This is a genomic window from Rubrobacter aplysinae, from assembly GCF_001029505.1.
In the GTDB taxonomy this organism is placed as follows: Bacteria; Actinomycetota; Rubrobacteria; order Rubrobacterales; family Rubrobacteraceae; genus Rubrobacter_A; species Rubrobacter_A aplysinae.
On the sequence record NZ_LEKH01000021.1, the window covers coordinates 1 to 48,061 of the forward strand.

The 48,061-nt window shown below is 66.5% G+C and carries 45 protein-coding genes, 1 pseudogene and 1 riboswitch; of the genes and pseudogenes, 13 read left to right on the forward strand and 33 right to left on the reverse strand.

Features of this window, described 5'->3' with window-relative positions:
• Window positions 1–82: 82 nt before the first annotated feature.
• The 3 genes from hisD to ABD53_RS14285 are packed head-to-tail and all read right to left on the reverse strand — an operon-like array spanning window position 83 to window position 3,391.
• Complete coding sequence (hisD, locus tag ABD53_RS14275; RefSeq protein ID WP_053058120.1) at window positions 83–1,393, reverse strand: histidinol dehydrogenase; 1,311 nt, start codon at window positions 1,391–1,393, stop codon at window positions 83–85.
• Window positions 1,386–2,054, reverse strand: a complete 669-nt coding sequence (gene hisG, locus ABD53_RS14280) for an ATP phosphoribosyltransferase (protein ID WP_047866503.1) — start codon at window positions 2,052–2,054, stop codon at window positions 1,386–1,388. The genes hisD and hisG overlap by 8 nt, the downstream gene beginning before the upstream one ends.
• The gene (locus ABD53_RS14285; RefSeq protein WP_047866504.1) at window positions 2,051–3,391 is read right to left on the reverse strand and encodes an ATP phosphoribosyltransferase regulatory subunit; all 1,341 of its coding nucleotides are present in this window, start codon (window positions 3,389–3,391) and stop codon (window positions 2,051–2,053) included. The genes hisG and ABD53_RS14285 overlap by 4 nt, the downstream gene beginning before the upstream one ends.
• Window positions 3,392–3,662: 271 nt before the next feature.
• Between ABD53_RS14285 and ABD53_RS14290 the strand changes: the two genes are divergently transcribed.
• Complete coding sequence (locus tag ABD53_RS14290) at window positions 3,663–4,175, forward strand: hypothetical protein (protein WP_047866505.1); 513 nt, start codon at window positions 3,663–3,665, stop codon at window positions 4,173–4,175.
• Window positions 4,176–4,193: 18 nt separating this feature from the next.
• Here ABD53_RS14290 and purU read toward each other — a convergent pair whose 3' ends face one another.
• On the reverse strand, window positions 4,194–5,105 hold the full coding sequence (gene purU / locus ABD53_RS14295; RefSeq protein WP_047866506.1) for a formyltetrahydrofolate deformylase: 912 nt from the start codon (window positions 5,103–5,105) through the stop codon (window positions 4,194–4,196).
• On the reverse strand, window positions 5,102–6,508 hold the full coding sequence (locus ABD53_RS14300; RefSeq protein WP_047866507.1) for an NAD(P)/FAD-dependent oxidoreductase: 1,407 nt from the start codon (window positions 6,506–6,508) through the stop codon (window positions 5,102–5,104). The genes purU and ABD53_RS14300 overlap by 4 nt, the downstream gene beginning before the upstream one ends.
• 197 nt (window positions 6,509–6,705) lie before the next feature.
• Between ABD53_RS14300 and ABD53_RS14305 the strand changes: the two genes are divergently transcribed.
• A complete protein-coding gene (locus ABD53_RS14305) occupies window positions 6,706–8,286 on the forward strand; it encodes a carboxypeptidase M32 (protein ID WP_235401666.1) in 1,581 nt (526 codons plus the stop codon).
• Between the two features lie 223 nt (window positions 8,287–8,509).
• Here ABD53_RS14305 and msrB read toward each other — a convergent pair whose 3' ends face one another.
• From msrB to ABD53_RS14340, 7 genes are all read right to left on the reverse strand, one after another.
• Window positions 8,510–8,947, reverse strand: coding sequence for a peptide-methionine (R)-S-oxide reductase MsrB (gene msrB, locus ABD53_RS14310; protein ID WP_047866509.1), 438 nt, complete (start codon window positions 8,945–8,947; stop codon window positions 8,510–8,512).
• A 69-nt stretch (window positions 8,948–9,016) separates the two neighbouring features.
• Window positions 9,017–9,658, reverse strand: a complete 642-nt coding sequence (locus ABD53_RS14315; protein ID WP_047866510.1) for a hypothetical protein — start codon at window positions 9,656–9,658, stop codon at window positions 9,017–9,019.
• Between the two features lie 216 nt (window positions 9,659–9,874).
• A complete protein-coding gene (locus ABD53_RS14320; protein ID WP_152670794.1) occupies window positions 9,875–10,606 on the reverse strand; it encodes a class I SAM-dependent methyltransferase in 732 nt (243 codons plus the stop codon).
• A gap of 145 nt (window positions 10,607–10,751) precedes the next feature.
• Window positions 10,752–11,387 carry a DUF7002 family protein gene (locus ABD53_RS14325; protein WP_053058121.1) on the reverse strand — a complete coding sequence of 212 codons (636 nt, stop codon included), beginning with the start codon at window positions 11,385–11,387 and terminating at the stop codon, window positions 10,752–10,754.
• Between the two features lie 22 nt (window positions 11,388–11,409).
• Window positions 11,410–12,033, reverse strand: a complete 624-nt coding sequence (locus tag ABD53_RS14330; protein WP_047866512.1) for an SAM-dependent methyltransferase — start codon at window positions 12,031–12,033, stop codon at window positions 11,410–11,412.
• A gap of 7 nt (window positions 12,034–12,040) precedes the next feature.
• Window positions 12,041–15,610: a DNA polymerase III subunit alpha gene (locus ABD53_RS14335; RefSeq protein WP_152670795.1), complete on the reverse strand. Its 3,570-nt coding sequence runs from the start codon at window positions 15,608–15,610 to the stop codon at window positions 12,041–12,043.
• A 270-nt stretch (window positions 15,611–15,880) separates the two neighbouring features.
• A complete protein-coding gene (locus ABD53_RS14340; protein WP_047866513.1) occupies window positions 15,881–16,273 on the reverse strand; it encodes an FmdB family zinc ribbon protein in 393 nt (130 codons plus the stop codon).
• A 189-nt stretch (window positions 16,274–16,462) separates the two neighbouring features.
• On the opposite strand from ABD53_RS14340, the gene ABD53_RS14345 reads away from it, so the two are divergent.
• Window positions 16,463–16,714 carry a DUF2630 family protein gene (locus ABD53_RS14345; RefSeq protein WP_152670796.1) on the forward strand — a complete coding sequence of 84 codons (252 nt, stop codon included), beginning with the start codon at window positions 16,463–16,465 and terminating at the stop codon, window positions 16,712–16,714.
• Between the two features lie 37 nt (window positions 16,715–16,751).
• Here the strand turns inward: ABD53_RS14345 and ABD53_RS14350 are convergent, their stop codons facing one another.
• The 7 genes from ABD53_RS14350 to metX form a co-directional block, all read right to left on the reverse strand.
• Entirely contained in the window at window positions 16,752–17,024 is a 273-nt protein-coding gene (locus ABD53_RS14350; RefSeq protein WP_047866515.1) for a hypothetical protein, read from the reverse strand.
• A 91-nt stretch (window positions 17,025–17,115) separates the two neighbouring features.
• Entirely contained in the window at window positions 17,116–17,562 is a 447-nt protein-coding gene (locus ABD53_RS14355) for a GNAT family N-acetyltransferase (RefSeq protein ID WP_235401668.1), read from the reverse strand.
• Between the two features lie 53 nt (window positions 17,563–17,615).
• A complete protein-coding gene (locus tag ABD53_RS14360) occupies window positions 17,616–18,590 on the reverse strand; it encodes an aspartate-semialdehyde dehydrogenase (protein WP_047866517.1) in 975 nt (324 codons plus the stop codon).
• A 6-nt stretch (window positions 18,591–18,596) separates the two neighbouring features.
• Window positions 18,597–19,697 (reverse strand): hypothetical protein, encoded by a 1,101-nt coding sequence (locus ABD53_RS14365; RefSeq protein WP_047866518.1) that lies wholly within the window; start codon window positions 19,695–19,697, stop codon window positions 18,597–18,599.
• Window positions 19,694–21,055 (reverse strand): aspartate kinase, encoded by a 1,362-nt coding sequence (locus ABD53_RS14370; protein WP_053058123.1) that lies wholly within the window; start codon window positions 21,053–21,055, stop codon window positions 19,694–19,696. The genes ABD53_RS14365 and ABD53_RS14370 overlap by 4 nt, the downstream gene beginning before the upstream one ends.
• A 7-nt stretch (window positions 21,056–21,062) precedes the next feature.
• On the reverse strand, window positions 21,063–22,367 hold the full coding sequence (locus ABD53_RS14375) for an O-acetylhomoserine aminocarboxypropyltransferase/cysteine synthase family protein (protein ID WP_047866519.1): 1,305 nt from the start codon (window positions 22,365–22,367) through the stop codon (window positions 21,063–21,065).
• 10 nt (window positions 22,368–22,377) lie between these two features.
• Window positions 22,378–23,550 carry a homoserine O-acetyltransferase MetX gene (gene metX / locus ABD53_RS14380; RefSeq protein ID WP_053058124.1) on the reverse strand — a complete coding sequence of 391 codons (1,173 nt, stop codon included), beginning with the start codon at window positions 23,548–23,550 and terminating at the stop codon, window positions 22,378–22,380.
• A gap of 132 nt (window positions 23,551–23,682) precedes the next feature.
• Window positions 23,683–23,799, reverse strand: a riboswitch (SAM riboswitch).
• Between the two features lie 166 nt (window positions 23,800–23,965).
• On the opposite strand from metX, the gene ABD53_RS14385 reads away from it, so the two are divergent.
• Both ABD53_RS14385 and ABD53_RS14390 read left to right on the forward strand, forming a co-directional pair.
• Window positions 23,966–25,738 (forward strand): proline--tRNA ligase, encoded by a 1,773-nt coding sequence (locus ABD53_RS14385; RefSeq protein ID WP_047866545.1) that lies wholly within the window; start codon window positions 23,966–23,968, stop codon window positions 25,736–25,738.
• A gap of 341 nt (window positions 25,739–26,079) precedes the next feature.
• Window positions 26,080–27,816, forward strand: a complete 1,737-nt coding sequence (locus tag ABD53_RS14390; protein WP_047866520.1) for a hypothetical protein — start codon at window positions 26,080–26,082, stop codon at window positions 27,814–27,816.
• A gap of 27 nt (window positions 27,817–27,843) precedes the next feature.
• Here ABD53_RS14390 and ABD53_RS14395 read toward each other — a convergent pair whose 3' ends face one another.
• The 6 genes from ABD53_RS14395 to ABD53_RS14420 all read right to left on the reverse strand — a co-directional run bounded on the left by ABD53_RS14395 (window position 27,844) and on the right by ABD53_RS14420 (window position 33,597).
• Complete coding sequence (locus tag ABD53_RS14395; RefSeq protein ID WP_047866521.1) at window positions 27,844–28,809, reverse strand: bile acid:sodium symporter family protein; 966 nt, start codon at window positions 28,807–28,809, stop codon at window positions 27,844–27,846.
• A gap of 87 nt (window positions 28,810–28,896) precedes the next feature.
• Window positions 28,897–30,129, reverse strand: coding sequence for a threonine ammonia-lyase (ilvA, locus tag ABD53_RS14400; protein ID WP_047866522.1), 1,233 nt, complete (start codon window positions 30,127–30,129; stop codon window positions 28,897–28,899).
• A 2-nt stretch (window positions 30,130–30,131) separates the two neighbouring features.
• Window positions 30,132–31,406, reverse strand: a complete 1,275-nt coding sequence (serS, locus tag ABD53_RS14405) for a serine--tRNA ligase (protein WP_047866523.1) — start codon at window positions 31,404–31,406, stop codon at window positions 30,132–30,134.
• 115 nt (window positions 31,407–31,521) lie between these two features.
• Complete coding sequence (locus ABD53_RS14410; protein ID WP_047866524.1) at window positions 31,522–32,043, reverse strand: isoprenylcysteine carboxyl methyltransferase family protein; 522 nt, start codon at window positions 32,041–32,043, stop codon at window positions 31,522–31,524.
• Window positions 32,044–32,049: 6 nt separating this feature from the next.
• Window positions 32,050–33,135 carry a type III polyketide synthase gene (locus ABD53_RS14415; RefSeq protein ID WP_047866525.1) on the reverse strand — a complete coding sequence of 362 codons (1,086 nt, stop codon included), beginning with the start codon at window positions 33,133–33,135 and terminating at the stop codon, window positions 32,050–32,052.
• Between the two features lie 174 nt (window positions 33,136–33,309).
• Window positions 33,310–33,597 (reverse strand): hypothetical protein, encoded by a 288-nt coding sequence (locus ABD53_RS14420; protein WP_047866526.1) that lies wholly within the window; start codon window positions 33,595–33,597, stop codon window positions 33,310–33,312.
• Between the two features lie 300 nt (window positions 33,598–33,897).
• Here ABD53_RS14420 and ABD53_RS14425 point away from each other — a divergent pair, with 300 nt between their 5' ends.
• The 5 genes from ABD53_RS14425 (at window position 33,898) to typA (ending at window position 39,257) form a co-directional block, all read left to right on the forward strand.
• On the forward strand, window positions 33,898–35,133 hold the full coding sequence (locus ABD53_RS14425) for a beta-ketoacyl-[acyl-carrier-protein] synthase family protein (RefSeq protein WP_047866527.1): 1,236 nt from the start codon (window positions 33,898–33,900) through the stop codon (window positions 35,131–35,133).
• 5 nt (window positions 35,134–35,138) lie between these two features.
• Window positions 35,139–35,711 (forward strand): peroxiredoxin, encoded by a 573-nt coding sequence (locus ABD53_RS14430; RefSeq protein ID WP_047866528.1) that lies wholly within the window; start codon window positions 35,139–35,141, stop codon window positions 35,709–35,711.
• A 28-nt stretch (window positions 35,712–35,739) separates the two neighbouring features.
• Window positions 35,740–36,618 (forward strand): ATP-dependent sacrificial sulfur transferase LarE, encoded by an 879-nt coding sequence (gene larE, locus ABD53_RS14435; RefSeq protein WP_047866529.1) that lies wholly within the window; start codon window positions 35,740–35,742, stop codon window positions 36,616–36,618.
• A 2-nt stretch (window positions 36,619–36,620) separates the two neighbouring features.
• On the forward strand, window positions 36,621–37,220 hold the full coding sequence (locus tag ABD53_RS14440) for a DUF456 domain-containing protein (protein WP_084709726.1): 600 nt from the start codon (window positions 36,621–36,623) through the stop codon (window positions 37,218–37,220).
• Between the two features lie 240 nt (window positions 37,221–37,460).
• Window positions 37,461–39,257 carry a translational GTPase TypA gene (gene typA / locus ABD53_RS14445; protein WP_047866531.1) on the forward strand — a complete coding sequence of 599 codons (1,797 nt, stop codon included), beginning with the start codon at window positions 37,461–37,463 and terminating at the stop codon, window positions 39,255–39,257.
• Window positions 39,258–39,298: 41 nt separating this feature from the next.
• On the opposite strand, the gene ABD53_RS14450 is transcribed toward typA, so the two are convergent.
• From ABD53_RS14450 to aat, 4 genes are all read right to left on the reverse strand, one after another.
• Complete coding sequence (locus ABD53_RS14450; protein ID WP_047866532.1) at window positions 39,299–40,321, reverse strand: formamidase; 1,023 nt, start codon at window positions 40,319–40,321, stop codon at window positions 39,299–39,301.
• Window positions 40,322–40,402: 81 nt separating this feature from the next.
• Complete coding sequence (locus ABD53_RS14455) at window positions 40,403–40,882, reverse strand: nucleoside deaminase (RefSeq protein WP_047866533.1); 480 nt, start codon at window positions 40,880–40,882, stop codon at window positions 40,403–40,405.
• Window positions 40,883–40,933: 51 nt separating this feature from the next.
• A complete protein-coding gene (locus ABD53_RS14460; protein WP_047866534.1) occupies window positions 40,934–41,842 on the reverse strand; it encodes a PAC2 family protein in 909 nt (302 codons plus the stop codon).
• Window positions 41,843–42,045: 203 nt separating this feature from the next.
• The gene (aat, locus tag ABD53_RS14465) at window positions 42,046–42,642 is read right to left on the reverse strand and encodes a leucyl/phenylalanyl-tRNA--protein transferase (RefSeq protein ID WP_047866535.1); all 597 of its coding nucleotides are present in this window, start codon (window positions 42,640–42,642) and stop codon (window positions 42,046–42,048) included.
• Between the two features lie 53 nt (window positions 42,643–42,695).
• Between aat and ABD53_RS14470 the strand changes: the two genes are divergently transcribed.
• The 3 genes from ABD53_RS14470 to ABD53_RS17350 all read left to right on the forward strand — a co-directional run bounded on the left by ABD53_RS14470 (window position 42,696) and on the right by ABD53_RS17350 (window position 44,900).
• Entirely contained in the window at window positions 42,696–43,031 is a 336-nt protein-coding gene (locus ABD53_RS14470) for a DUF1499 domain-containing protein (protein WP_053058126.1), read from the forward strand.
• Window positions 43,032–43,185: 154 nt separating this feature from the next.
• Complete coding sequence (locus ABD53_RS14475) at window positions 43,186–44,544, forward strand: DUF2252 domain-containing protein (RefSeq protein ID WP_047866536.1); 1,359 nt, start codon at window positions 43,186–43,188, stop codon at window positions 44,542–44,544.
• A 215-nt stretch (window positions 44,545–44,759) separates the two neighbouring features.
• Window positions 44,760–44,900: a hypothetical protein gene (locus ABD53_RS17350; RefSeq protein ID WP_160309709.1), complete on the forward strand. Its 141-nt coding sequence runs from the start codon at window positions 44,760–44,762 to the stop codon at window positions 44,898–44,900.
• Between the two features lie 27 nt (window positions 44,901–44,927).
• Here ABD53_RS17350 and ABD53_RS14485 read toward each other — a convergent pair whose 3' ends face one another.
• The 4 genes and pseudogenes from ABD53_RS14485 to ABD53_RS14500 all read right to left on the reverse strand — a co-directional run.
• The gene (locus ABD53_RS14485; RefSeq protein ID WP_053058127.1) at window positions 44,928–45,917 is read right to left on the reverse strand and encodes an asparaginase; all 990 of its coding nucleotides are present in this window, start codon (window positions 45,915–45,917) and stop codon (window positions 44,928–44,930) included.
• Complete coding sequence (locus ABD53_RS14490; protein WP_047866538.1) at window positions 45,892–46,257, reverse strand: hypothetical protein; 366 nt, start codon at window positions 46,255–46,257, stop codon at window positions 45,892–45,894. The genes ABD53_RS14485 and ABD53_RS14490 overlap by 26 nt, the downstream gene beginning before the upstream one ends.
• Complete coding sequence (locus tag ABD53_RS14495) at window positions 46,254–47,069, reverse strand: amidohydrolase family protein (protein WP_047866539.1); 816 nt, start codon at window positions 47,067–47,069, stop codon at window positions 46,254–46,256. Before ABD53_RS14495 ends, ABD53_RS14490 begins: the two co-directional genes overlap by 4 nt.
• A 162-nt stretch (window positions 47,070–47,231) precedes the next feature.
• Window positions 47,232–48,002: pseudogene (locus ABD53_RS14500) on the reverse strand (MFS transporter); the annotation flags it as partial.
• Between the last annotated feature and the right edge of the window lie 59 nt (window positions 48,003–48,061).

Below are 48,061 nucleotides of genomic sequence, written 5' to 3' on the forward strand. Positions count from 1 at the left end.
CGCGACCTCCGCCCGGCCCCCGCCGTCGAGGTCCACCCGCGCCCTCACGAAGGTCTCGCCGGTTCTGCGCTCCGCCGCGCCGCTACGTGTCATCTGCCTCCTCTTCTCGTGTCTCTGACTCCCGCACGCGCACCGCGACGCTCTCGGCGTGGTTGGTGAACCCTTCGAGCCGGGCCAGACGCTCCACGTGCGGGCCGAGCCGGGAGACGGAGCCCCTGTCATGGCGGATGTAGTTGGTGCGCACGAGGAACTCGTGGGTCGAGATGGCCGAGGAGTAAGCGGCGGCCCCACCGGTCGGTAGCGCGTGCGAAGGTCCGGCGGCGTAGTCGCCGAGCGCGACCGGGCTCCACCGGCCAACCGCCACCATCCCGGCCTTCGTGATCCTCCCGGCTACTCCGTCCGCGTCGGCGGTCAAGACGTGGGCGTGCTCGGGGGCGTAGAGGTCCGTGAGCCCGACGGCGGCATCCAGGTCCGCTACCAGCACGAGCGTGATCCAGTCTGAGGGCTCACCGGATAGCCTGGGCTCCACGGCGTCTATAAGCTCCGCGCTCGGCGTCACGAGCACGGTAGAGGCCCCAGAGAGATGCTCCGCCTGGGCCATGAGGTCGAGCGACGTCTCTTCGGGATCGGCGTTCTCGTCAGCGATTACGACGAGCTCGCTCGGCCCCTTGGGCGCGTCCACGCCACACACGCCGAAGACCTCTAGCTTGGCCGCGATCACGTAATCGTTGCCGGGGCCCACGATCTTGTCAACGGCCGGCACCGTATCGGTGCCGTAAGCCATCGCGCCAACAGCCTGGGCTCCACCGACCGCGTACACCTCCCCGATACCCAGCATGTCGGCGACCGCCAGCACGGTGTCGTCTACCTTGCCGTCCGGCCCCGGCGGGACGCAGACCGAGATCTCCCCCACCCCGGCGACCCGGGCCGGTACGGCGGACATGACGAGCGTGCTCGGGTAGGAGCCGTGGCCGCCGGGGACGTAGATCCCAGCCCGCCCGACAGGCCGCACCTTCTGCCCGACGACGGCGCCATCCAGGCTCATCGCCCAGCCGCTCGTCGAGAGCTCCCGCTCGTGAAAGGCCCGGACGTTTTCTATGGCCACCCGCAGGCTCTCCTCAAGCTCCCCGGGCAGCTCTTTCCGGGCGCGGGCGATCTCCTCGTCCGGTACCCGGATCGGGTCCGGCCGTACGCCGTCGAAACGCTCCGTGTACTCCTGTAGCGCCGCGTCGCCCCTGTCTCTTACATCTGCGACTATGCTACGCGACGCCTCGCGGACCTTGTCCGAGAGGTATCCGTCCGGGCGGCGGAGGCTACGGAGCGCCTCCCTGGGTGGGATGCCGCGGGCGTCGAGACGCCTGGGACCTCCAGAGACTTCGGGGGCTTTAGACAACGTCGCTCCCGGAGGTTTTCGTGGCCTGCATGGCCTCGACGATTGCGGCGACCTCCTGGTTTCGCAGGCGGTAGGAGCCCCGGTTTGCTATGACGCGGGCGGTGGAGTATGAGATGTGGTCCATTATCTGGAGGTCGTTCTCCTTTAGGGTGGTGCCGGTCGCGGTGAGGTCCACTATGCACTCCGAGAGCCCGACGAGCGGGGCGAGCTCGATGGAGCCGTGGAGCTCTATCACCTCGGCCTGGCGTCCCAGGCCCTCGAAGTAGCGGCGGGCGGTGTTGGGGAACTTGGTCCCGACGCGCACGACCTCGGCGTGGTCTATGGAGTCCCGGACGGCGGCGGCGCTGCCGGAGGGGGCGGCAAGTATCATGCGGCACGCCCCGGTTCCGAGATCCTTGAGCTCCATGACGTTCGGCGACTGCTCCTCGAGCACGTCCTTGCCGACTATCCCGAGGTCCGCGGCGCCGTACTCAACGAAGACCGGCACGTCGGACGGGCGGCTCACTATGAACTCGGTGGAACCGGAACGGTAGATCAGACGCCGCCCGCCGTCGCGCAGCACCTCGACCGGCAGCCCGGCGGCGCCGAGCGCCCCGAGCGCGTCCTCGAAGATGGCGCCCTTCGGCACCGCCACCCGGAGCCTGCCGCCCTGGCGGCTCAACCCGGCACCTTTCCGGGTAACACCATCTCCGGCACCTCTTCGACGCCGACGAGCTCGGACCCCGGCTCGCCGGTGCGGGAGATCCTGACGCCGCCGGCCTCCGGGTGGCAGATCCAACCGGCCTCCTTGCTCCGGGCGTACCGGGCGACCGCGTCGGGCTCCCCGCCCTCCGCGAGGTGCAGCACCGGCACGCCGAGCCCTCGCAGCTTCGCCGCGCTCCGGGTACCGTCGGGCCCGCCCCCGACCAGCAACACCAGAGGCGGAGGCTCCTCGTCGGGCACCACGGAGAGCAGCCGCTCCAGGGAGATCGCAAACCCCGTGGCGGGCAAGGACTCTCCGAAACGCTTGAGCAGGTTATCGTAGCGGCCGCCGTTTGCGATGGTGAAGGCCATCCCCCCCGCGTACACCTCGAAGACGGCTCCGGTGTAGTAGTCGCGCCGCCCGACGAGGCCGAGATCCAGCGTCACGGCCTCCAGACAGCCGTGGGCTTCGAGGTGAGAGAGTATGCTGCGCAGGTTCTCCAGGGCCTCACGGGCCCCGGGGGCGTCCGCCGCGTAGCTTTCCGCGGCGGCCAGTATCCCGCCGTCCGAAGCGGGTCCTACCAGACGCGGGATCTCCCGCACCGCCCGGCCAACCTCGCCGGGCAGTTCGCCGGAGAGCTCATCTACCCGGACGAGGTCCTTCGCCGACAGGGCCTCCAGGATGTCCGCCGCGCGATCCGGCGCGGCGCGGTGCAGATACCCCTCGAAGAAGGCGCTCTGGCCGAGCGCGACGCCGAAGTCCGGCATCGAGACCATCGAGCCCGGCGACTCCGGCGACTCCCGGTATGCCCGGTATTCCAGCCCGGCCTTCTCCAGCACGTCCACCAGCAGCGCGATCACGCCCGCGTCCTCTGCGGCCTCGGCGGAGCCCACGACCTCCACCCCGGCCTGGTAAACCTCGGCGCTCTGGCCCCGGCCCACGCTCGCCCGCCGGAATGCCGGAAGCATGTACGAGAGCTTGTGGGGCGTGGGGCTGTTGGAGAGCCGCTGTGCCACGAGCCGGGCTATGGGCGTGGTCGCCTCCGGGCGCAGGATGAGCATCTGATTGTCGGGGTCGAAAAGCTTGAACGAGGCGTCCCGCAGGCCCGGCTCCTCTATGACCTCCGAGTACTCCAGCGCCGGCGTCAGGACCTCCTGGAAACCAAACCTCCCGAACCGCTCCCGGATGCCCGCCTGCAACGACCGCAGCCTCCGGGACTCCGGCGGCAGGATGTCCCGCGTGCCCGGCGTGGTCGAGAACTTGCGCGTGGCGCGTTCTCTGGAGTCGGCGGAGTTTTGGGAGACGGCGTAGTTCATACGAACCGCTATCTTAACTTATATACCGGCCCCCGAGTGGACCCTCCGGAGGCTGCTAGCCTGCCCGGAAATCAGGAGCCAGAGCCGGCTAGCCCCGACCCGTGCAACAGCCCGTAACAATAGCTAGTAACAACAGATCGTAACGGTGAGCAACGGCAGCGGATAATTCCAGAGGCGGGACCTGAAATTTAGCAGACGATGATCCGTATAAGATCCGTTTCCGTATACGCGATTACAGAACGTGGCAAAGCACCCGAAGCAGGAGGAGTCTATGAGCTCGACGAGTTCGGCATCCGGCCAGGGCGTGGGCAGGTGGGCCGCCACCGGGGCGGCGGCGGGAGCCATCGCCGGGATAGTGTTTATCGTGTTCGAGATGATCATGGCCGGTCTCTCGGGGCCGAGCCCGTTCGGCCCGTTGCGGCTCATCAGCGCCATCGTGCTGGGACAGGGAGCTTTGCCTCCCGCGCCGACCATAGGCTTGCCGGCGGCGATAATAGTCGGCCTTATAGTCCACTTCGTGCTCGCCACGGTGTTTGGCGTGATCTTCGGCGCTATACTGGGCGGCCTCTCCTCGCGTGTCGGCGCACTTGCCGGAAGCCGGGGGGCACTTATAGGCGCGGCGACCGCCGGGGGCCTGCTGCTGTGGATCGTGAACTTCTTCGTGATCGCCCCCATAGCATTCCCCTGGTTCACGATGGCGAATCAGGTGGTGCAGTTCTTCGCCCACACCTTCTTCTTTGGCACCGCTTTCGGGCTCCTGCTCGCGGGGCGTATAAACAGATAGTAGAGAGGTTAGAGAGGCCTACTCGAAGACGACGGTGCGGTTCCCGGCGACTATGACCCGGTCCTCGAGATGCCAGCGGACGGCGCGGGCCAGGGTACGGCGTTCTACCTCACTGCCGAGCCGCACCAGGTCCTCGACGGCGTCGCGGTGGGTGACGTGGGCCACGTCCTGGTGGACTATGGGACCAGCGTCCAGGTCCTCGGTGACGTAATGGGCGGTCGCGCCGATGATCTTGACGCCCCGCTCGTGCGCCCGCCGGTACGGGTCCGCGCCGACGAAAGCGGGCAGGAACGAGTGGTGGATGTTGATCAGGCGGTTCCGGTACGCCTCCACCACGTCGGCCCCCAGCACCTGCATGTAGCGGGCCAGCACGACGAGGTCCACGGCGTGCTCTTCCAGGAGCCGCAGCATCTCTAGCTCCTGCTCCTCCCTGGTCTCCTTCGTAACCGGCAGGTAGTAGAACGGGATGCCGTGCGCCTCGACCCGCTCTCTGAGATCGGGGTGGTTCGAGACGACGAGCGGTATCTCGGCGGCGAGGTCGCCGGCTTCCCAGCGCCACAGGAGCTCCAGCAGGCAGTGGCCGTGGCGGGAGACGAGTATCGCCATGCGTTTGGGAGCGTCGGTGTAGGAGACTCGCCAGTCCATACCGTGGCGGCGGGCCAGCGGCGCGAAAGAGCCCGGAAACTCCTCACGGCCCACGCCGAACCCGGCGCCCTCTATCTCGATGCGCATGAAGAAGCGGCTCTCTGCGTCCCCCTCCACCCCGTCCTCCGCCGGGCTGACGTGCTGGTCGGCCGAGAGGATGTTGCCGTCATGCATGGAGATGAACGAGGAGACCGCCGAGATAAGGCCCCGCCGGTCCGGGCAGGCGATGAGGAGCCGGAGGTTGTGTTTCCTATTCCTCTCGTCGCCCGCCGGGACGAGGCTCAAAGCTCGCGGTCTCGGATCTGGGTAGCGGCAGGCTTGAAGAAGACGTCCAGCATCCAGTCGGCGGCTATCCGGATGCGGTTCTGGCCGATGGGCAGCTTGTACAGGTATGTCGCCCGCCAGAACAGGGAGGCGGCGAACCCGCTGAACTTTATCCCCAGTACGTCGTTCACGGCGAACTGGCTGCCGAGCTCGACTAGCTGCCCCAGGGCCTGGTACTCGAAGGTCTCGAGCTCCTCACCGTCTATGGCGGCCACGACGTTTTTCGCCACCAGCTCACCACCCTGGGTGGCGGCCTGGGCGTTCGGCGGTATGGGCTCGCCCTCGCCGTTGATGTTGGCCGCGCAGTCGCCGATGCCCCAGATGTTTTCGTAGCCCTCGACCCGGCAGTAGGCGTCCACCGCAAGGCCCTTGCGGGCGTCGGACGGCAGCTCTCCGAGGTCCTCGAGCTTCAGGCTGGCCCGCGCACCGGCGGTCCAGATGACGTTCTCGGCCGCTATCTCCTGGCCGTCGTCGAGAGAGACCTTGCCCCCGGTAACCTCCTCGGCCCGGACGTTGTTGATCACCTGTATCTGCATGCCGTCGAGCCGCTTGCGGGCCGCCCGCCGCAGTGCCGGGTCCAGCTCCTTGAGGATCTGCTCGTTGCTGTCTACCAGTATGATCTTGACCCGGTCCGGGTCGATGTTCGGGTAGTCGGGCGGGAGCACGTCGTGGACCAGGGAATGCAGCTCCGCGGCCGTCTCCGTCCCGGTCGCCCCGCCCCCTATAACGACGAAGGTAAGGGCAGACTGGGGCACCTCTCCCCGCATCAGGATGGTCTGCTCGTAGCGCTCGATCACCCGGTTGCGGATCTCCTCGGCGGTGCCTATACCCGTCATGCTGATGCAATGCTCCTCGACGCCGGGGATGCCGAAGTAGGCCGGCTCGCCGCCCATGGCGAGGATCAGGTGATCGTAGGGTATCTGCTGCTCGCGGCCCGTGACCGTGCCGCTGACGTTCACGAGCTTGTTCTCGTGGTCTATGCTCTCCATCTCCGCCCGCCGGAAGCTGACCCCCGAGCTGATAAGACCCCGTCTGATGGGCTGCGCCACGTTCTTGGTCTCCGTGCCTCCTGCGATGGCTCCGGCGAGCATCGGCCAGAAGGTAAAGAAGTTCTCCCGGGATATGACCATGACCCCGACGTCGTCCCGGCCCTTCGTCAGGTCACTGGCTTTCTTTGCCGCCGTAAAGCCGCCGAACCCGCCGCCCACTATTAGGACCTTGTTGGGGAACTCCCGGTACGGGGCCTTCTCCCAGGCCTCATACCTCTGGCTCGGCCCGTTGGTGACGCTAAAAGCCCACCGCAGACTCTCGACGGTAAGGGCGCCACCTCCTATGGCGAGCCCCCACTTCAGAATCCGGTTCATGCATCCTCCCTATCTGCAACCCTATGTGCAAACTCCACGACCGTAGCTCCGTCCTTACGGCTGCCCGGCTTCGGGGGACCGTCAAGGAACTGTCAAGGAACCGGCTCGGGAGCAGACGAAACCCTACGCTTCTACCCAGCTTTCCCAACTATCACGACCTACCATCATCTGGCACGCCTCCGGGGGATGCTAGCATCATGTTCATGGATAATAAACACGAAGCAGGACGCGAGGCAGGACGCGAGGCAGGATACGAAACGGGCGTGGATCACGCCCTCGAAACGCTAAGGACGCGCTTCGCCCGGATAGGCGACGTGGAGTCGGCCGCCGGGCTACTCTCCTGGGACCGCCAGACCAAGATGCCACCCGGCGGCCTGGAGTCTCGCGCCGAGCAGCTCTCCACCCTGAGCCGCATAGCCCACGAGATGACGGTCTCCGGGGAGACGGCGGAGTTGCTGGAGGCGGCCGAGGCGGCTACCGCGGACGAGCCGGACACGGATGACGTCGCCCTCGTGCGCCTGGCCCGCCGGGAGTACGAGCAGTCCGTGCGCCTCCCCACCCGCCTGGTAACAGAGATGTCGCGGCGGACCGCCCTAGCGGAGACCGCGTGGGCAAAGGCGCGGGAGGAGTCGGACTGGAGCCTCTTCGCCCCGCACCTGGAGGGCATTGTGGAGCTGTCGCGGGAGTCGGCGGAGCACCTGGGCTACGAGGACCACCCCTACGACGCCCTGGCCGACCTGTACGAGCGCGGCGCCACCAGGCGCGGGCTCGAAGCGATGTTTGAGGAGCTCAAACAGGGCGTGGTACCCCTCCTGCGCGAGGTCTCCGAGAGCCGGGCCGCCGGGGAGAACGACGTCCGCAAGGCTCCTCTAATGGGAGACTTCGACGAGACAGCCCAGGAGAGCTTCGGCGAGCGGGTAACGGCGAGACTCGGCTACGACCTCTCCCGCGGGCGGCAGGACCGGGCGGTGCATCCGTTTTGCATAGGTTTCTCCCCCGGCGACGTCCGGATCACGACCCGCTTCGACCGGGGCTGGCTCTCGGCGGCGCTTTTCGGCACCATCCACGAGGCCGGGCACGCGATGTACGAGCAGGGCGTGGACCCGGCCTACACTCGCTCTCCTCTGGGCGGCGGCGTCTCGATGGGCGTGCACGAGTCGCAGTCGCGGCTGTGGGAGAACCTCGTCGGCCGCTCGCGCCCGTTCTGGCGGCACTTCTACCCGGAGCTGCAGAGGACGTTCCCGGGGGAGCTGGGCGGCACGGGCCCCGAAGACTTCTACCAGGCTATCAACGTCGCGGAGCCGTCCGAGATCCGGGTCGAGGCCGACGAGCTCACGTACAACCTGCACATCTTGCTGAGGTTCGAGATCGAGACCGCACTGCTCGAAGGCAGCCTCTCCGTGGAGGAGATACCCGCCGCCTGGAACGCGAGGATGGAGGAGTATCTCGGCATCACGCCCGAAAACGTCGCGCGCGGCGCGCTCCAGGACGTCCACTGGTCCGCCGGCCTCATGGGTTACTTTCCGACGTACGCCATCGGAAACGTGCTCTCCGTGCAGCTCTTCGAGGCCGCGAAAGCGGCGCACCCGGAGATACCCGAGGAGATAGAGCGCGGCGAGTTCTCCACGCTACTCGGCTGGCTGCGGGAGAACGTCCACCGTCACGGCAGCCGCTACACGCCGGAGGAGCTAGTCCGGCGCGCCACCGGCGGCCCGCTCGACACGGCCCCCTACCTGGGCTACCTGCGGGAGAAGTACACGCCGCTCTACGGCCTCTAACGCGCGGTAACGCGTAGAGAGCCCGCCCTCGTGGGTTCCGGGGGCGGGCTCTCCAGATAACGTCCAGAATATCTTACGGGGCCCGGCGTCTCGGCCGGGTTATGAGGTCACGGGCCTACCGGCGGCGTCCCAGCTTGAGGACACCGAAGATCACCCATCCGACGAGGAGCCCGCCGAGCATCCACAGTAGAGAGTCCAATCTCTAGCCGCTTTCCGGCTCTCCCTAGTCTCCCTGCTGCTTCTGCTGCTCTTCTTGCGCCTCACGGGCTCCCTCGGGCTCGAAGGCGAGCGAGGCGGAGTTCATGCAGTACCGCTGCCCCGTCGGGTTCGGACCGTCGTCGAAAACGTGCCCGAGGTGCGCGCCGCAGTTGCCGCACAGCGCCTCGGTGCGCTTCACGAACATGCTCCGGTCTTCCTCGAACTTCACGCTATACTCGGAGACCGGCTCGTAGAAGCTCGGCCAGCCCGTCCCGGACTCGTACTTCGTCTCCGACCTGAAGAGCGGCTCGCCGCACACCACACAACGGTACAGCCCGTCGTCCTTGTTGTACAGCAGCTTCCCGGAGAACGGCGGCTCGGTGGCCGCGTTCTGGGTTACCTCGTACTGCTCGGGCGAGAGCCTCGTCCTTAGTTCATCTTCTCTACGCGTATTCTCAGCCATGCCCGTATTTTACCACCGACTAGGGATCTCTAGCCCCGGCGCGAGAGCGCAGCAGCGACGTAAAACACGCTAGGCGAAGCGGCGAGCCACCAGTATTCCACCTACACCGAACCAGAGCAGAATAGCGGCCACAACGGAGAGTGGCGGGCCACCGGTTGGAGGAGTCTGCACTCCGTCATCTTCATCTTGGTACTGGTCCGCGCTGCTATTATCGGTGTCCGAGCTATCTATAGAATCTTGTCCTCCAGAACCGCCACACTCCTGCACCGTGATTTCGTAGGACTGGAGGTCAGTAAAGATACTAAGATTGTAAGTACCAGAGCCTTGTACATCTATGACACCGTCCGTACCGTTGTCGAAATCCTTCGTCGCAACCGACGAGAAGCTCTGGCTCTCGACAACGTCAACGCTTGTAGAAGAAAAATCTTCAGAGCTCTCAGTATCAACTACCACTTGCCAGTTTTCAGATCCGATATCGAAGCTCGCAGTGTCCTGCGTCGTATTGCCCTCGAAGGTCTCTACCGTCGTCGCACCCGGACAACTCTGGGCATTGGCATCCGAGTCATCCAACTCGTCGGCCTCCTCCTGAGCACTCACGATGTGCGGATAGAACAGCATGAACGTCACGGAGATCGCCGCGAGCACCAGTAGCAGGTTAGATCTCCGGGCAAACCTCGGTGTTCGCGTGGTCGTATCCGGCATTCCGAACATGCGCTCTCCTCCCCTACTGATAAAGAAGTGTAGTCTAGAAGAGACACGAGCTATCGTCAAACGTTACAGTAACCTGTAGCTCTGGCGGGTCGTCGATGACGAGGACAAGCTCTTCCCCTGGCTGCGAATAACCTTATCTGTGTAATGGTTTCTGGGAAGCTGGAGGACGCTACCACAGTGACATTCTGCAGAGCCACTCCCACCTGATTAGGTAGCTTAGATGCCCTGCGACTCGCTTTGTGTACTTCCATCGTAAGTGCTTGCGACATAGGACTTTCGGAGGGTAATGAGGTGGAAGAATCCGCCGGGTGAGACCCTCTGGTAGTCCTCGATCACGAGGTGCGGCGCTCCGGCCTGGATCTCGGAGAAGCGGTGGTCAAAGCGCATCGCGAAGTGTCCCAGCGCCCAGCTCATCGCGCGTACCGGCGCCGGACGGCGCTTGTCCTCGGGCCAGAAGCGGTCCGCGATCACGACCCTACCCCCCGGTCTCGTCACCCTCGCGGCCTCTGCCAGCACCCGGCTGCCGTCGGGTACGACGGTGACGATCAGGGGCAGATAGATCGCGTCGAACCCGGCGCCGGAGGGAACGCCCGCCTCCACCTGCCCCGTGACGTGGGCCGCTTCGTCGCCGGAGCCGTCGGGGAAAGCGAGTGCTCTGGCGTCCATTATCCCCAGGGAGAGCCCCGACATGCCGAGCTCCACGCGCCGGCGGTGGGCGCGCTCTAGCATCCCCCGGCTCAGGTCCACACCGACACCGCGCACATCCCGGGGAAGGTAAGGGAGCTCCATACCCGTGCCGACACCGGCTATCAGGAGACTCTGGCCGGGTTCCAGGTCCAGGGCACCGGCAGCCTTCCGGCGCACCTCGCGGGACCAGAAGCCCAGGGTGGCGTCGTAAAGGCCGCCCACGTGCTCGTAGACCCTTATGTTCGAGAATAGACGCCGCATAGCGTTACCGTACACGTTACGCTGGCCCGGTTCACCCGCCTAATGGAAAGCCCACGACACCCAGATACTATAGCGAGAGCCTCTGGCTACATCGAGTCACTCTCCCGGTTGCAATCCTTACCCCGGGCGGAACCCGGACGCAACCTTAGTCCATCTCGTACACAGGCTCCGGCGTTTCTCCGGCTCGCCTGCGGGTAACGCGGAGAACGTGTTCTGCTACGTCCGGCACCGCGTAATCCACGGCCAGCTCTACCACGGTTCCGTCCTGTGGATGATCCTGGATACGCTTGAAGGTCTCCGGGCCGCGTGGCTTTGGATCCAGTGGGAAGGTGGCGCCGGAGTTTATCGGGGAGATGGATGCGTGCTCACCATGAACCGCGAGCAGGCTCGCGGCATCCACCTCCAGGACCAGGTGCGTCCGGTCACGGTATGCCTTAGCGCCGAGTAGTTTCTCCAGTCGCTGCCGCGAGACCCAGAAAAAGACTCGCCGATTCAGGCTCTCGTACCATTCCGCGAGGCTCATACCCGAAAGGCACTTCTCGAGGTCCCTGTCCTGGATAGGCTTGTTGTCCCGGATAAGGGCGGAGCCGTGCCTCGGGTTGGTTATCTCGACGATCTCGGGCCGCCTGCGGGACTCCAGCTCCCGGCGCTCCTCGACCTCGTAGAGATCCAGCAGAGCACTCGTACTGAGTAGGCCGTATTTCTGGATCGAGGGCCAGCTACCATCTTCCGCCATGTGGTACAAGACCGGATAGCTCTCAACGAGACGCCGGGTCTCCAACCCTAGAGCGCCCGCGCGGCGTTCATCCGGCGGTCTCCGGCTTCTGGAAGACGTACTCTTCCATGGCGTGCTGGTGCGCTTGGCCGCCGGAATCATCGTCGAATACGAAGCCGCGCGAGTGCAAGCACTCCCAGCCTTCGTAGTAGCCGGCAAGCTCGCCGGGGACGTACAGGTACTCGTTATCGCCCCAGTCGGGGGCGGGTGCCACGTCCGGGTGATCCACGAAGGTCAGCAGTGCGTTGATGCCGCCCGGCACGGTCCGTTCCTTGAGATACCCGAACCTCTCCGAGCGCTTCTCCGGCTCTATGTACTGCACCGTCCCGATGGAGTAGACGAGGTCGAATCTGCCCCCGAGTTGCAGAGAGTTCACGTCGCCCTGTCGGGTGTCTATCCTCACCCCCCTTTCGCGGGCAAGACGCTCCGCTTTCTGGAGGCCGTTCGGCGAGATGTCTACAGCCAGCGTCTCCAGGCCATGTTCGGCGAATAAGACAGCGTCACGGCCCTCGCCCGCTCCGAGATCCACGGCCCGCAAACCCTCCCGGACCTCTTCGAGGAACCCGAGCGCTCGCGCGGCGAACCCATTGGGCTCGGTGCCCCAGTAGTACTCCGGGCCGGCGTAGACTTCCTGTAGCTGCTCGTACCTCAAACCTCTCCTAAGACACCCGCTCCATCTCGAAGCCCTGCTCGACCGGCGGCTCCTCGGGTATCGGTGGCTCGTCCGCGGCGGGCGGCGGGCCGGTGATACGGCGCACCGCCGAGATGCAGCCTACGCCGAGTAGCTGCTTGAGCTCGGCGTGCAGGTCGTTGGAGTCCTCGACGGTGCAGAGCCTCTCCTCGAACGCGCCGTCGCTGGAGATCAGGAACAACGGGTTATCGCCAGGGTGACGCTCCAAAATCGAGAATACCTCGTCCACGGTGGCCCGGGGCTTGCCGGTGATGCTTCCGGCGTCCAGGTACACGGGATCCGGGCCGGGCTCGAGGCGCAGCTCCTCCACGTCAAGCGCCACTATGCGCGGCAGGCCTTCCTTGCGCTCCACGCGGCCCCGCACCTTGACTATTGCGTCCTCCCGAATGGCCTCGGAGCACTTGGCGTATACCTTGGGGAAGACCATCGTGTCCGCAAGGCCCCGGGTATCGTCGAGCTGGAGCATTGCCATCTGATCGCCCTTGCGGGTAGTGTTGACCTGGAGGCTCGTGACGAGCCCACCGACCCAGACCGCGTGGCCGTCGCGGAAGCCTTCGAGCTCGGCGATGCTGGTATCCGTGTACTTCCTCAGCTTGGACAGTACGGGCCGCAGCGGATGGTCGGAGACGTACAGCCCGAGCATCTCCTTCTCCCACTCCAGGCTCTCGCGTCGGTCGTCTTCCACGTCGGGCATCTCGGGCTTCGGCGGCCCCATCTCGGCCAGCTCCGCCGCGTCGAACATCGAGAGAGAGTTCTCGTCCGCGGGCTTCGACCTCTGGGCCGAGCGCTCCACGGCCGTCTCGTGTACCCGCACCATCGCCGCCCGCGAGGCCCGGGTCCCGTCGAAGGCGCCGCACTTTATCAGCGCCTCCAGTGTGCGCTTGTTGTACGTCTTTGATTCAATCCGCTCGCAGAAGTCGAAGACGTCCTCGAACGGTCCATCTTCGCGCACCGCTATGATCGAATCTATACAGTTATCGCCGACGTTCTTGACGGCGGATAGCCCGAAGCGGATGGTCTTTTTCTCGCCGTGGGCGACCACCGTAAAGCGGGGGCCGCTCTCGTTTGCGTCGGGCGGGAGCACCTCGATGCCCATGGCGCGGGCCTCGGCGACGTACTGGGGCACGCGGTCCTTGGTATTCATCACGCTGGACATCAGCGCCGCCATGTACTCTTCTGGGTAGTGGGCCTTGAGGTAGGCGGTCTGGAAGGCCAGGAAGGAGTAGCAGGCGGAGTGGCTCTTGTTGAAGGAGTAGCCGCCGGCCTTCTCCATCCAGTTCCACAGCTCCCCGGCGACACTGTCGGCGACCTCGTTCTCCTTGCAGCCTTCCATGAACTTCTCGCGCAGCTTCGCGAGCATCGCCGCATTCTTCTTGGAGATGGCCTTGCGCAGCGTGTCGGCCTCGCCGGGCGTGAAGCCGCCGACGGTCTTGGAGATCTCCATTAGCTGCTCCTGGTAGGCGGCCACGCCGTAGGTCGGCTCCAGGATCGGCTTGAGGCGGTCGTCCATGTAGTCCACGTTGTCCGGGTCGTGCTTGCCCTCCTTGAACGTGGGGATGTAGTCCATCGGGCCGGGCCGGTACAGGGCGTTAAGTGCCACGAGGTCGTCGAAGCGGTCGGGGCGCACCTCCTGCAGCATACGCTGCATGCCGCTGGACTCGAACTGGAACACCCCGAACGTATCGCCCCGGGCGAAGAGGCTGAGAGCCTTCGGATCGTCCAGGGGGATGTTTCGGATGTCCGGCTCCTCGCCGCCGGCACGCTTGATGTTGCCCAGCGTCTCCTCGATCACGTCCAGGTTGCGCAGGCCGAGGAAGTCCACCTTCAAGAGCCCGAGCGCCTCCACGTCTGACATGGGATGCTGGACCATGACGGCGTCGGTGTCCTTTGCGACCTTCTGGAGGGGCACGATGTCCGTGAGAGGCTCCTCGGAGATCACTACGCCCGCGGCGTGGGTGGAGGCGTGACGGGAGAAGCCCTCTATCTCGAAGGCGATGTCCAGAATCTGACGCGCCCGGTCGTCGCTCTCCACGACCGAGATCATCTCCTGCGCCGCACCCGGGTGCTTGTCTCCGGCCGTATACACACCCGTCTCGTCGTCGCGGTTGAGTACGTCGCGCAGGGTGGTACCGACGGGCTTCTCCGGGATCTGCTTCGCGAGCTTGTCGGTCTCGTTGTAGGGGTGCTCGAATACGCGCCCGGCGTCGCGGATAGCGGCCCGCGCGCCCAGGGTCCCGAAGGTGATGATCTGGGCCACGTGCTCGTGGCCGCCGTACTTCTCGGTAACGTACTTCATGATCTCGGCCCGGCCCTGCACGGAGAAGTCAATGTCAACGTCCGGCATGCTGATACGGTCCGGGTTCAGGAACCTCTCGAAGAGCAGCGAGTACTGCATCGGGTCGAGGTCCGTGATCTCCAGCGCGTAGGCCACGAGCGAGCCCGCCGCCGAGCCACGCCCAGGGCCGACGGCGATGCGGCGGTCCTTGGCGTACTTCACGAAGTCCCACACTATGAGGAAGTAGTCCTCAAAGCCCATGCTGCCGATGGTCGAGAGCTCGAAGTCGAGCCGCTGCTGGATCTCCGGTTCCTTTGCCCGCTGCGGCCCGTAACGCTCCACCAGCCCACGCTCGCACAGCTCGCGCAGGTAGGTCGCCGCATCGTAGCCGGCTGGCTTCTCGAAGCTCGGCAGCCGGGTCTTTCCGAGCTCCATGCCGATATCCTCGACCATCTCTACGACCTTCGCCGTGTTCTCCAGTGCCTCGGGATGGTCCCCAAATAGCGCCTCCATCTCGGAGATTGGCTTTATGTAGAACTCCTCGGCGGGGAACTTCATGCGGTTGGGGTCGGCGTGGAACTTGCCGGTGCCGATACACAGGAGAACGTCGTGCATCCGGGCGTCCTTGCGGGCCGTGTAGTGGGAGTCGTTGGTGGCGACGAGCGGTATCTCGGTCTCCTTGTGCAGCCGGAGGAGCCCCTCGTTGACCTTCTTCTGCTCCTCGATACCGTGATCCTGCATCTCCAGGAACACCGCGTCGAAGATCTCCTGATACTCGTACAGCTTATTTCGGGCCTCGTCTATCTTGCCGGAGAGTATCTTGGCCGGGACCTCGGCGGAGAGGCAGCCGGAGAGGCAGATGATGCCCTCTCCGTGCTCGCGCAGCGCCTGTGCGTCAACGCGGGGCTTGTAATAGAAGCCTTCGAGGAAGCCCATGGTGGAGAGCTTCATCAGGTTGCGGTAGCCCTGGGGGGTGCGGGCTATGAGGGTGAGATGGTAGTAGCTGCCCTTCTTGCGGTCGTGCCGGTCGTCGGTGACGTAGACCTCGCAGCCCATCACGGGCTTTATGCCGGCCTCGGTCGCCTCCTTGTAGAACTTGACCGCCCCGTACATCACGCCGTGGTCGGTGAGCGCGACCCCGGGCATGTTCTCCTCCTTGGCGAAGGAGACGAGATCCCGGATGCGGGTCGCCCCGTCAAGCATCGAGTACTCCGAGTGACAGTGCAGGTGCGCGAATCCTGCGCTACCCGATTCTGCGGTCAAGCTACCCTCCCCTGAGATCCGCCTTTAAAAAGACGACAGGGCCGCACGAGTTCGCGGCCCTCTGGCGTCGCCTGTTCTCCCGATCCATCCCTGGACAAACGCTACTATACGCGGCGCCGTGAATGGTGTCTACACGCTCCCGAGGAATTTGGACGCCGATTTGCAGGATTTTTCACAGCGCTTTTCATGCGAAAGCCCGCCGCACGTCGGCGGCGGGCTCTCTAAACGGCTGCTATATAGCTGTGTGTAACCTCGTACGGGGCGTGGAGGCTACTCGCCGCCGGAAGAGGCCCCCGAGCCGCCGGAATTGCCGGAGCTACTTGAGTTACCGGAGGAGCTGGAGCTTTTCGAGGATTTATCCGAGGAGCCGTTCGAAGAGCCGGCGGAGTCCGAGGAACCCGAGGAGTTCGAGCCGCTTCCGTTGCCGGAGCCGCCGTAAGAGTCCGAGGAATCGGAGGCGCCGGATCCCGCGTTCGATCCGGCCTTCCCGCTGCTGTAGTCCGTGGAGTAGAAGCCCGATCCCTTGAAGGAGATGCCCACTGGCTGCATCAGCTTTCTGACCGGGGCCCCGCACTCTATGCAGCTCGTCAACGGGTCGTCAGACATCTTCTGCATCGTGTCGAAGACGTGACCCTGCTCGCACTTGTACTCGTAGATCGGCATCTATCCTCCGCTCGGGTTATTAAAAGGGCGTATCCGCCTTATTATACAACCGGGCCTCGGAGCCGGGGCTGTGGCGCGAGCCGGAGCAGCGGGGGCCGTCACCGGGTAATATCCGGGACACCGCCGATGCCGGGCGGATAAAGATAATAATCAGTAGTTCGAGGATCTTGACGAGGAGAGAGGGATAACTTGGCTAGTGAGATCATGGCGAACATAGAGCGGCTCTCGCGGGAGAAGGAGGAGCTCGAGTCCCGGGAAGCCGAGCGCCCCACCGATACCGGGGCCCGCGACAGGCTGCAAAACGTCGAGCACGCCCTGGACGTCCTCTGGGACCTCAGGCGGCGGGAGATGTCCGGCGAGCACGTGCAGCTAGACGACGATTTCCTGGACCGCTACAACGTATCCCCCGGAGACGACGCCCCGGACTCGTCCGGCAGTTAGGGCAGATTAGGGGCGGTTAGGAGGGCCCGTAACGGGCTTACTGCTGGCGATTCTCCGGGTCCAGCTCTCCCGACTCGAAAGCCTCCTGCATCTTCTCGCGGGCGGCCTCCACGATCTTCGGGTCCGAGAGGAGGTCGTCTATCTGGTCCCCGCTCATGTTGCGGCGGACGTACTCCTCTCCGGCTATGTCCTCCAGCACCGCGCCCTCGCCTATGCGGTGGACCACGTACTCGAGCACCCGCTGCTCACGGGCGGAATGCCCCCGGCCACCGAAGATCCGGGCCCAGAACGACTTTTTCTCTTCGGACATATCTCTCCTTCGAGCCGTGAACAGCCGTAAATACTCCCTACCGGAGTGTATCCGGTGGCGGACGTCCCGTACAGAGAGGTCTTCGATGGCCTCAGGCGCGCCCGGCGAGGCTCCGCAGGTCTTCTCCGGTTATGCGATAAACCGTCCACCCGTCCATCGGGACCGCGCCCAGAGACTCGTAGAAGCCGATGGCCGGCTCGTTCCACTTCAGCACCGACCACTCCAGCCGGCCGCACCCGCGCTCCCGCGCAAGCTCCGCCACCCGGCTTAGTAGCGCCACCCCCAGGCCGGAGCCCCGGAACCCGGGCCGGACGTACAGGTCCTCCAGGTAGAGGCCGGGACGCCCGAGAAAGGTCGAGAAGTTGTGGAAGAACAGGGCGAACCCAGCCGGCTCTCCCCCGGCGTACCCGAGCAGCGCCTCGGCCACCGGACGTTCACCGAACAGAGACTCCCTGAAATCCTCTTCGGTGGCGACGACCTCGTGCGAGAGATGCTCGTACTCGGCGAGCTCCCGGACGAGGGCCAGGATCAGGGGCACGTCCTCCCCGGTCGCCGGGCGGACCTCGATCTCCGCCGCGCCGGATACCCTCCCTATACCCGGCTCCCGACGAGCGTCTCCGCTATCTGCACCGCGTTGGTGGCCGCGCCCTTGAGCAGGTTATCCGAGACGCACCAGTAGCTTATGGCGCCTGGAGAGCCTTCCTCCACCCGCACCCGGCCGACGTAGGTGCCGGGCTCGCCGACGGTTTCGAGCGGCGTCGGGTAGTCGTCCTTGTCGCCGGAGAAGACTAGGCCCGGCGCGTTCGAGAAGACGTCGAGCACGGCTTCGAGGCTGGCCTCGCGGGTGGTCTCGACGTAGACGCTCTCGGAGTGGCCGGTGTGGACGGGGATGCGCACCGTGGTCGGGTAGACCGGGAGGTCCGGGAGGCCCAGGATCTTGGCCGACTCGTCCTTCATCTTGCGCTCCTCGGTGGTGTAGCCATCATCGCCGACGGAGCCGATGAGCGGGATGGCGTTGCCCGAGATCTCCTTCGGGTACACCCCTTCGCCGCCGGGCAGACCCTCCAGCGCCTCCACGCCGCCGCGTCCGGAGCCCGAGACGGCCTGGTATGTAGAGACGATCACCTTCTCCAAGCCGAACTCCCGGGCCAGCGGCGCCAGCGGCACGACCATCGTGGTCGTGGAGCAGTTCGGGCTCGCGATGATTCCCTTGTGATCGCGCAGGGCGTCGGCGTTGACCTCCGGCACGACCAGAGGAACCTCGGGGTCGAGCCGGAAGTCCGACCCGTTATCTATAACGACCGCGCCGCGGGCGACGGCCTCGGGGGCTAGCTGCATGGCCGCGCCCTTCTCGCCCTCGGTCCCGGCGAAGAGGGCGTAGTCCACGCCCTCAAAGGCCGAGGCTTCGGCGACTCTTACGTCGAACTCCTCGCCCTGTATCTCCACCCGGCGCGCCGTGCGGGCCAGGACGCGGATCTCATCCGCCGGAAAGTCCCGCCGCCGCAGTTCGGAGACCAGCCTCTCCCCGACGAGCCCCGCCCCGACCACCGCTACCGTATATCCCATAACTCGCTAACTCTCCTCCGTGTCTCGCGGGCCATCCGACTCTGCTACGGCCTTGTTTACTATGTCGAGGATATCGTAGACGACGCCACTCGCGGTGCGGTGCGGTCCAGCCCCCGGCCCGGTGACCGTGAGGGTCACGTCGTCGTAGCGCCGGGTGTGGAAGTCGAAGACGTTCTCGGGGCCGTCTATGGGGCCAAACGGGCTCTCGACCGGCGTGTCCATGAGGCCGACCTCTACCGGGCCGTCCTTCGGGATCGTCGCCAGATAGCGCAGCATGTGCCCCGCCTCGACGGAGTTCAGCCGCTCGGCGAAGGCGTCGTCGGCCTCCGGCAACCGCCGCATGAACTCCTCCTGCGGCACGTCCTCCAGACCCTCGGGGACCAGGGACTCGTACGGTATATCTCCAAGCTCGATCTCACGTCCTATCGTCCGAGCCAGGATTATGGCCTTGCGGGCCACGTCCAGACCGGATAGGTCGTCCCGGGGATCGGGTTCGGCGTAGTGCAGGTCCACCGCCTCTCGTACCGCTTCGGAGAACGACCGGCCCGACTCGACCGCGCTCATTATGAAGCCGAGCGTGCCGGATGGGCTGGCCTGTATCTCGAAGACCTCGTCGCCGCTTTCGAGCAGGTACTTGAGGGTCGAGATTATCGGCATGCCGGCCCCGACGGTCGCCTCGTACCACAGCCGGTCCGGGGTCTCGGAGATCAGACGGTGGTAGTCCGCGCTCGGCCCGGAGAGCGGCCCCTTGTTGGAGAGCACCAGAAAGGAGCCGTTCCGGACCCCGGCGAGGTCCTGTGGAAACGTGCCGCCGTGTACCGCGAGATCCACCACGATCCGCGTCACGCCCGGCTCGGGCTCGCTGGCGAGCACGCTATCCAGGGGCTCAACGCCGAGCTCAGAGAGGCTCCCGCCGCCTTCCTTGAGCTTTACCGCCCGCGGCAGCAGGTCCTCGCCCACCAGCGCGCCCGAGGTGTCGGCCACGGCGTGGTAGCGGACGTCTATGCCGTGGCGCTCGCGCCACCGCTTGCGCTCTTCGAGCACGATCTGGGCCGTCGCCCGGCCGACGTGCCCGAGGCCGAGCTGCACCAGCTCAACGCGTCTCACGCTACCCCCTCTACCGAATACGATCCCTCGTCAGCGGTCTCGCCGTCCCCGCTCCGGATGCCCAGCAGGGAACCGTGCAGCGTTTCTAGCGCCGAGCGCGCATCATCTCCGTCCACAACGAAGAGCAGACCGTCAGAGCAGAGCCCGGCCCAACACACGGTGATCCCCCGTTTCCCGAGGACGGAGATCCCCGCCGAAAGCTCGTCGCATCCCGGGGAACCCACACAGACTACCGCCGCGTGACCGGCGGGTTCACGTTCTCCGTCCCCCGCGTGGAGCAGGTAGTCCACCCCGTAACCGCTGGAGCCCAGCATCCGGAAGACCGGTGTTTCGGGCACGCCGGACTCTCGCACGAGCGAGACCCCGCGTCTCAGTACCACCCCGCGGATACCGGAGCCCGGCTCACGGCTGCACACGCAGGTCCCGGCGCAGTTCCGGTTGAACGTGCTGCGGACCGTTACCTCTATCCCGGCGGCCCGGGCAGGCTCCATCGTCTTCGGGTGAAGCACCTTGGCCCCCAGGCCCGCCATCGAGGATGCCTCCCGGTACGAGAGCCGCGGCACGAGCCGGGCACCACCTACCAGCGCGGGATCCGCGTCGAGCACGCCGTCCACGTCAGAGCAGATCCAGACCTCCCGCGAGCCCAGCGCCGCCCCGAGCGCCGTCGCCGAGAGGTCCGAGCCGCCGCGCCCGAGCGTGGTCTGACCACCTTCCGGCGAGCGCCCGACGAAGCCCGGCACTACCGCGACCTCCCCGGCCTCCAGCAGCGGGACGACGTTTCCGGCGGCCCGCTCGCGGGTGCGCCCGGAGTCCACCTCGGCCTCGGCGTGGGCCGCATCCGTGGCAATCGGGTCGCCGGCGACGGCGGCGGGAGCGCCCGCGCTGGCTATGGCCCCGGCCAGGATACAGGCCGAGAGCCGCTCACCGTACACCGCGATCTCCGCCCTGCGGGCGCGGCGCGCCTCGGGGGTCTCGCCCCCGGAAGCTATGGCCTCCAGCAGGCCGCCGAGCAGCTCGTAGATCCGCTCCTCGACCGGCGGCAGGTGCTCCTCCGAGACCGCGTGGCGGGCGGCGGAGAGGTGGCGCTCGGCCAGCGTGCGGTGTAGCTCGGCCAGTGAGCCCTCGCGCGTCGCCCCGGTGGAGGTTCGGTCGTCACCGCCAGCGGTCGTCCCGGCGTAGCCGAGCAGGGTATCGGTGGTGCCGCTCATGGCGGAGACCACCACGACCACCGGACGGCCAAGGGCCTCGTCGGCCACCATGCGGGCGGCGCGGACGAACTCCGCTCCGCCGCCGACCGACGTGCCCCCGAACTTTATTACGAGGGGCTCCAGGGAGGGTTCCCGGCTACGCTGGCTCACTCTACGCTCACGCTCCATTTAGTGCATTGTCCAGATCGGAGAGGATGTCGTCGATGGACTCCAGGCCGACCGAGAGCCGGATGTAGTCGTCTGTCACCCCGGTAGTCGCCTGCTCGTCCACGGATAGCTGCTGGTGGGTGGTGGAGGCCGGGTGGATCACGAGGCTCTTGGCGTCGCCGATGTTCGCGAGCAGGCTGTGCAGCTCCAGCCGGTCTATGAACTTCTTGCCGGCCTCAAGGCCGCCCTCGATGCCGAAGCCCAGGATCGCGCCGTACATCCCGCCCCGGTGGTACTTCTTCGCCAGCTCGTGGGTCGGATGACTCGATAGACCGGGGTAGTTTACCCAGCTCACCTTCTCGTGGCCCTCCAGGAACTCCGCGACCTTCTGGCCGTTCCCGGAGTGGCGCTCCATGCGCAGCGGCAGCGTCTCCAGGCCCTGCAGGAAGAGGAAGCTGTTGAACGGGCTCACGACCGGACCGTAGTCCCGCATCATCTGCACCCGGGCCTTCATTATGTACGCCAGCTCCCCGAGCGCCGGGTAGAACTCCAGGCCGTGATACGAGGGGTCCGGCTCGGTGAACTCGGGGAAGTTTCCGTTATCCCAGGGGAAGGTGCCGCCGTCCACGATCACGCCGCCGATAGACGTGCCGTGGCCGCCCATGAACTTCGTCGCCGAGTGGACCACGACGTCCGCCCCGTGCGCCAGCGGGTTCACCAGGTACGGCGAGGGTATGGTGTTATCCACGATCAGCGGTATCCCGGCCTCGTGGGCGACCTCGGCGATGGCCTCTATGTCCAGCGTGTTCAGCGACGGGTTGCCGACCGTCTCCGCGTAGAGGGCCTTGGTCTTGTCCGTGATCTGGGCCCCGAAGCCCTCCGCGTCGGCCTCGGCGGCGAACTTTACGTTTATCCCGATCTTGGGCATCGTGTGGTGGAAGAGGTTGTAGGTGCCGCCGTAGAGCCCGGCGCTGGAGACGATCTCGTCTCCCGCTCCGGCGATGTTCAGGATCGCCAGCGTCTCCGCAGACTGCCCGCTGGCGGTCGCTAGAGCCCCGACGCCGCCTTCGAGGCTCGCCACGCGCTGCTCGAACACGTCGGTGGTCGGGTTCATCAGGCGCGTGTAGATGTTGCCCATCTCCGAGAGCGAGAAGAGGCTCGCGGCGTGATCGGTATCATGAAACACGTAGGAGGTGGACTGGTAGATCGGGACCGCCCGAGCCGTCGTCGTCGGATCGGGCTCCTGCCCGGCGTGCAGCGAGCGGGTCTCGAAGCCGTAGTTGTGAGCAGTCTTGTTTTCGTTGGTATCGGTCATGCTGTCTCCTCTAGCTCTCGTCGTCTTTATGTACGAATGGCCCGATTGCGGCGTCTAGCTCGTCCCAGTCCTTGAGGAACGCGTCGTGGCCGGAGTCGGAGTGTATCTCCCTGTAATGGGCGTCGGCCCCGGCCTCCTGGGCGACCTGGGCGGTCCTCCGTACCTCTCCGGGATAGAAAAGCCAGTCACTCGAGATGCCCACGAAAAGGGTCTCGGCGGAGATCCTGGCGTAAGCGTCCCCGGCGCGTCCGTACCCAGCAGCCACGTCGTACAGGTCCATCGCCCGGGTGAGGTACAGGTACGAGTTTGCGTCGAAGCGCCCCACGAGGTCCCGGCCCTGGTACTGCAGGTAGCTCTCGACCTCGAAGCGCCCGCCGAACTCGGGGTGTATCGCGGGCCGGCTCGCAGGCCGGCGGCCGAACCGCTCCCACTGCCCCTCCGGGCTCTGGTAGGTGACCATCCCGGCCATGCGAGCTATGGCGAGCCCTTCTTCGGGCTCGCGCCCGGTGCCGTAGTAGTCGCCGTCCTGCCAGTCCGGGTCGGCCATTATGGCGCGCCGCCCGAGCTCGCTCATGGCGAGGCCCTGGGGGCCGAGCGCCCCGGTCGCGGCGACGGGCACGGCCCGCTCCACGAAGTCCGGGTGGCTCACGGCCCATTCGAGCGCCTGCTGGCCGCCGATGGAGCCCCCGATCACGAGCGCCAGACGCTCCACCCCCAGGGCTTCGAGCACGAGCTTCTGGGCGCGGACCATGTCCCGGATGGTGACCACCGGGAAACGCATCCCGTAGGGCTCACCGGTGGCAGGGTCCTCGGAGGCGGGACCGGTAGAGCCGCCGCAGCCACCGAGCACGTTCACACAGACCATGAAGTAGCGGTCCGTATCCAGGGTGCGCCCGGGCCCGATCATGGCGTCCCACCAACCGCCACGCTTGTACCCCTCGGAGGGGCAGCCGGCGGCGTGGGAGTCGCCGGTGAGGGCGTGGGTGACGAGCACGGCGTTCGTGCCAGCCTTGTTTGGCTCGCCCCACGTCTCGTAGGCAAGGGTAACGTCTTCGAGGTTTCCGCCGAGCTCCGGCTCGAAGGAGCCTATAGAAAGGTAGCTCTTACCTGGACTGCTAGAGCACCCCCGCAGGATACTCCGAGCCGGAGCGTCGTTAGCCCCGGCCCCCAGGTCTGGTGTCATATTCGGTAGTAATGCAGCCTCCTCTCTTCCGCAAGGTGAACAGGTTTTCGCCAACGGCTCCGTTATTCAGTCATTCAGCCGGAGCCATCCTACGCGCAACCCGCTCGGTAGAAGAGGCCGTCTACGGCTCTTCCCACATCTTCCAGGGCGCTGCTCACGCCCTGCTGGACTTGGCACCTCGCGGCTATATGCCGCCGCCGGTTGCCGCGGTTTCTCGGGGCCAGTTCCCTCCGCCGCTCTCGATGCGAGTCCGCGCTAAGCCGGGATGCTAAAGCACCGGCCTCCCGCCGTCAAGATACGCGGGCGCTGCACAGACCCTATAAACAGCACCTGTACAGACCCGGGCCGCAGGGCTGTATAGTAAGCATACGCTGGTAATCCGAGAGACTTTTTCCGGGAGGTAACTTTCATGCGCATGAGCGGGATGTTCGGCCACACACTAAGAGGCAACCCATCCGAGGCGGAGACCGAGGGGCACCGGCTACTCGTGCGGGCCGGCTTCATGCGCCAGCTCGCGAGCGGAATCTTCTCCTACCTCCCGCTCGCCCACCGGGCGCTCGGCAAGGTGGAAGGGATAGTGCGGGAGGAGATGGACCGTATCGGTGGCCAGGAGATGAAGATGCCCGTCGTACACCCGGCCGACCTGTGGCAGGAGACCGGCCGGTGGTACCAGATCGGCTCGGAGCTAGGCCGGTTCAAGGACAAGAACGACCGCGACATGGTGCTCGCCATGACCCACGAGGAGGTCGTTGCGGACCTCATCCGGCGGGAGATCTCCTCCTACCGCCAGCTACCGGCGTTTATATACCAGATCCAGACCAAGTGGCGCGACGACCCCCGCCCCCGCTCCGGCCTCATCCGGGCGCGCGAGTTCACGATGAAGGACGCCTACAGCCTCGACGCCGACGAGGAGGGCCTGGACCGTCGGTACCGGGCCGGCTACTCCGCGTACTTCAACGTCTTCCACCGCTGCGGCCTGCCATCCGTCGCCGTGGACTCGGACGTCGGCATGATGGGCGGCACCCAGGCCCACGAGTTCATGTACCTCTCCCCGATAGGCGAGGACACGCTAATCCTCTGCGACAACTGCGGCTACACGGCGAATCGCCAGATCTCAGGTCTAGCAAAACCCGCCGCCGAAAGGGAAGACGAGAAGCCGCTTGAGAAGGTCGAGACACCCGGCACCGACACCATCCTCTCGCTCGCGAAGTATCTCGGCGTACCGACCTCGAAGACCGCAAAGGCCATCTTCGCCGTCGCGAGCTTCGAGAACGCCGGGGAGGGAGAGTCCGAGCGGTTCGTGATCGCGGTTGTGCGGGGCGACATGGACTACAACGACACCAAGCTCCTAAACGCCGTCGGGGCAGACGACCTGCGCCCGGCGCGGGAGGAGGAGATCCGGGCCGCCGGGGCCGAGCCGGGCTACGGTTCCCCCATCGGCGCGAAGGCGCTCGTGGTGGCGGACGACGCGATTGCGGACTCCCCGAACCTCGTCGCCGGGGCGAACGAGCCCGGCTACCACTACACGAACGTGAACCTCAGTCGCGACTTCGAGGCCGACGTGGTGACCGACATCGCGGTGGCGGAGGCGGGCTCGGGCTGCCCGGCGTGTGGCGAGCCGGTGCGGGCCGAGCGCGGCGTGGAGGTCGGGAACATCTTCAAGCTCGGCACCAAGTACACCGAGGCCCTCGGGGCGAGCTTTTTGGACGCGGAGGGCGTGTCGAAGCCCGTGATCATGGGCTCCTACGGCATCGGGATCGGGCGGCTCCTGAACTGTGTCGCCGAGGAGCACCGGGATGATGACGGCCTGATCTGGCCCGTCTCCATCGCCCCCTACCAGGTCCACCTCATCGCCTCCGAGCAGACCGCCACACGGGCCGCCGAGCTGTACGAGACCCTATCCGAAGCCGGTTTCGAGGTGCTCTACGATGACCGGGAGGAGTCGCTCGGGCCGAAGTTCAAGGACGCCGACCTCATAGGTCTTCCCTTGCGGCTCACGCTCACCCCACGCTCGCTGGAGAACGGCGGCGTCGAGCTCAAGGAGCGCGAAAGCGGCGAGACCGAGGTGGCCGCGTTCGAGGAGGTGAGCGAGAGGGTCGGGGAGCGTCTCTCCGCGCTCCGGGAAAAGCTGGACCGCTCGGTCGTGGAGGTGCCGTTCGGCGAGCAGCCCGCGAGCTGGCTCACATAAGGCTTGCCCAAGGCTCACGTACGAATCCAGGTACGGGCTCATACGGTAGCCCGGAGCCTTGAAACGCGGGCCGATATGCCCGAGTATTCTCGGCGTTCCCGGCGGCGCGAGCGGGGCCCGCACGTGGAGGGTGTGCAGGGCGCGCAACCCGATGCCCGTGATCCCGTATTACACCGGTGTATCCAGAGGACCGGAGGGGTGAGTCCGGACACCGGCACCGTATAGCGGCGCTTTCCCGCCGCCCGCGCCTCCGGTCAGAGGCGGGAACCCGGTTGAAACCAGGGCCTCCCGAAAGGTAGTTAAAAGGCAGAGCAAAAGAGCAGAGCGGACGGACTGACACGATGCACAAGCAAAACAAGCGCGGCCTCCTGCTCACGCTGGCGTTTCTCTCGGTCGTGCCCGCGGCCGCCCACCTCGCCTACTCCTGGATGGGCTTCAGCCCGACCGACGACGGCTTCACCCTGGCGTACAGCCGACGCCTGCTGGAGGGACAGGTGCCGCACCTGGACTTCATCATCATCCGCCCCCCACTCTCTCCCCTGCTACACGCGCCTTTCGTCCTCCTCGGCGGGGAGTACATGTACTGGATCTCACGCCTCTTCGTGTGGTTCGAGTTCGCCGTCATGGCCTGGGCCTGGGTAAGCGCCGCCGGACACGTCTTCGAACGCGCCTCCGGCCGATCCTTCGGGGCCACCGTCAAGGTGCTACTCGGTCTCGTGGCCTTCGCCGCCTCGGCCCAGCACTTCGTCATAACGGCCTGGCACACCATAGACGGCCTCTTTCTGGCCTCTATCGGGGCGTGGCTGCTCGTCTCCCGCCAGGGCTCGGGAGGTAGAGCGCCCGGCTATCTGGGCTATCTGGGATACCTGCTGATCGGGGCCGCCTATCTGGTGAAGCAGAGCTTTATCTTCATGCCGCCGCTTTTCCTGCTCGCGCTCGGGGACTGGCGCAGGGCCCGGTACTGGATAGCCTCCGCGATACCCGGGCTCCTGTACTTGGCCTACCTCCTCGCGACCGGCGCGCTGCCGGACGCCTTCGAGCAGCTAACCTCCCAGACCAGCGTGGTATCGGCGGGTGTGATCAGCTACCTCAACTACGCCGTCGTCCTGGGCCTGATAATCGGGGCGGCCTCGACGCTGCTGATAGTGGCGGGACACAGGCTGCCGGGGCGGGGTGGCGACGCCGGGAGCCCGCGCCTGCCGGAGACTGCCGGGGCGCTCGCCTTGGCCGGACTCCCCATAGGCGTCACGGCGGTCGGGATGGTTCTGGACAGCCTCTCCACCATAGCCTTCGGCATCTTCGGCATGCTGCTCGGGGTGGTCGTCGTAACGCTCGGCCCGGCGCTCTACCGGGGAGGCTGGCGGCTAAGAGAGAACGTAGACCCCGCGCGCCTGGCGATACTCGCCCTGATCCTGGGCTGGAGCAGCTCCCTGTCCTTCGGGTATAACACCCCGTCGCTCGCCCTGGGGCCGATGATCGTCGCGCTCGCGGCGTTCGCCTACCCGACACTCGTCCCCGCTCCCCATCGCGGGGGAGCGGCCTCTCACGCGTCGCGCTCGCGGTTGGCGCGGGGCCTGCTGATCGCCGTCGCCCTCGCGCTGGTCATCAGCTTCGGGTGGAGCAGGACCTACTACATCTACCGTCAACCCTCCGCCGGAGAGCTAACGAAGCCGGCGGGTGAGGTGCTACCCGGAGGACGGCTCATCTACACGGACGGGCCAACCCACGAGTTCCTGAGGGAGATCCGGGAGGGACGCCGCATGGCCGAGCGGCGGGGCAAGGAGTACGCAATAGTCCCGCAGGCCGCGGGATACTGGCCGCAGGCCGAGCAGCCCAACCCCCTGCCCATAGACTGGCCCTGGTCCGTCGAGCTCGCCACGCCGGAGCTTAGAGACCGCGTAAAGGACGACCTCGAGGCCGGACGCGGAGAGACGATAGTCCTGGCCCAGAAGGTGGACGCCTTCGAGCTGTCGTTCGGCCCGGAGCCCGCGACGGGCGAGATGTACGAGGTGCTGCGCTACGTCCGCGAAAACTGGGAGAAGACCGGCGAGACCAGGTACTTCGAGATCTACGAGTAGAGAGCCCCCAGCGCCCTCCCCATCACCTCACACCACCCGCGGCTTACGCTCGCCGCCGGGCTCGGCGTCGCCCACGGGTCTGCGACTCCAGAAGGTCGCCAGCGCCGGGCCGGAGACATTGTGCCACACGCTGAACACGGCCCCCGGAAGCGCCGCGACCGGCCCGAAGTAGGTCGTGGCGAGCGCGGCGGCGAGCCCGGAGTTCTGCATCCCGACCTCTACCACCATCGCCCGCCGCTGAGACGGAGTTATCTTCAAGGCGCTCGCCACCCCGTAGCCGAGAGCGTAGCCCGAGAGGTTGTGGAGCACCACGACCAGCAGCACCAGCGGACCTACGGTCAAGAGGCTCCCCGAGCTGGCCGCCACGACCGCAGCCACGATCACCACTATCGCCACCACAGAGACCAGCGGCAGCACGGGACGTACCCGCCGCACCACGCCCCCGAACAAGGTGTTCACCGCAACCCCGGCCGCCACCGGCAGGAGCACGATCTGCACTATGGACCAGAACAGCCCCGCCGCATCCACCGGCAGCCAGGTCCCCGTTAGGAGGAGCATCAAGAGCGGCGTCAGCAGTGGCGCGAGCACGGTGGATACCGCCGTCATGGAGACCGATAGCGAGACGTCGCCGCGCGCCAGGTAGGTGATGACGTTCGAAGCCGTCCCGCCCGGACAGCAGCCGAGCAATATCACGCCCGCCGCAAGCTCTGGCGGCAGCCGCAGCGCAAGCGCCAGCAAGAACGCGACGATAGGCATGATCGTGAACTGCCCCGCCACCCCGATAGCCACCCCCGCCGGACGCCGGAAGACCCGCGCGAAGTCCGAGGTCGTGAGCGTCAGCCCCATCCCGAACATCACGAGCCCGAGCAGCGGCGCAATGTATCCCGTAAGCGCCGCCAGCGGCGACACGAAGAAGCCAACGGCCGCGCCCAACACCACCCAGAGCGCGAAGTATTTACCCGCTATGTCGCCAACCCGCTCAACTACCGCCATGGCCCTCCTCCCGGCTCTCCCACCACCCTACGGCGTCCGGCAAGCATACACTTTGAGGGGTTTGAGAAGGTGGATCGGAGTCCAGGGCTACTCCGGCCAGACCCCCTGCTCCTCGCGCTCGACGTGGTATCCGGCGTTCTGCAGATGCTCCACCACGTCGTCGCCGTGTCCCCCGTCCCGGACCTCAAGAACTAGCTCGAGCCCGACCTTTCCCAGCGGCGCGAGCCATACGGCGCGGCGGTGGAAGATGTCCACGACGTTCGCCCCGGCCTCGGCGACGGAGTCTATGAGCGGGGACAACGAGCCGGAGCGGTCGAGCACGGAGAGCCGGAGCAGCAGGTAGCGTCCCTGACGTACCATGACCTGCTCTATAACGCGCGAGAGCAGGTCCCCGTCAATGTTGCCGCCGCAGAGGACGGTGCAGACGGTGTCCGAGGCACCGACCGCCACCTTCCCCGACAGCAGCGCAGCCGCGCCGGCCGCGCCGGCTCCCTCGACCACCAGGCGGTTACGCTGGGCGCAGTGGGCGATGGCGCGGGCGATCTCATCGTCCGTGACCTCGACGACCTCGTCCACCAGATCGCGGATAATCGGCAGCGTCAGCCCGCCGGGACGCTTGACCGCGATGCCGTCCGCGATGGTCTGTGAGCCAGCCGCCGCAACGGGCTCTCCGCGCTGCAGCGACGGCCCGACGGACGAGAAACCTTCCGCCTGAACCCCGACCACCCTCACGCCGGGCACGAGAGCCTTGAGCGCCGTGGCGATGCCGGAGATCAGACCCCCACCACCTATCGGCACCACTGCCACCGAGACTCCGGGCAGAGACTCCGCTATCTCGAGACCCACCGTGCCCTGACCGGAGATCACCCGCTCGTCGTCGAAGGCGTGTACGGAGGTGTAACCGTGCTCCAGCCGCAGCTCCTCGGCCTTGAGGGCGGCGTCGTCAAAGGTGTCTCCTTCGAGCACCACCTCAGCGCCAAGCTCGCGAGTAGCCACGACCTTGGTGAGCGGCGCGAACCCCGGCATGACGATGGTTGCCCGCGCCCCGAGCAGCCTCGCGGCCAGCGCCACCCCCTGGGCGTGGTTTCCGGCTGAGGGTGAGATCACGCCGCGCTCCCGCTCCTCTTCCGAGAGGCTGCGCAGCTTGTTGTACGCGCCCCGGATCTTGAACGACCCGCTACGCTGCAACGACTCGGCCTTGAGGTAGACACCCGCCCCAAACCGCCGAGACAGATCCTCGTCGACCAAGAGCGGCGTCTCGTTCACGATTCCCCGCTGAGCCTCGGCCGCTTCACGTATCCCGGTCAGATCTACGGTCACGGCTAACTCCGGGCGGGCTCTATGACCTCGCGTCCCACGTATGGGACCAGAGCCTCGGGGATGGCGACCGAGCCGTCCTCGCGCTGGTAGTTCTCCAGGATGGCTATGAGCGCGCGGCTGATGGCTATCGCGGTGCCGTTCAGGGTGTGGGCGAGCTGCGGACGGCCTTCGCCCTCGCGGTAGCGGATCTTGAGCCGGCGGGCCTGGTAGTCGGTGGTGTTCGAGGTGGAGGTGATCTCGCCGAAATCACCGCGTCCGGGCATCCAGGCTTCGAGGTCGTACTTGCGGTACGCCGCGCCGCCGAGGTCACCGGTGCAGATGTCTACCACCCGGAACGGAATGCCGAGCCCGGAGAAGATCTCCTCCTCTACGGCGACCATCTCCTCGTGCAGGCTCTCGGACTGCTCCGGCGTGGCGAAGGCGAACATCTCGACCTTGGTGAACTGGTGGACCCGGTACAGCCCGCGGCTGGCCCGCCCGTGGGAGCCCGCCTCGGTGCGGAAGCAGTGGGATACCCCGGCGTAGCGCAAGGGCAGGTCGTCGGCGGGCAGGATCTCGTCGGCGAGCGAGCCGGCGAGCGTGATCTCGGCCGTGGCGATCATGGAGAGGTCGGTGTCCTCGACGGAGTAGATCTGGGTCTCCTCCCCGCGCGGGATGAACCCGGTGCCCGTGAGCATCTCGTCGCGGGCGAGGTCCGGCGTGGTCGTGGGCTCGTATCCGCGTTGCATGAGGATGTCCAGCGCATACCGGATCAGGCCGAGCTCCAGCAGGACGGCGTCGCCGCGCAGAAAGTAGAACTTGCTCCCGGCGACCCTGGCCCCGGCGTCGAAGTCTATGATTCCCAGGGTCTCACCGAGCTCGACGTGGTCCTTCGCCTCGAAATTGAACGTAGTGGGCTCGCCGCTGCGCCGGATCTCGACGTTCTCCGTGTCGTCCTTGCCGATTGGCGAGTCGGGGTGGGTCGTGTTCGGGATCTTGAGCTGCTCGTCGCGCAGCCTCTCCTCGACCTCGCGCAGCTCGGCCTCCTTCGCGGGCACGTCCTGCTTCAGCGCCTTGGACTCTTCGATGAGCCGCTGCCGCTCCTCTTCATCGGAAGCTCCCTTGACGCTCTTGGCGAGCGCGTTCTGGCGCTGCTTGAGATCGTTGACCTCCTGTATGAGCGCCGAGCGCCGGTCGGAGAGCTCTACCACCAGCCCCACGTCGGCCTCCACTCCGCGATTGCGGCAGTTCTCCGCCACCGCCTCGGGGTTCTCCCGGATGAACTTGAGATCCAGCATTTCGTCTCCGTTTCACTGCGGTCTAAGATATTCCAATGCGTTCTGGCGCCCCGGTCCTGTTGGACGTAACCTGGCACGGCTCGCGATGCCCGAATCCTATCCGCTGCCGGCCCCGCTAGCCAGAGGGAGAGCGCAGCTCTCTCAGAGCCCGCTCCTCGGTGCGGATACGGACGTACAGGAAGGCCGCGTTCAGAAGGGTGAAGACGAGCGCCGTGACCCACGCGCCGAATATCAGGGGGAAGGCCGCGACCTCCACCACGACGACCAGGTAGTTCGGATGCGAGAGATAACGGTACGACCCGCTCCGCAGCCGCCGGGCTCCGGGTACCACCAGCACGCGCACGTTCCAGCTCCTCCCGAGCGAGAGGATCGCCCAGTAGCGCAGGGGCTGCACGAGCAGGAAAGCCGCCAGCGGCACGTACCACAGCGCCGGTATCTCCGGCCCGCGCAGCGCGCCCTCCAGGAGCGTGGAGCCCAGCCACAGGGCGTGCAGCGCGACCATGACCGGGTAGTGGCCGCGGCCGTACTCTACCGCGCCCTGGTCCCGCGCCCGCCGCTCGTTGCGCCGCGACAGCCGCAGCTCCAGCAGGCGCTGCGCCGCCAGGAGGGCCACGCCCGCCAGGAGTAGCCCCGCCACGGGGCCTCAGAGCCTGAACAGGACGTGCTCGGCGGAGAACCCCGGACCCATCGCCGAGAGTATCCCGGCCTCCCCGGCGGCGTAATCCCCCTGCCGCAGCAGCCGTTCGAGGATGAACAGCACGGTAACGCTGGACATATTGCCGCAGTCCCGGAGGATGCCGCGCGACTCCGCGAGGCTGTCCGCCGGGAGATCCAGCACCTCCTCGAAGGCGTCGAGCACCTTGGCGCCGCCGGGATGCAGGACGAAGCGGCGCAGCTCGCCGAAAGCCACGCCGTTCGCCTCGCAGGCGGCCTCGACGTTCTCCCGCATCCTGCCCAGCACTATCTCCGGCACGCTGCGGGAGAGCCGGACCTTGAGGCCGGTCTCCACGAGCTCCCAGCCCATGACATCCTCCGTGCCGGACCACAGCGTGCTGTAGTCTCCGAGTAGCTCCGGCGTCCCGGAGCCATTCTCCCTTGCCCCGCCGGCCCCGAGCACCACGGCGGCGGCCCCGTCGCCGAAGAGGCTCATCGAGACGAGGTTGCTCTTGGAGAGGTCGCCGCGCTGCAGGGTGAGGCTGGAGGACTCGGCCCCGACCAGCAGGACGAGCTTTCCGGGGTGGAGCCGGGCGTGGTCGGCGGCCCGGGCGAGAGCGGCGGCACCGGCGGCGCAGCCAAGGCCCCAGATCGGCACCCGCCGCGTGTGCTCCGAGAGCCCGAGGCGCAGGATCAGCTTAGAGTCCAGCGACGGCGTCGAGACACCACTCGTGGAGAAGAAGAAGATCGCCCCTATATCCTCCGGCGAGGCTCCGGCGCGCTGCATTGCCTCCCGGGCGGCTTTCTCGGAGAGGTCCAGCGCGTACTTGACGTACAGCGCGTTCTTCTCCGGGAAAGAGTGCTCCTCGTGAAACCACTCCAGCGGCGCGCAGAAGTACCGGGTCTGTACCCCGGAGTTATCGAAGACGGGCATCAGACGCTCCACATTGCGCCCGGAGAACATCCGCCGGGCGAAGTCCTTGATCTCCTCCTGCCCGGCTCTGTACGGCGGCAGCGCCGTCGCCACAGAGAGCACCGACGGGTTGGCGTAGCCGGCGCCGGGTATGGCCTCCACTACGCCTCCCCCGTCATAACCACCATAATCGTCGTGGCCCGAATCCACGGGCACGTTACCGGCTGTGTCGACGTGGTCCCCGCCACCAGATCCAAAACCGCTCCAAACCTCGCCTCCAGGAGTTAGACCCCGTGTCTAACGCGATATCCCGCCACCGGCCGTAATCGCGTACCCCTACGATAGCGCGAATCCGGCCGCGTACAGGACGAGCGCCGCGCTCGCCAGACCGGCGTGGCCCGGCGTCCCGGCCCGGACCCGGGGCAGCACCGAGAAGACCCCGAGCACCCCGAGCAGCGGCCACAGCCGCGCTTCCCCGCCTACCAGCGCGCCGAGCGTGGCCGCCCCGGCGGAGACGAAAGCCGCGAAGAACAGCGCGTGGTGCAGCCACTTGAAAGGGCTACTGTCCACGACCCGGAGCTGCACCAGAATACCCAGGACGAAATTCGCCGCAAAGAAGGCCACGGCAAGGTGGAAGATCAGGTTACTACGGCTCCCTCCCCGTACGGATCGTCACGGATTCGACTCCTCGCTTCTCTTTGCCTCTCTGTTTCTCTAGGCTCGTTTTTCGCGCCATACGCGCCAGCGCCATACGCGCCATACTCTGTCTACTCAGGATAGCAGCCGGCCGGGGATGCGGAGCGGCGGCGTCCGGCAACGGCTCCCCGGAGTGGTGCTAAGATTCGGGCTTGTAGGTCCCCGCAAACGGGTAAGTAGGGCTCGTGCGGGACCGGTGCAGGCGACGGAGTGCTCTCTGGAGGGCGAATGGAGGAGGCCGCGGCATACGTAACGGGGATCGGGATCGTCAGCCCCATCGGGGTCGGGCGCAAGGCGTTCTGGAGCTCGCTGCTGGCGAACGAGAGCGGCATGGGGCCCATAACCCACTTTGACCCGGAAGGCTTCGACGTAAAGATAGCCGCCGAGTGTAACGGCTTCGATCCCAGGGACTTCATGGACCGGAAGGTGATTCCCCGCCTCGACCGCTTCGCCCAGATGGGGCTCGCCTCGACCAGGATGGCCCTCGACGACGCTGGAGCCTGGGAGACCTTGGAGGGAGAGCCCGAGCGCACCGGCCTCGTCATGGGCTCCGGGCTCGGCGGGGTCGCCACCATAGAACAGACCCAGGCGACTCTGGACGAGAAGGGTCCCGGCAGGGTAAACCCGTTCGCGGTGACCAAGATCATGCCGAACTCCGCCGCCGCGAACATCGGGATCCAGCTCGGCGTTCAGGGCCCCTCCACCGCCGGGGCGCTCGCCTGTAGCTGCGGCACGGACTCCGTCGGGCTGGGGTACGACCTGATCCGGCGCGGAGACGCCGACATGGTGATCTGCGGCGCCACAGAGGCGACCATCGCCCCGGTTATCGTGGCGGGCTTTATCGCGATGAAGGCGATGAGCCGCCGCAACGACGCCCCCGAGGAGGCCTGCCGGCCTTACGACGCGGACCACGCGGGCTTCGTCATAGCCGAGGGCGCGGCGGTCATGATCTTAGAGAGCGCGGAGTCCGTCGCCCGCCGGGGAGCCGAGCCCTACGCAAAGATCACCGGCGTCGGCCGCACCACCGACGCCTACCACCCAAACGACCCGGACCCCGAAGGCAAGGGCGTGTTGCGCTCCATGCAGCTCGCGCTGGAGGAGGCCGGGGTCGCCGGCGAGCGCGTCGGCTACATAAACCCCCACGGCACCGGTACCCTCGCCGGAGACGGGCCGGAATCGCGGGCGATGGAGGCGATCAACCCGGCCGTAAAGGTGTCCGGCACCAAGTCCACCCTCGGGCACTCGCTCGGGGCCAGCGGGGCGATAGAGGCCGCCATCTGCGCCCTGGCGATAGGTGAACAGACGGTGCCCCCCATGCGCAACCACGAGACCCTGGCGGAGGGCTGCGCCGACCTCGACTACGTCGTCGGCGAGCCCCGCGACGCGCCGGACCTCGAAGCCGCCATCTGCGAGAACCTCGGCGTCGGCGGCCACAACGCCTCCGTGGTCTTCGAGCGAGTGTAGACGAGTTGGTAGAGACCAACGACTACTCGGCTCTACCGGGAGACCTCCCGATCCCGGAGGACGACGGCGCCTGCGACCACCTGCCAGGCGGGCGTCTGCCGGATCTCGCTCTCACCGCGACCGACGATTCCGCCGTAAATCCCGCCGCCTTGGCCGGCCTGACGGTCATCTACTGCTACCCGATGACTGGCCGTCCCGGAGAAGCACTGCCGGACGGCTGGGACGCGACGCCGGGTGCGAGAGGCTGCACGCCGCAGTCCTGCGCCTTCCGCGACCATCACACCGAGCTCCGTGGGCTTGGGACGCGGGTCTTCGGCCTGAGTACTCAAAGCACCCCCTACCAACGAGAGGCCGCAGAGCGACTCGGGCTGCCGTATCCGCTCTTGAGCGACGCGGAGCTCCGGTTCACCCAGGGTCTGGGGCTACCCACCTTCGAGGCTGGAGGGATGACCCTGATCCGGCGTCTCACCCTCGTGGTCCGCGACGGCCTCGTCGAGAAGGTCTTCTACCCCGTATTTCCGCCGGACGCCAATGCCGGAGAGGTCGCGGAGTGGCTCAGAGACAACGAACCTGCATAGCGCACTTATAGGAGTCATAGGAGTCGTCATGACGAACATCTCAAAAACCACGGATATAGAGCGCCGCCTGCGGGAGCTTGAGGAGATAGTAGCCCCGTACGGCAGCGCGCTGGTCGCGTTCTCCGGCGGGGTTGACTCCTCGCTCGCCCTAGCAGTCGCGGCCCGCGCTCTGCCCTCCGGCAAGGTACTCGCCGTCACCTCGAACAACGAGACCTACCTGCCCTCCGAGCTGGAACCGGCGGAGGAGTTCGTCGCTTCTCTAGGGGTCGAGCATCTGGTCGTGGACACCCGGGAGCTGGATAATCCGGACTACGCCTCTAACCCCACGAACCGCTGCTACTTCTGCAAGAGCACGCTGTACTCGGACCTCGAGCGGCTGGCGTCGGAGCGCGGGTATGGCTGCGTGGTGGACGGGGCAAACGCCGACGACGAGAGCGACTACCGGCCCGGACGGGCGGCGGCGAAGGAGCTCTCGGTAGTCTCGCCGCTCTCCGAGGCCAGTCTTTCCAAGGAGGAAGTACGGGAGATCTCCCGTTACCTCGACCTCCCGATGTGGGACAAACCGGCGCTGGCGTGTCTGTCGAGCCGGTTCCCGTACGGGGAGGAGATCACACCGGAGAAGCTCGCCCAGGTTACCCGGGCCGAGGAGTTTATGCGCGAGAAAGGCTATCAGCAAGTACGGGTCAGGCACCACGGCGACCTCGCCCGGCTGGAGGTCGGGCCCGAGGAGCTTGAGCGGGCCTTCGCCGAACGGGAGGAGATCGCGGCGGAGCTTACGGAGGCTGGATTTCTGTACGTCACCCTGGATCTCGCCGGGTACCGCTCGGGCAGCCTGAACGCCGCGCTGGACAAGAGCGAGCAGAAGGCGAAAGACAAGGGCAGGAAGTCCCTGCCGGTGATCGGTTAGCCATGCTGGGAGTTTTGGCGGCCGTCGAGTTCGATCTGCTCTTTTTCATAACCATCGCGGCGGTGCTGATCGGCCTCGTGGGGAGCGTAGTGCCCGGGGTACCGGGGGTGCCTTTGATCTTCGTAGCCACGCTCGTCTACTCCTACTTCACCGACTTCGCGAACGTCGGCACGTGGGTGCTCGTGCTGCTCGGGGTATTCGCCGCGCTCGCGTTCGTCGCGGACCTTCTGGGCACCGTCTACGGTGCCCGCAGGTTCGGGGCCAGCGGATACGGCACGATAGGCGGCGCCGTCGGCGGCCTCGTCGGGACCCTGCTCGGGGCGCTGGTCTTCGGCGTCGGGGCGGTGTTCGGCCTGATCCTGGGCTCCGTCGCCGGGGTGTTCGCCGGAGAGTACCTGAAGCGTAACCGCAGTAATGCCGCCGGCGGCCCGGATTCAGACACGGGCCCCAGGGTCGAGAGGGCGTCCGAGCAGGGCTCTGACTGGGGCCGCATCTCACGCGCCGCGGGCGGCGTCTTCGTGGGGTACCTGATCTCGGCCGTCGCCCAGGGCGCGCTGGCGCTGGCGAGCGTGGCGGTGTTCGCGCTGGCCCTGATCTTCTGACCGTCTAGAACTTCCTAGAGCTTCCAGCCTCTTCGCATCGGCTCTGCTCGACTCCGCCCGGCTGTACATCCGGTCATGTGCGGTAGAATGCGAGCCTGCCAGAGGGCGGTCCCGTCAACATCGGGCAGCGTCGGTTCGAGTCGTATCGTCCGGCATCCCTCATATTCCCCATACTTTGACCACCGCCCGCGTGTCCCGCCGGAGCCAGAGGGCCGGCGCGGACATCCCTCAGGAGAGCTCATGGACTACACCGGTTACCGTAACATCGCCATAATCTCGCACGTCGACCACGGCAAGACTACCCTCGTGGACGGCATGCTGCGTCAGACCCTGGAGCCGGTACACGGCAGGGAGCTGAAGGAGCGCGTCATGGACAGCGACACGCTCGAACAGGAGCGTGGCATAACCATCCTGGCCAAGAATACCGCCGTGGAGTACGAGGGTGTCAAGATCAACATCGTCGACACCCCCGGCCACGCGGACTTCGGCGGCGAGGTCGAGCGGGTGCTGGGCATGGTGGACGGCTGCCTGCTCCTGGTGGACGCCGTGGACGGGCCGATGCCCCAGACCCGCTTCGTGCTCGGCAAGGCGCTGGAGCTCGGCCTCAAGCCCATGGTCGTGATCAACAAGATAGACCGCCCGGAGGCCCGCCCGGACGAGGCGGTGGACCTGACCTTCGACCTCATGGCCGACCTCGGGGCTTCGGAGGAGCAGCTCGACTTTCCGGTGATCTACGCCGTCGCCCGCGAGGGCCGGGCCTTCATGGACCCGGACTCCCCCAGAGACGACCTGCGGGAGCTTTTCGAGGCGGTGCTGCGGGAGATCCCGGCGCCGGAGGTAGACCTCGACGCGCCGTTCCAAATGCTGGTGACGAGCTTCGACTACTCGGAGTATCTGGGGCGCATCGTCGTGGGCCGCATAAGACGCGGCAGCGTCTCGCGCGGGGAGTCCGTGTCCCTGATCCGCAAGGACGGGTCCGTCGGCCGCTCGCGGGTGGCCCAGACCTTTACCCACCTCGGGCTGCAGCGCACGGAGGCCCAGTCGGTGGGCGCGGGAGACATCGTGGCGCTCTCGGGGCTGGAGGACGCCGGCATCGGCGAGACCATCGCCGACCCCGACGCGCCGGAGGCTCTGCCCGCGATCTCGGTGGACGAGCCGACGGTGAGCATGGTCTTCTCGCCGAACACGAGCCCCTTCGCGGGCAAGGAGGGCCGCTACGTCACCTCGCGCCACCTGGAGGACCGCCTCAGACGCGAGGCCCAGACCAACGTCTCGCTCGTGGTCGAGGAGATAACGCCCGAAGAGTTCAAGGTCTCCGGGCGGGGCCAGCTACATCTATCCGTCCTGCTGGAGAACATGCGCCGCGAGGGCTACGAGGTGCAGGTCGCCGGCCCACAGGTAATCCGGCGCGAGGTGGACGGCAAGGTGCAGGAGCCCGTCGAGCACCTGGTAATAGACGTGCCCTCGGATTACGCCTCGGCCGTGATCGGGGTGCTCTCCGGACGCAAGGGTCAGATGGTGCAGATGGAGCCGCAGGGGGACCGCACCCGGGTAGAGTTCAGGATACCCTCCCGCGCGCTGCTCGGCTTCCGGACGCAGTTCCTGTCCATGACGGGGGGCGAGGGGATAATGAGCCACGTCTTCGACGGCTACGAGCCGTGGTCGGGGGACCTCAGGACGCGCAATAACGGCAGCCTGGTCGCGACGGAGCGGGGACCGGCCTTCGCGTACTCTATCTCCAAGCTCCAGGAGCGCGGCGTGTTCTTTATCGAGCCGGGCACGGAGGTGTACGGCGGCATGATCGTGGGCGAGAACGGCCGTGAGAACGACCTGGACGTGAACGTGTGCAAGAACAAGAAGCTCACCAACGTCCGCTCCGCCGGGGCCGACGACTCTCTGAACCTCACCCCGCCGCGCCGCCTGAGCCTCGAAGACGCCCTGGAGTACATCGCCGACGACGAGCTGGTCGAGATCACGCCGAAGTCCATCCGGCTGCGCAAGAAGACGCTAGAGCCCGGCATGAGGGCCAAGAAGTAGCGCCGATACCCCTCGCTGGGCGGGGCGTTCTGTAAGAGCTGCTAGGAGCGGCTCCCCACGCCCTCCCGGTCGTTCTCTCTGGGCGGCGTGAAGCCTGCGCCGGTGCCGTCCTTGACCTTGACCCTGTCCTCCCAGGGCAGCCGGTACTCGCCAGCGGCGAGGTCGCGCATGTAGGTGTAGGGGCAGTCGTTCATCCCGCCTTCCACGGCGACGAAGCCCCGGTGCCCTAGCTGGTAGATGTTGTTCTCCACGCCCCAGTTCTCGCGGGCCTCGTCCGCACGGGAGGGCACTATCTCCGCCGTCACCACCTCGCCGGGGATCTCGCTGCCGCGGGCCGTGATCGAGCCCTCATAGTCGCAGACCATGCCCTCGCCCATGGAGCGCCCGAGCTCGTCCTCTCCGGCCATGCACACCGAAGCGGTATACATCAGGTTGGTAAAGGCGTTTGCCTCGTTGGTGATCCGCCAGGCGTTGCGGATCGGGATGGTATAGCCAGCGGTGCGCAGCGCGACGTTCGCCCCCTGATAGGCGGCCTCGCGGGCGACCTCGGGGAACATGCCGTCGTGACAGATCAGGAGCGAGAGCTTCGAGCCCGCCGGCCCGTCGCACACCGCGAGCCCCATATCGCCCGGCTCCCAGGGCTCGGCGGGCACCCAGGGGTGGAGCTTGCGCTGGTAAAGCGCGATCTCCCCTTCCGAGTCCACGATGATGCCGCTGTTCCACGGCGCGCCGTCCGGAATATCGGTGTTCTCTTCCATGATCGAGAAGCAGCCCCACACCTCCTGCTCGCGACAGACCTCCTTGAAGGCCGCGACCTCCGGCCCGTCGAGGCTCACCATCAGCTCCGGGGAAGTATCCATGGAGAGGCCGTGCAGGGCGTACTCGGGGAAGACTATGAGATCCGTGGTGGACATGTAAGCCTTCGTCCGCCGGACCGTCTCGCAGATACGCTCCGTCTGGGCCGCGAGATCCTCCGGGGTCTCTATGACCCGGCGCTGGAACTGGACCAGCGCCACGACCATCCCGTCCGGGCTCTTGTTGAACCCTCCGAGGTTCGTGCTCATCTTCTACCCCTCATCTCTCACTGCAGCTTTTCCGCTATATACCGCAGGGCCGGCGAGGCCCAAACAAAGCCCAAAGAGTCTCTACGTTCTGTTTAGACTCTGCCAGTAGCTGTAGACTTCGAGGCCGCCTTCGGCGGGCGTGTGCTGCATCGGGAGTCGTCTGTCCTGGGGCTCTTTCTGGAACTCGTCGTAGAAGTTATCGAACTCGAAGTACTTCTGGTCGTCGGTGTAGTAGCGGCCCTCTTCCTCGCGGGTAACGAGATACGCGACCAGGTCCGGGCTCGCGTAGTACAGGGCTCCCAGGCACATCGGGCACGGATGGGCCATCACGTAGATCTCGTACCCCTCGAGGTTCGGCGAGCCGAGCCTCTGGCAGGCCTCCCTTATGGCTACCACCTCGGCGTGGGCCGTGGGGTCGTTGGTCTGCGCCACGAGGTTCGGGCTCTCGGCGAGCACGGTACCGTCCGCGGAGGAAGCTACGACGCAGGAGAACGGCCTGCCACCGTGCTCGATATTCTCCGTGGCGAGGTCTATCGTGCGTTGGGCGAGATCCTTATTCAACTAGAGCTCCTTCTTGAAATATCCTGGTGTCTCGAAGTTACGGAGCGTCGGCTACTCGTCCGGGGGCCCCGGAGGGTCGTCGCCGCGCTGGTTCTTGAGGAAGCCTTCGAGCTCCTGGGCGAGGTCGTCGCCGGAGGGTAGATCGTCTTCTCCGGCGGAGTCGTCCTGGGAGTCGTAGCGTTCTTCGAGCATGTGCACGTAGGAGGCGAGGTCCTGATCCTGCTGTACGGCTGAGGCGACCTGCTCCTCGTACTCTCCCGCCGTCTTCTCCAGCTGGGAGGTATCCACCTCGGCGCCGAGAAGCTCGGAGACGCTCTCGATCAGGGCCAGCGCCGCCGGGGCTGACGGGACGGATGGCAGGTAGTGCGGCACCGAGGCCCAGAGGCTGACGGAAGGTAAACCCCGGTTGGCGCAGTAGGCGTGGACCACGCCCGTGATCCCGGTCGGCCCCTCGTAGCTAGAGCTCGCCACGTCCAGACCCTCGATGAGGTTCGGGTCCTCCGAGATCGAGGTCACCGCCACGGGGCGGGAGTGCGGCACGTCGGCCAGCAGCGCGCCGAGGGTTATTACGAGCTCGACCCCCAGCTCTTCGGCGAGGTCGGCTATGTTCTCGGCGAAGGCGTGCCAGCGGTAGTTCGGCTCCGGTCCGGAGAAGAGCACCGCGTCTCTGGCAGAGCGCGAGCCAACCCCTTCCCTGTTGGCGAAGCGGAGCTCGTTCTCGGGCCACTCTATCTTGCGCGAGGAGCCCTGGTCGAACTTGATCTGGGGCCGCGTGGCCTGAAAGTCGTAGAAGAGCTCGGGGTCGAAGCCCCCGAAACGCTCGGACTCCCACGCGTCCCCGAGGGTGCTCAGGGTGACGCTGGCGGCCTCGGCGGCGTCGTTCCAGCCCGAGAATGCGACTATGAGTACGGGCCGCTCGAGCTCGGGCCGCCTCTCCAACTTAACGTATCTGCTATCCATGGGGCTAGCTTATCACGCGCGATTGCTTGCAGAGCCTACGCGCCAAAACGAGCCCCGCCCCGCTTACCGGTGTACCTTACCCTCGCAATAGAGCTCGTACCCCGACGGTGTTCTGGTCCAGACGCCGGATAAAGCCTCAGCGAATGTCGGTGGATACATAGTCGCCGGTGTAAGAGCCCAGGAAACCTGCCTGTCTCGGGCTCTTACGTGAAGCTCCGGTCAAGGCTCAGGGCGTGGTTCAGGCGGCGCAGGTACTCGGATTCCGGTATCTCTCGCGTGCCGAGGCTCTGCATGTGATCGTTCTGTATCTGGCAGTCGAGCAGCACGAAGCCGCGCGCTCTCAGACGCTCGACGAGGTGGTACAAGCATACCTTGGAGGCGTCGCGCTCGCGGCTGAACATGGACTCGCCCATGAACGCGCCGCCGAGTGAGACGCCGTACAGACCGCCCACCAGCCTCCCCTCACGATAAGCCTCGACGCTGTGGGCCAGGCCACGCTCGTACAGGCCCTCGAAGGCGGCTATGATATCGTCGTCTATCCAGGTCTCCCGGCGCTCGGGACGGAGCTCGGCGCAGGACCGGATCACGGCCCCGAAGTCCTCGTCAACCCGTACCTCGTAGCGCCCGGAGCGGATCGTGCGCCGCAGGGACTTGGAGACGTGGAGCTCGTCAAGCTCCAGAACGGCCCGCGGGTCGGCGCGATACAGCTCGACCCCGCCGCCGTAGGGGTCCGCCATCGGGAAGGCACCGTTGCGGTAACAGAGCTCCAGGAGATCCGGTGTCAGGCTCGCGTGTCTCATCGAGTTCTCCTACGTCTCTACACTTCCTCTACAGTGCCTCTACAATATATCCAATGAGCGAGATCGAACGCCCCTCACAAAACTCGGCCCGGACGTCCGCCGTGTACGAGTGCCGGCCGGATGAACTGCTCGATGCCGCCGCGCGTGCCGTGGAGAGTCTACCCAACTGGAGCCTCTCCACCCGGGACGAGACGGGCGTCCGCGCCGTCCGCGCCACCTCCCTGCTGCGCTTCAAGGACGACGTAGAGCTAAAGGCGGAGCCCGATGAAAATACCGACCGGACCCGGATCGAGCTCACGAGCGCCTCGCGGGTGGGAAAGAGCGACCTCGGCCAGAATCCCCGCAACCTGCGCGAGCTCCTCGACGCCCTGGACCGCGAGCTGGGCTAAGTCGAGCCCGCCGATCCGGGCGGCGCGGTAGGCTCATCATACCGAGTTACACAGAGCCGTACCGAGTCATACCGGAAATCCGGGCCGGGCTCTCCGGGTAGAATCGCCCGTGAACGAACGAAAAGACCACGAAAGGCTCCACGAGAGGACCCGCATGGGCGACGAGACGTTGAGTGACATACAGGGGCTGGACTCCGGCAGGCGTCAGACGGAGATCGTCGGGGTGCTGACGGAGGCTTTCTCCGAGCTCGTGTCGCGGGACCCGGACGCCTTCCGGCGCAAGTTCCGCAAGATGGCCGTGGACCCTTTCTCGTTCTACCGGGGCGGCGCGCCCCTCTTCTACAGCGACATGGACCGGGACGAGGACCGGTGGGCGAACGAGCGTACGGGTCGAGTCTGGATCCAGGGCGACCTGCACGCCGAGAACTTCGGCACGTACATGGACGGCGACGGCATGTTCGTCTTCGACGTCAACGACTTCGACGAGGCCTATCTCGGGCACTTTACCTGGGACATCAAGCGCATGGCCGCCAGCGTCGCCCTGATGTGCTGGATGAAGGCCATCTCCGACGCCGACATAGCCGAGCTCATAAGAACCTACGTCCGGGCCTACCTCCAGCAGGTACACGACTTCGTGGACACCGACCGCGACCACGAGTACTCTCTGCGGCTGGACACCACGGAGGGCCGCATCCGCCAGATGCTCCTCGAGACCCGGCTCAACACCCGCGTCGAGCTGCTGGAGAAGACCACCCTCATAGACGAGGAGACCCTGGATAGACGGTTCAGGCTCGGCTCCGGCGTCCGCAGGCTGGAAGCGGATGAGCGAGCCAGGGTGGAGTCCGCGTTCGAAGCGTACCTGGAGACGATCCCCGGCCACCGGCGCACGAGTGAGGACACCAGGAGCCTCTCGTACGAGATCAAGGACGTCGTCGGCCGCAAGGGTTTCGGCATCGGCTCCGCCGGGCTCCCGGCCTACAACGTGCTCGTGGAAGGTCCGACACAGGTGCTGGAGAACGACGTGGTGCTCTCCATGAAGCAGGGCAACGTCGCCGCCCCGAGCCGCATAGTGCGCGACGAGCGTATCGGGGACTACTTCGAGCACCATGGCCACCGCACTGCGGTCTCCCAGAGGTCGCTCCAGAACCACGCCGACCCCTGGCTCGGCCACACCGAGATAGACGGCGTCGGCTTCGTAGTCGCGGAGCTCTCGCCCTACGTCGAGGACCTGGACTGGTCCGACCTCACCGAGCCCGAGCAGATGTCCCCGGTGCTGGACTACCTGGGCCGGGCCACCGCGAAGGTCCACTGTGTGGCGGACGAGGACTCCGACTCCACCATCGTGGACTTCCAGACCGAGGATGAGATCGTCGCCGCCACCAGCGGCAACGAGGAGGAGTTCATCGAGGAGATGTCCGGGTTCGGCATGGGCTACGCCCGGATCGTCCGCGACGACCACGAGCTGTTCGTGGATGCCTTCCGAAACGGCAAGATCCCGGGCCTGCAAAGCTGAGAATCACCGGAGAGCGGCGGGAAACAGCGGCCGGTCTCATGAGCCGCGCCCTAACCGGCGCACGGCCGCGAGGCGTGGAGCAACGCTGACCGGCAACCGGCCTGCGGGCGATCACCGAGGTGCGTACCCCGCCCGGAGAACGGCGTGACCTCGAACGCCCCGAACCCCGCCTCACCTAGCCAGTTCCCGTACTCCCAGGCGGTGTAAGTGTAGCCTTGCGGGGTGAAGACGAGCATGTTGCCCGCGAAGAGCTCCGCGCCACCCGCGGCTCCGAAAACTCCGAGAGCCTCGACAGCATCCCGAGGCGCAGGGCCGTGCCGAGGACGATGGTCTCCGCCAGCCGATACCCCCGGTAGTCGGGGGAGCGGTCCTTTATGTAAGCTTTATACGAGCGTCCCCAGCGAGCCGACCTCCGCGCCGTGCAGGTCTCTCACGACGGTATCCGGCTCGGGCAGTGGCTCCGCCCCGAGCCTCCCGAGCAGCGAGAGCGCGGCGGGCTCCAGAGCCCTGCCCGAGCCGTCGGAGACCTTGATCGCGAGCCCCGTGCCATCCGGCAACCCGGCGGTGAAGATACCCTCCGCCCCGCTCTTGCACACGAACTCCGCGCCCTGCATCAGCCTCGTGTCCAGCCTGCCGGTGCCCGCTACCATGAAGGGATGCCCGCCCATCGCCCGCCGTACGCGATCCGCCGCCGCTCCGAAAGGCTCCGGAGCCGCACAGGACGCGAGCCGGGCGAACCCGGCCGCCAGCGAGCGGAGCGGCAGCGCGAAGGCCGGGGCGCCACAGCCGTCGCCGCCGATTAGCACCTCTCTCTCGTCCAGGCCGCACATCCGGCTTACTGCACCGAGTATCTCCCGCTGTACGGGATGATCCCGGTCCAGGTAACTCGCGGTCTCCCAGCCACGATACGAGCACAGCGCCAGCATCCCGGCGTGCTTGCCGGAGCAGTTGCCGTGTACGGGCCGTGGGCTGCCTCCGGCGCGGGCCAGGGCCCGGGAGGCCGCGCCGTTCAATGGCGGGTGGGCCCCGCTTTGTAGGGCCTCTTCGGAGAGACCGGCCTTACCCAGAATCGAGCGTACGGTAGCGACGTGCGCCTCCTCGCCGCCGTGGGAGCCGCAGGCGACGACGAGCTCCTCGTCGGTCAGGCCTAGCGCGCCAGCCGCGCCGCTAACGACGAGCGGCAGGGCCTGGAACGGCTTTGCTGAGGACCGTACCCAGACCGGCTCTCCGGTCTCGCCGCCGGAGTCGAGGAGGCCGCCGCCGGCGTCACATACAGCGTAGCGGCCCCGGTGGACGCTCTCTGCGAGTCCCGCGCGGTACAGAGCCGCCAGCGGCACGTCGGGAGGATCAGGAGCCGTCGGGGCCTCTCTCACCCGGCGCGTCTCCGGTAATCTCGATTATCCGCAGCGCGAGCAGGTCCTCCACCACCCGCATCCGGCACATCATGGCCGGGAAATCTCCGGCGTCCCGGTACCCGCGGGCCTCCTTGAATAGCGCCCGCACGAGGCCCAGCAGCTCTTCGTCGCGCTCGTCGGGGCCGGGGTGCCGCAGACTGGCGTCGGCCATGCCGAGCAGGCTGGGCCCGCGCTCGGTGGCGGCCCACATGCCGAGCATCGCCATGTCCAGGTATCCGTCTATCCTGAGCAGATGGGCGACGCGGAGCGCGGGGTCCGCCTCCCCGGTTTTACGGCTCTCACGGCTCTCACGGCTCACGGGAACCACCGCCGGATGTTATCCGAGAGCACGCCGCGGAGCTCATTCTCGGTCAGGCCGGCCAGGGTGGCGGCGTGCAGGGTGGCGTGCAGGGTAGAGGGTATGTCGCCATAGGGGATGTCGGAGCCGTAGCAGACCCTCTCCGGCGGCACGGAGCGGAACAGGACGTAGAGGTCCTTTGCCTTGACCACCGAGGTATCGAAGCGGACGTTCGGGTAATCCAGGAAGGCGCGAGAGGCTTCCAGCACGTCCACCATCCCGGAGTGGCCCAGGATCAGCTTTAGCCCGGGGTTTCTCTCCAAGGTCGGCAGCAGCGGCTCCACGATGCGCTCCATGCCGAACCCGGCGTGTACCAGGACCGGCAGCCCGGCCTCGGCGGCCATCTCGAATAGCTCGACCGCGCCCGGATCGTCGAGCGGGAACTTCTGGGAGACGGGATGCAGCTTGAGCCCGACGAAGCCACGCCCCACGCACCGCTCGAACTCCGCGTGGTTCGGCTGGTGGGGGTTCAGCCGGAAGAACGGGACGAGGTGATCCGGGTACGACTCGTACGCCTCCCACAACACGTCGTTCGGGCCGGCGAAGTCCTCGCTGGCGTTCGGGTCGTTGAGCGGGAACACGATGCTGCGGGCGACGCCAGCGGCCTCCTGACGCTCGCGCATCCCCTCAGCCGTCATCCGGCGCCCGTCGAGATCCTCCCCGATGTGGGAGTGGGCGTCGAAGACCTCCAGGCCCTCGGGGAGCCTGCCCCGGGTCCACTCCCACACTCCGGACATCGCCCCGGCGGTCAGCGCGTCTACGCTCTGATCCATCTCGCTCTCTGTAGGTCTTTCGGTGGGCTTCTCCGACGCCAATCTCTGTATCGTCCCCTCTTCGAGCCTCTGCGAACTTCCGCGCATCATATAACCCGCGAGGCAGAATATTACCAACCCGGCTAGTGTAACGCCGGAACGCAGGGCCTACGGACCCCGGGACTACTGGCTCCGGGCCGTACGGTAGCGTCTGAGATCCAACGGCACCAGGACGGTGGCCAGCAGGAGCAGTCCGGCACAGAGATAAAAAGTGATCCCGAACCCGGCCGCCTCCACGACGAACCCGAAGACGAAGGCCCCGAGCCCGGTGCCGGCGTCGAAGGCGACGTTCCAGAGGGTGCTACCGGTCCCGTACTCGGCCTTTGAGACGCGGGCCATCACGAGCATGAGGGTCGAGTTCTGCAGCACCCCGAAGCCGCCGCCGAACAGCAGACCGCCGGCCAGCAGTAGAGGCCCCTGTGAGGAGAGCAGCGTCATCCCCATCGCGGCGGCGGCCATACCGGGCACCAGAAGCTCGCGGGCGCCACGGCGGTCGACGTACCAGCCGGCCCCGAGCCGCCCGGCGGTGACGGCTACACCGAACACGAGGAGCGTGGCGGCCGCGGAGTACGGGCCGGACGCCGGGGCCGAGAGCGGCAGGAAGGTTATTACGACGCCCGCGGAGACGGTCACCGATGAGAAGAGCAGGAAGATCCTGGCCAGCTCCCCGCGGCCTACCGCGGAGAAGAACCCTCCAGACCGGCCGCCTTCGTCCCCGGCGGGCTCGACCAGCCTGATCCCGGTGGCGGCCGCCAGTCCCAGGAGCGGGCTCAAACCGCCGATCAGAAATGCGGCGCCGAACCCGGCGTTCTCGACGATCCAGAGCCCGAGCGCGCCGCCGAAGACGGTGGGCAGCGTTAGCGCCACGCCGTACAGCCCGAGAACGGCCCCCCGCCTCCCGGGCGGGGGGCCGTTCTCGGGCTGTACGGCGTGGCGCTAACGCTGCCCACCTT

Bases quoted from the DNA above. Each gene is read 5' to 3' on its own strand.
- ABD53_RS14350 (WP_047866515.1), bottom strand. From the start codon at position 17,024: ATGTCCGAAGAGAAAAAGTCGTTCTGGGCCCGGATCTTCGGTGGCCGG.
- ABD53_RS14320 (WP_152670794.1), bottom strand. From the start codon at position 10,606: ATGCGGCGTCTATTCTCGAACATAAGGGTCTACGAGCACGTGGGCGGC.
- ABD53_RS14305 (WP_235401666.1), top strand. From the start codon at position 6,706: ATGTTCATGGATAATAAACACGAAGCAGGACGCGAGGCAGGACGCGAG.
- ABD53_RS14375 (WP_047866519.1), bottom strand. From the start codon at position 22,367: ATGACCGATACCAACGAAAACAAGACTGCTCACAACTACGGCTTCGAG.
- ABD53_RS14440 (WP_084709726.1), top strand. From the start codon at position 36,621: ATGCTGGGAGTTTTGGCGGCCGTCGAGTTCGATCTGCTCTTTTTCATA.
- typA (WP_047866531.1), top strand. From the start codon at position 37,461: ATGGACTACACCGGTTACCGTAACATCGCCATAATCTCGCACGTCGAC.
- larE (WP_047866529.1), top strand. From the start codon at position 35,740: ATGACGAACATCTCAAAAACCACGGATATAGAGCGCCGCCTGCGGGAG.
- ABD53_RS14495 (WP_047866539.1), bottom strand. From the start codon at position 47,069: ATGGATCAGAGCGTAGACGCGCTGACCGCCGGGGCGATGTCCGGAGTG.
- serS (WP_047866523.1), bottom strand. From the start codon at position 31,406: ATGCTGGATCTCAAGTTCATCCGGGAGAACCCCGAGGCGGTGGCGGAG.
- ABD53_RS14385 (WP_047866545.1), top strand. From the start codon at position 23,966: ATGAGCGGGATGTTCGGCCACACACTAAGAGGCAACCCATCCGAGGCG.
- ABD53_RS14285 (WP_047866504.1), bottom strand. From the start codon at position 3,391: ATGAACTACGCCGTCTCCCAAAACTCCGCCGACTCCAGAGAACGCGCC.
- ABD53_RS14425 (WP_047866527.1), top strand. From the start codon at position 33,898: ATGGAGGAGGCCGCGGCATACGTAACGGGGATCGGGATCGTCAGCCCC.
- ABD53_RS14395 (WP_047866521.1), bottom strand. From the start codon at position 28,809: ATGGCGGTAGTTGAGCGGGTTGGCGACATAGCGGGTAAATACTTCGCG.
- ABD53_RS14460 (WP_047866534.1), bottom strand. From the start codon at position 41,842: ATGGATAGCAGATACGTTAAGTTGGAGAGGCGGCCCGAGCTCGAGCGG.
- ABD53_RS14360 (WP_047866517.1), bottom strand. From the start codon at position 18,590: ATGGGATATACGGTAGCGGTGGTCGGGGCGGGGCTCGTCGGGGAGAGG.
- ABD53_RS14290 (WP_047866505.1), top strand. From the start codon at position 3,663: ATGAGCTCGACGAGTTCGGCATCCGGCCAGGGCGTGGGCAGGTGGGCC.
- ABD53_RS14475 (WP_047866536.1), top strand. From the start codon at position 43,186: ATGGGCGACGAGACGTTGAGTGACATACAGGGGCTGGACTCCGGCAGG.
- ABD53_RS14300 (WP_047866507.1), bottom strand. From the start codon at position 6,508: ATGAACCGGATTCTGAAGTGGGGGCTCGCCATAGGAGGTGGCGCCCTT.
- ABD53_RS14340 (WP_047866513.1), bottom strand. From the start codon at position 16,273: ATGCCGATCTACGAGTACAAGTGCGAGCAGGGTCACGTCTTCGACACG.
- msrB (WP_047866509.1), bottom strand. From the start codon at position 8,947: ATGGCTGAGAATACGCGTAGAGAAGATGAACTAAGGACGAGGCTCTCG.
- metX (WP_053058124.1), bottom strand. From the start codon at position 23,550: ATGACACCAGACCTGGGGGCCGGGGCTAACGACGCTCCGGCTCGGAGT.
- ABD53_RS14390 (WP_047866520.1), top strand. From the start codon at position 26,080: ATGCACAAGCAAAACAAGCGCGGCCTCCTGCTCACGCTGGCGTTTCTC.
- ABD53_RS14470 (WP_053058126.1), top strand. From the start codon at position 42,696: ATGAGCGAGATCGAACGCCCCTCACAAAACTCGGCCCGGACGTCCGCC.
- ABD53_RS14315 (WP_047866510.1), bottom strand. From the start codon at position 9,658: ATGTTCGGAATGCCGGATACGACCACGCGAACACCGAGGTTTGCCCGG.
- aat (WP_047866535.1), bottom strand. From the start codon at position 42,642: ATGAGACACGCGAGCCTGACACCGGATCTCCTGGAGCTCTGTTACCGC.
- ABD53_RS14450 (WP_047866532.1), bottom strand. From the start codon at position 40,321: ATGAGCACGAACCTCGGAGGGTTCAACAAGAGCCCGGACGGGATGGTC.